At 30.5% G+C, this 44,541-nt stretch carries 32 protein-coding genes and 1 pseudogene; 16 read left to right on the top strand and 17 right to left on the bottom strand.

Annotated features, from left to right (window positions below; genetic code table 11):
* Positions 1-449 (bottom strand): ion transporter (locus ACTG3S_RS01820; RefSeq protein WP_439127671.1); only part of this gene is annotated, 449 nt, incomplete at its 3' end.
* 191 nt (positions 450-640) lie between these two features.
* On the opposite strand from ACTG3S_RS01820, the gene ACTG3S_RS01815 reads away from it, so the two are divergent.
* Entirely contained in the window at positions 641-775 is a 135-nt protein-coding gene (locus tag ACTG3S_RS01815) for a hypothetical protein (protein ID WP_439127670.1), read from the top strand.
* Positions 776-1,292: 517 nt separating this feature from the next.
* Here ACTG3S_RS01815 and ACTG3S_RS01810 read toward each other — a convergent pair.
* The 7 genes from ACTG3S_RS01810 to ACTG3S_RS01780 all read right to left on the bottom strand — a co-directional run bounded on the left by ACTG3S_RS01810 (position 1,293) and on the right by ACTG3S_RS01780 (position 19,793).
* Positions 1,293-3,068 (bottom strand): AMP-dependent synthetase/ligase, encoded by a 1,776-nt coding sequence (locus ACTG3S_RS01810; protein ID WP_439127669.1) that lies wholly within the window; start codon positions 3,066-3,068, stop codon positions 1,293-1,295.
* Positions 3,069-3,441: 373 nt separating this feature from the next.
* A complete protein-coding gene (locus ACTG3S_RS01805) occupies positions 3,442-4,242 on the bottom strand; it encodes a pentapeptide repeat-containing protein (protein ID WP_439127668.1) in 801 nt (266 codons plus the stop codon).
* A gap of 156 nt (positions 4,243-4,398) precedes the next feature.
* Positions 4,399-8,076, bottom strand: a complete 3,678-nt coding sequence (gene purL, locus ACTG3S_RS01800; RefSeq protein WP_439127667.1) for a phosphoribosylformylglycinamidine synthase — start codon at positions 8,074-8,076, stop codon at positions 4,399-4,401.
* 158 nt (positions 8,077-8,234) lie between these two features.
* Positions 8,235-10,319: an endonuclease gene (locus ACTG3S_RS01795; RefSeq protein WP_439127666.1), complete on the bottom strand. Its 2,085-nt coding sequence runs from the start codon at positions 10,317-10,319 to the stop codon at positions 8,235-8,237.
* 45 nt (positions 10,320-10,364) lie between these two features.
* Positions 10,365-12,551 carry an endonuclease gene (locus ACTG3S_RS01790; protein WP_439127665.1) on the bottom strand — a complete coding sequence of 729 codons (2,187 nt, stop codon included), beginning with the start codon at positions 12,549-12,551 and terminating at the stop codon, positions 10,365-10,367.
* Positions 12,552-12,622: 71 nt separating this feature from the next.
* Positions 12,623-13,840 (bottom strand): RsmB/NOP family class I SAM-dependent RNA methyltransferase, encoded by a 1,218-nt coding sequence (locus ACTG3S_RS01785; RefSeq protein ID WP_439127664.1) that lies wholly within the window; start codon positions 13,838-13,840, stop codon positions 12,623-12,625.
* Positions 13,841-14,072: 232 nt separating this feature from the next.
* Positions 14,073-19,793: a LamG-like jellyroll fold domain-containing protein gene (locus ACTG3S_RS01780; protein WP_439127663.1), complete on the bottom strand. Its 5,721-nt coding sequence runs from the start codon at positions 19,791-19,793 to the stop codon at positions 14,073-14,075.
* Positions 19,794-20,323: 530 nt separating this feature from the next.
* Here ACTG3S_RS01780 and recG point away from each other — a divergent pair.
* Together recG and ACTG3S_RS01770 are read left to right on the top strand one after the other, a co-directional pair.
* Complete coding sequence (gene recG / locus ACTG3S_RS01775) at positions 20,324-22,438, top strand: ATP-dependent DNA helicase RecG (RefSeq protein ID WP_439127662.1); 2,115 nt, start codon at positions 20,324-20,326, stop codon at positions 22,436-22,438.
* Positions 22,439-22,522: 84 nt separating this feature from the next.
* Positions 22,523-23,716: a serine hydrolase domain-containing protein gene (locus ACTG3S_RS01770; protein WP_439127661.1), complete on the top strand. Its 1,194-nt coding sequence runs from the start codon at positions 22,523-22,525 to the stop codon at positions 23,714-23,716.
* Between the two features lie 140 nt (positions 23,717-23,856).
* Here the strand turns inward: ACTG3S_RS01770 and ACTG3S_RS01765 are convergent, their stop codons facing one another.
* Entirely contained in the window at positions 23,857-25,077 is a 1,221-nt protein-coding gene (locus ACTG3S_RS01765; protein ID WP_439127660.1) for a permease, read from the bottom strand.
* 126 nt (positions 25,078-25,203) lie between these two features.
* Complete coding sequence (meaB, locus tag ACTG3S_RS01760; protein WP_439127659.1) at positions 25,204-26,271, bottom strand: methylmalonyl Co-A mutase-associated GTPase MeaB; 1,068 nt, start codon at positions 26,269-26,271, stop codon at positions 25,204-25,206.
* Between the two features lie 91 nt (positions 26,272-26,362).
* Here meaB and ACTG3S_RS01755 point away from each other — a divergent pair, with 91 nt between their 5' ends.
* The 7 genes from ACTG3S_RS01755 (at position 26,363) to ACTG3S_RS01725 (ending at position 31,926) form a co-directional block, all read left to right on the top strand.
* Entirely contained in the window at positions 26,363-26,923 is a 561-nt protein-coding gene (locus ACTG3S_RS01755; protein ID WP_439127658.1) for an RNA polymerase sigma factor, read from the top strand.
* A complete protein-coding gene (locus tag ACTG3S_RS01750; RefSeq protein ID WP_439127657.1) occupies positions 26,907-27,470 on the top strand; it encodes a hypothetical protein in 564 nt (187 codons plus the stop codon). The genes ACTG3S_RS01755 and ACTG3S_RS01750 overlap by 17 nt, the downstream gene beginning before the upstream one ends.
* Complete coding sequence (locus tag ACTG3S_RS01745; protein ID WP_439127656.1) at positions 27,451-28,821, top strand: hypothetical protein; 1,371 nt, start codon at positions 27,451-27,453, stop codon at positions 28,819-28,821. Before ACTG3S_RS01750 ends, ACTG3S_RS01745 begins: the two co-directional genes overlap by 20 nt.
* Positions 28,822-28,914: 93 nt before the next feature.
* Complete coding sequence (gene cysS / locus ACTG3S_RS01740) at positions 28,915-30,393, top strand: cysteine--tRNA ligase (protein WP_439127655.1); 1,479 nt, start codon at positions 28,915-28,917, stop codon at positions 30,391-30,393.
* Positions 30,394-30,462: 69 nt separating this feature from the next.
* Positions 30,463-30,723 (top strand): membrane protein insertion efficiency factor YidD, encoded by a 261-nt coding sequence (yidD, locus tag ACTG3S_RS01735; RefSeq protein ID WP_439127654.1) that lies wholly within the window; start codon positions 30,463-30,465, stop codon positions 30,721-30,723.
* Between the two features lie 53 nt (positions 30,724-30,776).
* Positions 30,777-31,610, top strand: coding sequence for a prolipoprotein diacylglyceryl transferase (gene lgt / locus ACTG3S_RS01730; protein ID WP_439127653.1), 834 nt, complete (start codon positions 30,777-30,779; stop codon positions 31,608-31,610).
* A 4-nt stretch (positions 31,611-31,614) separates the two neighbouring features.
* On the top strand, positions 31,615-31,926 hold the full coding sequence (locus tag ACTG3S_RS01725) for a DUF6787 family protein (protein WP_439127652.1): 312 nt from the start codon (positions 31,615-31,617) through the stop codon (positions 31,924-31,926).
* Between the two features lie 83 nt (positions 31,927-32,009).
* Here ACTG3S_RS01725 and ACTG3S_RS01720 read toward each other — a convergent pair whose 3' ends face one another.
* Positions 32,010-32,279, bottom strand: a complete 270-nt coding sequence (locus ACTG3S_RS01720) for a hypothetical protein (protein WP_439127651.1) — start codon at positions 32,277-32,279, stop codon at positions 32,010-32,012.
* Positions 32,280-32,362: 83 nt separating this feature from the next.
* Here ACTG3S_RS01720 and ACTG3S_RS01715 point away from each other — a divergent pair, with 83 nt between their 5' ends.
* Both ACTG3S_RS01715 and ACTG3S_RS01710 read left to right on the top strand, forming a co-directional pair.
* On the top strand, positions 32,363-32,998 hold the full coding sequence (locus ACTG3S_RS01715) for an NUDIX hydrolase (RefSeq protein ID WP_439127650.1): 636 nt from the start codon (positions 32,363-32,365) through the stop codon (positions 32,996-32,998).
* Positions 32,999-33,045: 47 nt separating this feature from the next.
* Positions 33,046-33,864: a lysophospholipid acyltransferase family protein gene (locus tag ACTG3S_RS01710; RefSeq protein WP_439127649.1), complete on the top strand. Its 819-nt coding sequence runs from the start codon at positions 33,046-33,048 to the stop codon at positions 33,862-33,864.
* On the opposite strand, the gene ACTG3S_RS01705 is transcribed toward ACTG3S_RS01710, so the two are convergent.
* The 6 genes from ACTG3S_RS01705 to ACTG3S_RS01680 all read right to left on the bottom strand — a co-directional run bounded on the left by ACTG3S_RS01705 (position 33,861) and on the right by ACTG3S_RS01680 (position 40,862).
* Positions 33,861-34,349 (bottom strand): hypothetical protein, encoded by a 489-nt coding sequence (locus ACTG3S_RS01705; RefSeq protein ID WP_439127648.1) that lies wholly within the window; start codon positions 34,347-34,349, stop codon positions 33,861-33,863. The genes ACTG3S_RS01710 and ACTG3S_RS01705 overlap by 4 nt on opposite strands.
* A gap of 143 nt (positions 34,350-34,492) precedes the next feature.
* The gene (locus ACTG3S_RS01700; protein ID WP_439127647.1) at positions 34,493-35,494 is read right to left on the bottom strand and encodes an aldo/keto reductase; all 1,002 of its coding nucleotides are present in this window, start codon (positions 35,492-35,494) and stop codon (positions 34,493-34,495) included.
* Positions 35,487-36,710: an MFS transporter gene (locus ACTG3S_RS01695; protein WP_439127646.1), complete on the bottom strand. Its 1,224-nt coding sequence runs from the start codon at positions 36,708-36,710 to the stop codon at positions 35,487-35,489. The genes ACTG3S_RS01700 and ACTG3S_RS01695 overlap by 8 nt, the downstream gene beginning before the upstream one ends.
* 31 nt (positions 36,711-36,741) lie before the next feature.
* Positions 36,742-39,675, bottom strand: coding sequence for an FAD-binding and (Fe-S)-binding domain-containing protein (locus ACTG3S_RS01690; RefSeq protein ID WP_439127645.1), 2,934 nt, complete (start codon positions 39,673-39,675; stop codon positions 36,742-36,744).
* Between the two features lie 139 nt (positions 39,676-39,814).
* Positions 39,815-40,471 carry an HAD family hydrolase gene (locus tag ACTG3S_RS01685; RefSeq protein WP_439127644.1) on the bottom strand — a complete coding sequence of 219 codons (657 nt, stop codon included), beginning with the start codon at positions 40,469-40,471 and terminating at the stop codon, positions 39,815-39,817.
* Position 40,472: 1 nt separating this feature from the next.
* On the bottom strand, positions 40,473-40,862 hold the full coding sequence (locus ACTG3S_RS01680) for a thiol-disulfide oxidoreductase DCC family protein (RefSeq protein WP_439127643.1): 390 nt from the start codon (positions 40,860-40,862) through the stop codon (positions 40,473-40,475).
* 203 nt (positions 40,863-41,065) lie between these two features.
* Between ACTG3S_RS01680 and ACTG3S_RS01675 the strand changes: the two genes are divergently transcribed.
* From ACTG3S_RS01675 to ACTG3S_RS01660, 4 genes and pseudogenes are all read left to right on the top strand, one after another.
* Positions 41,066-41,758 carry an ABC transporter ATP-binding protein gene (locus tag ACTG3S_RS01675; protein ID WP_439127642.1) on the top strand — a complete coding sequence of 231 codons (693 nt, stop codon included), beginning with the start codon at positions 41,066-41,068 and terminating at the stop codon, positions 41,756-41,758.
* Positions 41,759-41,760: 2 nt separating this feature from the next.
* Positions 41,761-42,993 carry an ABC transporter permease gene (locus ACTG3S_RS01670; RefSeq protein ID WP_439127641.1) on the top strand — a complete coding sequence of 411 codons (1,233 nt, stop codon included), beginning with the start codon at positions 41,761-41,763 and terminating at the stop codon, positions 42,991-42,993.
* Positions 42,994-42,995: 2 nt separating this feature from the next.
* Positions 42,996-44,240, top strand: a complete 1,245-nt coding sequence (locus ACTG3S_RS01665) for an ABC transporter permease (RefSeq protein ID WP_439127640.1) — start codon at positions 42,996-42,998, stop codon at positions 44,238-44,240.
* Positions 44,241-44,263: 23 nt separating this feature from the next.
* Positions 44,264-44,541: pseudogene (locus ACTG3S_RS01660) on the top strand (efflux RND transporter periplasmic adaptor subunit); the annotation flags it as partial.

The following is a 44,541-nucleotide window of genomic DNA, read 5'->3' as shown; positions in this document are numbered from 1 at the left end:
CTAGCTCTTAAAGCAACCATTAGTCTATTAGACGCGCCAATGTAACGCCCTAACTTTAAAATTCTAAAAACACGCAATAGTCTAAGTGCTCTTAAAGCAACCAAACTATGTGTGCCCACTAGAATAAAAGATAAGTATTTTGGTATGGTTGATAAGAAATCGATAACACCATAAAAACTAAAAATGTACTTAAATGGTTTTTTTATAGAAATAATACGTAAAATATATTCTATAGAAAATAAAATAGTAATAACCCATTCACTAATATTTAAAAAATCATGATACTTTGCATCAAAACTTTTTACACTTTCTAATATTACCAATAATATACTGGCAATAATGGCTATTAATAAAATAACATCAAATAATTTACCTTCTTTGGTATCTGCTTCATAAATAATTTCATGAAGTTTACTTTTCCAAGATGTATTATTGTCTTTTTTTTTCAAAATATAGATATTATTTCTATTACAATACTACAAATATTAAATCAAATTAAAAATATTATCAGCTAATTTTCTTAGTATTTATAAGGGTTTGTAAAAAAAATAAAAAAAAAAGCAACTTTTTTAAAACCATACTCTTCATCTTCTCGTAAGTATGGTGAATTTCAATTAAAAATTAATATAAAATTCGAACAATGAAAAACATTAAAATTTTATCAGAAATATTAACTATAACACTTATTAATTTAATGGCAATATCAACAATTCATATTGATACAAAAAATAAAGACTTTTTAACAAGTTTTCCTTATTTGGCTTCACCTTGGTAAAGTCGAGATTACTGGTTCATGTTTGGGGGAATGTGAATCAGTTAAAATAAAAGCTTAAAAGTATTAAATACCCCTAATATTTAACTTTAAAGCTTTATTATAAAATCCCCTAATTAAATAAATTAAAGAAGCACCCCTAATGTTTTCTTTTAATTAACCCCTAGTTAAATGAATTAAAAAACACCCCTAATGTTTTTTTAATTTACCCCTAAAAATTATCTGGCGTACATTATAAAAAGTACGCCAGCTTTTTTTTACGATTAAAATATTACCAACACAAAAAAGCAAAGCACTTGAAATTACAAAATAAGAATTATTAGAAAGACCAATTAAATATTAATTTGATTTTTATGCCTAGGTTTATTATAAAAATTAGAGCTAGGAAAAGTACTTACAATCAATTTTAAAAATATAAACCCGTTTATTTGGTTAATGTAGTTGGATGAAGTGCTCGTTATATTTTATAACGGGCATTTTTAGTTTAAAAAAAAAGCCTTACATCTGTAAGGCTATATTGTTATTCTCTATAAATCTTCTCGTATAAATCTTTATAAATATCTTTTATAATTTCTCTTTTCATTTTCATGGTAGGTGTTAAATGCCCATCATCTATAGACCAAACGTTTGGTGTGAGTTCAAAACGTTTAATTTGTTCCCATTTACCAAAATTTTTATTACACTTATCTACCTCTTTTTGAATTCTTTTTATAACAATTTCAGAATTTGCAATTTCTTGGTCAGAAGAACCAATTTTTAGTTCTTTATGATTTATCCAACCTCTAATAAATTCAAAGTTGGGTTGTATAATTGCTGCTGGCATTTTTTCTCCTTCGCCCACAACCATTGCTTGTTCAATAAACAAAGATTGTTTTAAATCGCCTTCTAAAAGAGGTGGTACTACATATTTACCGCCAGAAGTTTTAAACATTTCTTTGGTTCTACCAGTAATTTTTAAGAAACCATCTTTATCAAATTCTCCTTTATCACCTGTATGAAAATATCCATTTTTTAAAACCGATACAGATTTTTCTTTGTCTTTATAATAACCCATCATTACGTTAGGGCCTTTTACTAGAATTTCGCCATTTTCTGCAATTTTTACTTCTACATCTTTAATAACTTTACCTACAGTACCCACTTTAAAACCTTGGTTTCTTTGGTCGTTAACGGTAACTACTGGAGATGTTTCTGTTAATCCATAACCTTCCATAATTGGCATACCAGCTGCAGTAAATACTTTTGTTAATCTTGGTTGTAGCGCAGCACTACCAGAAACCATTAATTTTAATTCGCCACCTAAAGCAGCCTGCCATTTAGAAAAAATTAATTTTTTAGCAAGACCTAATTTTTTTTCGTACCACCAACCGTTTGCGCCATTCGGTTTGTAATTCAAACCTAAATTAACAGCCCAAAAGAACAGTGCTTTTTTAATACCTGATAAAGCTTCACCTTTTAAAATAATTTTATCATAAATTTTTTCATATAAACGTGGTACAGCTGTCATTACATTTGGTTTTACTTCTTGTGCATTTTCAGACAGTTTCTCTATACTTTCTGCAAAGTATACAGAAACGCCACAATATTGATATAAATACAATATCATACGTTCGAAAATATGACAAATTGGTAAAAAGCTTAAACCAATATCTTTACCATAATCTAGAGGCACTCTTTCTTTAGAGGCCAAAACATTGGAAACTATATTGTTGTGAGACAACATAACCCCTTTTGGTTTCCCTGTTGTACCAGAAGTGTAAATTAATGTTGCTAAATCTTCTGGTTTTACAGCTTGTTTACGAGCTTCTAATTCAGTATCTAAAGATGTATTTTCTCCAGCTTTTAAAATCTCTTTCCAAGATTTTTCGCCGGCAATATCATCAAAAGTAAAAACCTCTTTTAAACTAGTGTTTTTCTTTATTTTATTGATTTTTTCTAATACTTCTTTATCAGAAACAAAACAATAGATAGATTCTGAGTGATTTAAAACATACTCATAATCTTCTTTACAAATTGTTGGATAAATAGGTACGTTTTGTGCACCTGTTTGTAATACACCAATATCGCAAATGTTCCACTCTGTTCTATTTGTAGTAGAAATAACAGCTATTTTATCATTAGGTTTTACACCTAAACTAAGTAGTCCTCTACTAATTTTATTGGATTGATCTATATATTGTTTTGTAGAAATACTTTGCCAATCACCATTGTATTTTGTAGTAAAAGCTTTATTTAAATTATAAGTTTCTAATTGGTAGTAAGGAAAATCAAATAATCTTTTAATTTCTATGGACATATGTTTTATTTTGAATAACGCAAATTAGGAAATTTACAGCTATTTAACAAATGCTTATTTAAAGAGATTTATTTTTAACAAATATTTAATTTTACATGATTTTTTTAAAGAATAAAGAAAAAAATATAGAGATATACATCTATTTATTTACTTCATATTAAAAAGGTTAGTTAATAAAACTAACCTTTTCATTTGATAAACCATCATAAAAAAATGATAATTTGGGAGAATGCTTTGTACTTTAAACGGAACTAGCTTCTTTAATAAATAAAGAAGCTAGCTATAATCTGGTTTTGGTTAGCCCCTAATCTAACCGTTTTCCATTATGGTGCAATTTACTAACAAACTTTTACATGTATATAGGTATTAATACCTATTTTTTGTCGATTAAATATTTACTGAAGCTTTTTCCGTTAATTTTTGTGTATTTAGAGTCTATTTCATATGCTACATCCATATTGGTTATTATAAAATCACCTGAAACTTGGGTGTATTTTATGTTTAAATCTTCTTCGAATTTTGTGTTTTCAAAAGATACACCATCATAAAATTTTGTGTATTTAAATGTCGCAGAATCTTTAAATAATGCATTCGAAAAACTTACATTATTACTGAATTTAGCGTATTTAAATGTTGCAGTTTCATCAAAAGCTGTGTTTGCAAAACTAATTTCATCATCAAATTTAGCGTATTTAAAGGTAGTATCATCATCAAAACTACTTCCAGAAAAGTCAGTGTTAGATTCAAAACGAGAATATTTAAACATTGCTTTTCTTTCGAAATTACAATTCTTAAAAATGGCATTATCTTCAAAGCTTGCTGTAAATGTATAACCAGAATCTTCATGTGGTATATAAGCTAAAACATCATTTTTAAATATGCAGTTTACAAAAGAAATATTTACATCTATCATTTTTTTAACTTGGTTGGTAGAGTAGTTGTTAGAGTTCCAGTTAAACCAACCACTTTTTTTCTTTCTTTTTGGCAGTTTTTCTAAAGCATCATCCATATAAGTGAAATCTAAAACGCCAACAATAGTTGCGTTTTTGTAAGATATGTTTTTACCGTCTTTTATGTCTTGCATAATATCTGAGGCTTCAATAGTTTTTTGTGCAAAAGAAAAAGTGGTTGTCAAAAATAAACTAAGGGTCAATAATGTAATTTTATGTTTCATGTTGTATAGAGTTTTGATTGTGTTTTTATATAATGACTATTCAATATTTTATTTGTGACAGTTTTTTGTAATTATTTTGTTTTATCAAATAATAATAAGCAAAAAAAAAAGACCAAATTTAATTTGATCTTTTTTTATATAACGTATACTAAAAAATTATTTATTATCTAAAATCCAATTTTTAGCATTTACAAATGCTTCTAACCAAGGTGTTACGTCGTCTTTTCTTCCAGCAGGGTAATTGGCCCAGTTCCATTGGAAAGTAGAACGCTCTATATGAGGCATCGTTACTAAGTGACGCCCTGTTTTATCTGCCATCATTGCTGTATTAAAATCTGAACCATTAGGGTTATTTGGATAACCTTCATATCCGTATTTTGCAACAATATTGTAATTTTCTTCACTTTCTGGCAAGTTAAACTTACCCTCTCCATGAGAAATCCAAACACCTAATTCTGTACCTGCTAAAGAGCTTAACATAACTGAATTATTTTCTTGTATTTTAACAGAAGTAAAAGAACTTTCGTGCTTTTTAGAGTCGTTATGTACTAATTTTCCATGAACTTTATGATCTGGATTTATTAAATCTAATTCCATCCATAATTGCGCACCATTACAAATACCAACCGATAAAGTATCTTTTCTTGCAAAGAATTTTTGAAGAGCATTATTTGCTTTTTCGTTGTATTTAAAAGCACCTGCCCAACCTTTAGCAGAGCCTAAAACATCTGAATTAGAAAAACCACCTACAGCTCCAATAAATTGGATATCTTCTAAAGTTTCACGACCAGAAATTAAATCTGTCATGTGTACATCTTTTACATCGAAACCAGCTAAATACATAGCATTTGCCATTTCACGTTCTGAGTTTGAACCTTTTTCTCTAATGATAGCAGCTTTAGGTCGTGTACTCTCAATAACAGGAAGTTTTCCTGTAAAATTTTCTGGAAACTTATATTTTAACGGTTGTTTTTTGTAATTATCAAATCTATCTTTTGCTAAATTATTTGCAGTTTGTTTTTGGTCTAATAAATAAGAAGTTTTATACCAAACATCTCTTAATTCTTCAACATTAAAAGAAAAATGATCTTCATTATTTTTTATAGTTACGTTACCAGAATTGTTAGCTGTACCAATTTTAAAAGCTGCAATACCAGCTTCTTCAAGCACACTTTCTACAGAAGCATCAGCTTGAAAAACAATTCCTGCATTTTCTGAGAATAATACTTTTACAGAATCCTCTTCATTTAATTCAGAAATATCAAAATTTGCACCCAAGTTTACATCAGCAAAACACATTTCTAATAAAGTAGTAATAAATCCACCAGAAGCAACATCATGTCCTGCAACAATTTTATCGCTCTTTATTAATTTTTGAATGGTATTAAAGGTTTTCTTTACATAAGAAGGATTGGTAACATCAGGAGCTTCATTTCCAATCGCATTTAAAGTTTGATTGAATGAGCTTCCACCTAATTTATACTCGTCTTGAGAAACATTTATGTAATAAATATTGCCACCATCTACTTGTAAAACGGGTTCTACTACTTTTGTAATTTCGTTACAATTTCCTGCAGCAGAAATAATTACAGTTCCTGGAGAAATCACATCACCTTCAGGATACTTTTGTTTCATAGAAAGCGAATCTTTTCCTGTTGGAACGTTGATACCTAAATCAATCGAAAATTCTGAAACAGCTTTCACTGCTTTGTACAAACGAGCATCTTCACCTTCGTTTTTACAGGGCCACATCCAATTTGCAGATAACGAAATACTTTTTAAATTATCTTTTAAAGGTGCCCAAATAATATTGGTTAATGCTTCTGTAATTGAATTTCTACTACCAGCTTCTGGATGAATTAAACCAGAAATAGGAGAGTGGCCAATTGTGGTTGCAATACCTTCTTTTCCTTTATAATCTAAGGCCATTACACCCACATTATTTAATGGAATTTGAAGAGAACCTACACATTGCTGTTTGGCAACTTTACCACCAACACATCTATCTACTTTGTTAGTTAACCAATCTTTACAAGCCACAGCTTCTAGCTGTAAAACCTGTTTTAAATAGATTTCTAAATTTTTGGTTTTGTAACGTGGATTTTTATAATTTCTAACAACAGTATTGTCTGTCATAATTGTTTTAGGTGAAGACCCAAACATGTCTTCTAATGCTAAATCCATTGGTTTTTTACCAGTGGTTTTAGATTCGAATGTAAATCTATCATTGCCTGTAACATCACCCACTGTATACATTGGCGAACGTTCTCGTTCTGCAATTTTTTGTAAAGTATCTATATGTTTTTCAGCAATTACCAATCCCATTCTTTCTTGAGATTCGTTACCGATAATTTCTTTAGCTGATAAAGTTGGATCTCCAACGGGTAATTTGTCTAAATCTATTTTTCCTCCAGTATCTTCTACCAATTCAGACAAACAATTTAAATGTCCACCTGCACCATGATCGTGAATAGATACGATAAAATTTTCATCACTTTCTACCATACCACGAACTGCATTGGCAGCACGTTTTTGCATTTCTGGATTCGATCTTTGAACTGCGTTTAATTCAATTCCTGAAGCAAATTCGCCAGTATCTGCAGAAGAAACTGCTGCACCACCCATACCAATTCTGTAGTTTTCTCCACCAAGAATTACAATTTTATCACCAGCATTAGGTGTCTCTTTTATTGCTTGATTCGCTTTACCATAACCAATACCACCAGCTTGCATAATTACTTTATCGAAACCTAATTTTCTAGGTTTAGCAGTACTTGAAGATGTATTTTCTTCGTGCTCAAAAGTTAATACAGAACCTGTAATTAATGGTTGTCCAAACTTGTTACCAAAATCTGATGCTCCGTTTGACGCTTTTATTAAAATATCCATCGGAGTTTGATATAACCATTTTCTGGCTTCAAACTTGTCTTCCCAAGGTCTGTTTTCTTCTAATCTAGAATAAGAAGTAAAATAAACAGCTGTACCCGCTAATGGTAAAGAGCCTTTACCACCTGCTAAACGATCTCTTATTTCTCCTCCAGAACCTGTTGCAGCTCCATTAAAAGGCTCTACAGTTGTGGGGAAGTTGTGTGTTTCTGCTTTTAAAGAAATAACAGATTCAAACTCTTTGGTTTGATAAAATTCTGGAACCTCTGGTTTTTTAGGTGCAAACTCTTCAACTTTTGGACCTTTTATAAAGGCAACATTGTCTTTGTATGCAGAAACAATATCATTTGGATTTTCTTTAGACGTTTCTTTAATCATTTTAAATAGGGAAGAGGGTTGCTCTTCTCCATCAATAACAAATGTTCCGTTAAATATTTTATGACGACAGTGTTCTGAGTTTACTTGGCTGAAACCAAATACTTCAGAATCTGTTAATTTTCGACCAATTTTAGTAGCAACATCTTCTAAATATGTAACTTCTTCATCACTTAAAGACAATCCTTCTTGCTTATTATAAGCAGCAATATCATCAATTTCTAAAATATTTTCTGGTTGTATTTTTATTGTATAGCAATCTTGATGTAAACCCTTAAATTTCTCTGAAATCATTGGGTCAAAATCTGTAAAATCTTCTGAAACAGCAGTAAACTCTTCAATTCTAATGATGTCTGAAATACCCATATTTTGGGTGATTTCTACAGCATTTGTACTCCAAGGAGTTATCATTGCAGCTCTTGGCCCAACAAAAAAAGCATCTAATGTTGATGCTTCTATTTTTGGCTGATTGCCAAATAACCAAGTTAATTTGTTGATGGTTTCTGGAGTGAATTCTTTTGTTGTTTGAACAGCAAAAACTTTGCTGTTTACGTTTCCAAAGAAATGAATCATTAGTAGTGTGTTGTTATTGTTAATTTGTAAAATTATAATTTTAAGTCTAAATAAACCTATTTTTAAAGAAAATTATTTAGTCTTTTTAAACGATTTTATTAACAAATTTAGTAATCTATTGAAAGTAAAAAGGAGTTCATTGCTGAACTCCTTTTTTATTAATTTTTTATCAATTTTTTGGATATGTAACTATTTTCAGAAGTTATTTTTAAGAGATAAACTCCAGATTTTAATTCTTTTAAATTGATAGAATTATTGTTTTCTGTAATTTCTTTTGAAACTATTTTTTTTCCTAGAATATTATAAATATCAACTTTAATACTTTTTGTTGTTACAAAGTTTACAATATTTCCACTTACTGGATTAGGATAAAATTTAACGCTATTAAGTATCTCAAAATTTGTAGTACTTAACGTTCCGTTATAATTACCAATATCACTGGTTGTGTTTACCGGGAAAAAGGTCCATTCTCTTTGCTCATTGTAATCTGTAGTAGGTTCTGTTATTTCTAAATTTCTTCTTAGTGTAATATTTTGTCCAAAGTTATCAGTTCCGTCTAAATCTCCAATGATATCGATTAAAACATCGTTTTTAAACAAACCAACTCTATCATCACCATTAAAGGTCAAAGGTGTTTCGTTTGGTACTTTTATGTCTGCTTCATTTTGTAGTTTTACATCTCCTGCATCTGCATTTATAATTACAAAAACGTCATTAATATTAATTGAATATCCTGATAAATCTAGAGGAGTTTCCCAAATTCCATTAGATTGTCTTTTAATGGTATAAGGTGATAAATCGACATTATTACTGGTAAGGTTTACGATTTCTACAGCTTTATTAAAACCAGAACCTTCTACATATTCTGAAAAAAATATTTCCGAGATATTATTACTACCATCTGTTGTTATTGCATTTACAGGATCTGAAATGGTTGATTTATTGTTGGCAATATCTTCTGCTTGAATAGTTATTACATATGTTGTAGAAATTGCTAAATTGGTTACATTGTAATTAGTAGCAGAAGTTGTTGTTAAAGAATTACCGTCTAAAAAGATTTCATATTGTAAAATTCCTGAATTGTCTGTTGAGGCTGTCCAGTTAATTTGAAAACTACTACCTGTTTGATTTGAAATTAAAATATTTGAAGGAACTGAAGGCGCTGTTGTGTCTGCTAATGTTTTTGAATTTATACCAGCAGAAGGTGTTGATTTGTTTTTTGCAACATCTTTTGCAATAACAGTAACTACATAATCTGTATCAGGAGTTAAGTTTTGTACAGTAAATGTAGTATTAGAAGTTTCCCCAGCTATATTTCCATTTAATAGAATATCATAGCCAGATACACTTTCGTTATCTATAGAAGCGGTCCAAGAAACATTAAAAGATGTTGTTGTAATATCAGAAACAACTACGTTTGTTGGTGAAGTTGGTGCTTCAGTATCTAGAGTTGTAAAAATACCCCAAGAGTCTTCTGCAGCATCACCACCCCAAATTCTTGTTGCTAAATACGCATTATCAATAAATGGATTTCTATTTCCTTGAGCATACGTATTCGATATATTTCCATGATACGTGTTTCTTTGTCTTTCAAAATCAGAAACTGGATCTTCTACGTTCCATTTTAGAAATAAATCTACCATATCATCTGGTGTATTTGCATTGCTGCCATTACCAACTCTTGATGGTAAGCAAACTTGACCATATCTCACATACATGTACATCATCATTCTTGCAACATCACCTTTCCACTCATCTCCAGGGTACCAACCACCTGAAACATTTCCAGAATTACCAGAACCGTCAGCAAATATTGTATTACCTCTTTGGCTGTTATAACTTACATCTGAAGGTCTTAAATGATGCGCATCTGCTCCAGGACCAACTGTACCTAAATCTGGATTCCCCAAAGATCTTGGGTACACATGTTCTCTGTTCCATTCTCCTTGTGCACCTCCATTATCATTTACACCTCTAGTTCTAGATAATTCTCCAGAAGCTGCATAACCATAAATCAATAGAACCTCAGAACTGTTTTCTGGGTTAAGATCGGTAACTTTTGATGCTTCCCAAACACCTGGTGTGTAAACCAAAAAGTTTGTATGAGTTGATATAATTCTGGTTGCTAAATCTTCTTTTAAGGCAACACCACTTTTTGAAAAATCGATACCATTATAGTATGCTTCTTGAGCTATAATTGATAAAGAAAAAAGGGAGATAAATAAAAGTACTATTTTTTTCATATGAGAGTTTAATAATTTTTGTGTTATAGATTTTATTTTAAAAAATTAGTTTTTTATTAATTTTTTAAAAGTTACTTGTTTTTCAGTGGTAACTTTTACCATATAAACCCCTGTTGCTAAATTATTTAGGTTAATATTGCTATCAATATTAGATAGTTTTGTATTTAAAACTTGTTTTCCTGTAATGTTATAAATCTGAATCTGAGCATTTTCTGATAGATTAAAAAATAATTTACTTCCATTTAGAGGATTTGGATACATTTTAAAGTTATTTAAAAAAACATTACTTGTGCTTAAAGTAGAAGTATGGCTTCCGAAATCAGCAACGGTTCCAGCAGGTAAAATTTCCCATTCACTTTCATCAAACCTCGTATTTGGAGCTATAATTGTTGACTTTCGTCTGTAGGTTTTATTCTGTATGTGATTACTACTATCATCTTCATTCCCAATAATATCTATCAATACTCCATTTTTATATAAACCAACAGGATCATTACCATTAAAATTCATTGGAGATCCAAAACCATAGGGAGAGGTGTCTATATTTGGTGGACCAAATAAATCTGCTTCATCTAAAAGGATTTGTTTGGTTACATCTGCGTGCACAATTACAAATACATCTCCAGGTACAATATCTACATCACCTAAAGGATAATCATCTACCCAAGAACCTCCATTAGATTGCTTTTGAATAGAATATGCTGATAAATTTATAGTACTACCTGTAAGGTTTACAATTTCAAGAGCTTTTTCATTTCCAGAAGAAGGTTCTGCATATTCAGAGATAAAAAGTTCTGAAACGCCATTAAAACCACCTGCAGTAGTAGTTGCAGAAATTGAAGCCGTTTTATCAGACTTGTTATTATCCGTGTCCTTTGCTAAAACTTGTACGGTATATGTAGTTGATCCACTTAAACCACTTACTGTATAAAAAGTATCTGTGGTTGTACCATCTAAACTATTGTTTATATAAATTTCGTAATTAGCAACGGCATTATTATCGGTAGAAGCTGTCCAAGAAACTTTAAAAGAAGAATCTGTTTGGTTACTAACTACAACATTTGTTGGAATAGAAGGTGGGTTTGCATCTTGTAATGTTGTACCATTTACAACAGCACTTGCTGCTGACATATTGTTAATCAAATCTTTTGCGACTATAGAAAAAGAATATGTAGTGTTTGTATCTAAATTTGACACTGTTATACTGGTATTACTAGTTTGTTCTTGTAAAACACCATTTACAAACACATTATAACTGGTAACTCCTATATTATCTGAAGAAGCGTTCCATGAAACATCAATAGAGTTTAAAGATATATTACTTAAAGTTACGTTTGATGGTGTTGTTGGCGCTTGTGTATCTGTTGGTACATATAAATTCCAACGGTCTTCTGCAGAGTTTCCTCCCCAAATTCTTGTTGCTAAATAAGGGTTGTCTATAAACGGATTTCTGTTTCCTTGAGCAGCTCTATTCGAGGTATCTTCATGATAATTGTTTCTGGCAATTTCTATAGCTGAAACAGGGTCTTCAACATTCCATTGTAAGAAAAGGTCAATCATATCATCTTGTGTAAATTTTTTGCTACCTACACCAACAGCAGTGGGTAAACAAACACTACCATATCTTACATACATATACATAATCATTCTAGCAGCATCTCCTTTCCATTGATCACCTGGATACCAAGCTGCAGTATTAGGACCATCTAATCCTTGATGAAAATCTACATTAGAAAAACCTGAATTACCAGTACCTCTTCCGTATTTTCTATTATTTCTGGTAGAATTACGAGTTCTATCTGCTGCTCTTAAATGATGCGCATCTGTTGCTGGCCCTGGAACGTCTGTATCTAAAACAGGGTTTGCTAAAGATTTTGGAAAAACGTGTTCTCTGTTCCAAACAAATAAATCTCCGCTTCCATTATCTTGTAATCTATTATCTCTAGAAAGGTCGTTGGTATCATCATTATCAGTTCCATCTTCCCAACCATAAAATAAAATTACATCACCAGAAAAATTAACATTATCATCAGTTGCTTTGGTGGCATCCCAAACATCAGGTCCACTACTTGTATATTCTAAAAAACGAGTATGGGTTGCAATTATTTTAGTAGCTAAGGCTTCTTTTAAATCTGAACCAGATAATTGTAAATTAACGTCATTATAATAAGTTTCTTGGGCAAAAGAAACAAATGAAGTGATACTTAAAAATAAAAAAAATAATTTTTTCATCATATATATGTATTATTGTTTAAAATAGATGTTTCTTTTTCAGTAATTTAGAGTTGTAACATTACAAAATGCTAAGCTTTTTTTCTTTCTAAAAGCGCCATATAAAATCCGTCAAAACCAGATTTGTGTGCAAGCACTTTTTTATCTGATACAAAGGTAAACTCTTTTCCTGCTTCTGATGTTAAGAAAGTATTAACTTGATCTTGATTTTCTGATGGAAGTATAGAACAAGTGGCATATACCATTTTACCACCTGGTTTTACCATTTTAGAGTAGCTTTGTAAAACTTCTTGTTGTACTTTTTTAATGTTTTCTATAAATTCTGGCTGTAATTTCCATTTAGAATCTGGGTTTCTTCTAATGACACCTAAACCAGAACAAGGAGCATCAATTAAAACTCTATCTGCTTTATCATAAAGTTTTTTAATTGGTTTTGTAGAGTCAATAACACGCATATCTATATTATGTGCTTTATTTCTTCTAGCCCTAATTTTTAATTTTTTCAACTTACTTTCGTAAATATCCATAGCAATAATTTGCCCTTTATTTTCCATTAAGGCAGATAAATGTAGGGTTTTACCACCAGCACCAGCACAAGTATCTACTACTTTCATACCTGGTTGTACGTCTAAATATGCTGCAACTAATTGTGACGAAGCGTCTTGAACTTCAAAAAAACCATTATGAAAAGCTTCTGTCTTAAATACATTGGCTCTTTCTGGTAACACCAATGCATCTGGATGATTGGGCACGAATTCTGTAATTACGTTTTCGGTTCTTAATTTTTTCTGAAGAACTTCTTTCGTAATATTTAAAGTATTTGTTCTTAAAATTACTTTGGCTTGCTCGTTTAAAGCAGTAATTTCTTTGGTCCAAATTGTTTCACCTAGTTCAGCCACACATAGCTCATCAATCCAATCAGGAATAGACTCTCTGAATTTTCTAATTTTAGATAGTTCTGCGAAACGGCCTTTAATTCTTCTTTCTGGCACATCTCCAATTTGATTCCAGTCTGGTAATCCAATTCCTCTTAAAATACACCAAACAGAAAATAATCTCCAGATATTGTCTCTATCATATGGCACTTTTACTTCTGCTATTTCTGCATATAATCTGTTCCACCTAACAATTTCGTATATGGTTTCAGCCACAAATTTACGATCTCTTGCGCCCCAACGTTTGTCTCTCTTTAAAGCTTTTTCTACAGCTTTATCTGCATAAACGCCTTCGTTAAATATATCTCTAATACTGTCTATAACAGCAAATGTTAAATTTCTATGTAATCTCATCTTATTTGTAATAGTTTTCAAAGTTACAAATAAGATATAATTTAAAGCTTACAAAGTATTTAAAGTTTTTGATTGTTTTTTATTATTTTTTACTAAAATAATAACTGCGTAAATTATGGCCAATACTAATAAACAAATACTATATTGATTTATAGGCAAACCTGGAGGAGATGGAGGTGGTGGTGTATTCGGAGGAGGAAGTAATTGTAAGGCCAAAATCATATTAAAAAAATTAATTGTTTAAAATTATTTTCTTTGAAAATTCACCATTACTAGTTTTTAATTTTACAAAGTAAATATTTGTTGGTAGCTCTTTGTTAAGACTTAATTGAATTGTTTGTTTTTCATTTTTTAATTGCCAGTCATATATTTTTCTTCCTAGAATAGAGTATACTTGTACTTTATTAATTTTTATATCTTTTTCTTTAGATATTACCAATAATTTATTTTTATTATCTACATGAATTTTTGTGAAACTATTTAAATAATCTTCTTCTTGTATTGTAAGTGTTGTATTTGTAGATTTAAATGCAAGAAAAAAACGATCACTATACTTACCTTGGTCTAATGCAAATGTTACTTTATTATTAATAATTTCATATGATTTACCTGTAACTTTGTCTAAAATATATACCAACCTTTCAATATTTTTAATTTCATCAATATTAAAGCTTACATAACCATTTGTACCCATAATTATTTCTAGTGGCACTTCTAAGTTTTCTGATATATCTTCTACACCAGCAATAACATATTTGTTATCATCATTTGGAAATTTCCAATAAAAATCTGTATTACCTATATCATAAATTTCAGAATCATATCCTTTATCATAATTAAAGGAATTATATTGACTAAAAGAAATACCAATTTGTCTATGAAATAGTTTACTGTTTTCTATGCTATTAAAATCCATACCTAATTTTATTAAAGGTAATTTCGAAATACTATTTGCATCTGTTTTTTTATTTGTTTTAAAAAACACTGCATCCTCACCTTCTAAGACATATTCTCTTTGACTATTGTTAAAAGTTATGGTGCCACCATTCGAAGTACCTCCTTGTACAAAGAAACCTTGACCAACAGCAATATAGGGTTTAGGTTCTTTATAAGTAATATCACTACCACCAACACTTGGAGCACAAGCAACTTCACCATCATCATCTTTTAAATTTATACAATCCAACTTAAAAGGAGTCGCATCTATAGATTCTAAGGTTATATCACTACCTGATTCTATACAGATTGCAATTTCAATAACTTCGTAATTATGCTGTCCAGTTCGGTTTAACTCATAGTCTTTAATAGTATTTGAGTTTATTTTAATTCTTAATTGCTTCTCTTGAATAGTATTATATCTAATCCTTAAAGTATCTATAGCACCAGGAATGTTTTGAAAAGTTACAGACTGATTCATACCTGCTAATATTACATCAGCTTTAGTTTGATCTATGCTAGAGTTTTCTACTTTAGCACCACCAGAAATTAAAGCTGATTCTGCTTCTAAAATAGTATTAATAGGACCTCTAGCAGCATTTTTAGCATTTACTCCTATGGCCAGAGTTCTTGCTGCATATCCACCAACATATCCACTATAATTATGACCTGAAGAATTTCCGTTACCAGAAGATTTTTCTCCTGCATGTTCCCAAAAATATAATGTACCACTAATACTGTTTATATTGTCTTCTATAAATTTTTTAACACTTATAGTAGATGAATATGGATTAGCTAACAAATAAGATTCTTTACTACCAATAGTTGTTGTAATATTTCCATCTTTAGGTACACCTACAAATGTGTAATTTTGTTCTCTTCCAGGTCCTTTCATTATAAAACCATCTGTATTTTCTATTGTACCTGAACTAAATTTTTGTTCCCAAGCAGCTCTTTTACTTTCATTCGCGGCATAAGTATATATCCAATAATTTGCTAATGAAATAGGATTGTTTGGGCTACCCTCGAAATTACCATCAAAACCACCAATCCAATTGATGTCTTTTGCAATACCTGATGTACCACTACCATTAATAACTCCTGATACATTTGTAGGGTTTGTACCATCCTTTAGTACATCACCTACAGTATATGTTGTACTTCCTGTAGATGATGTAACAGGAGAACCCATGTAATTAAACCTATATTTACTAGGTACCGTAGAGTTTTGATCTACTAATAACTTACCTGTTGTTCCTGTAACTAAACTAGCACCTTGATGTGTTTGTATTAGTTGTGCTGCACCATTTTTAGAAGGATTTACTAAACGAATTTCTCCATTTAAAACAATATCATTTGTAACTAATAATAAATTGTCTGTTATAGAAAATTTTCTATCTCTGTTTACTCTGAATCTTCTGGCACTTAATGTATTATTAGTATGATTATAATCTTCGTCTATAACAACATGACGAGATCTATCTGGGTAACCATTACTCCATGTATTACCTGTTCTGTAGGTAGGGTATATTCTATGCAAACCTAATAAAATAGATGCATCTATATTAGCTGTATTTACTTCAGAAATTAATGGGTCATGAACATGCCTTTGTGCGCCACCAGCTGCTAATAATCTGTAAGGATTTAAATTATCATCAACAAAAGATATCCATTCGACTGCTGTGAATGCTTTATTTGGTTCTGTTATTGCATCAATTCTAACAAATGATGTATTATCTGTTAAATCTTCAACTATTTCATACCTATATTTGTAAGAATTATCATCATTTGTTCTAGATAGGGTAATAATATCATTTGTACCTGCTATATCTGTTAAAGCATTGTTAGTTATTATTATGGCTGCATCATTAATATTTGTTATTGTATTTGCACTATTTTTAAATAACACAGATTGACCTGGATCTAAAGCACTATTAACAATATATACAGCATCTGGAGTTACATCTGTTTGGTCTCCAGTTTTGTTTTTGTATAACTGAATTTTTATATTGTTAGCGGCTATGGTTCTGGTTTCATGAATGTTTGTAATTTCTATCCATTTTTCTGAACCATAGTGATAAACTTGTGTAATTATTGGTACTCCATCTAAAGTTTTATCTCTATAATCTACATCTCCTATTGTTAATACATCATTATCTGTATCTGTAAAATTATCAGTTTGTGTATTATCGTATTTTCCATTTATATCTGTATATCCTAAATCAATACTACCTGTTTCTACTAAATTATTGAGTCCGTTAACACCAAAAGTTCCCGTAGATTTTCCATTGCCATCATTTGGTAAATTTTCTCCAGATTCTAAAACATCAAAAACACCATCGGCATCTGAGTCTAAATCTAAGTAATCTGGCAAAGTGTCTTCATCTGTATCTATTACTGATAATCCGCCAGTATAGGCAGTATCAATACCTTTTGCATCATAAACACCGTTTGGGGCTAAGTAATCTATTGTTGATTGTGCTTCTATATTATCTGGAATTCCATCATTATCTGAATCTAAATCTAATGAGTTTATAACACCATCTCCATCAATGTCATTAAGGGTATATTTACATTGTAATAATCCAAAAACGATATTATCGACACCAACATCGTTTCCAGCACTTCCTTTAGGCTGATCATTAATAATCACAACATCTAAAGCATCAGTTGTTGCAACAAAGTTTAATGCAACCCTTTTCCAAAGATCATTATTTGCTACTCCTATTGATGAAGAAGAAATTGATTGTAAAACGGTACCAGAAGTATCTTGTATTTCTAGTCTAAATATTGGTAAATCGTCACAGTTATTACATAAACCAGCTAAATCTAATCTAAATCTATATGTTCCTCCAATAATTAAATCTGTTAGAGATTGACGGTAAAACTCAGTATTACCCTGATTAATCATATTTATAGATAAATACCTTCCATTTGTAGAACCACCTTCTGGACCAGAAAATTGGTCTATGTTAGCATCTAAATCTCCATTTAGGTCAGTACGGTTATATTGTGCTAAACCATCACCACTATTAGATGAAATTACTGCATAATCTCCATCAGGTATAGCACCACTAGCTGTATAATTGTGATTTTTCACATTTGAATTTGTAGTTCTAGTATTACCTGTTCCAAAATCTTCACTAAATAAAACAAGTATTTCTTCTTTGTCAGCAATAGTACATTCTCCATTTTCTATTACGTCTAAAATACCATCATTATCATCATCTAAATCCACATCATCACTAATTGTATCTCCATCTGTATCTACTACATCAATACTATCATCTCTATAATCTACATCTCCTCCAGATTTTGAAACGTCATCGTCTTCATCAGGAAAGTTATCTGTTTGAGTATTGTCAAAAGAACCATTAACATCTAAGTAATTGTCCTCGTTGTCGTAAGCATTGTCTAAACCGTTATTTCCTACAACAGCAGTAAGGGTTAAACCAGCTTCTGTAGTATCTAATACACCATCATTATCTGAGTCTGTGTCTAAATAATCTGCTATGTTATCACTATCTGTATCTATTACAGATAATCCGCCAGTATAAGCAGTGTCAACGCCATCTGCATCATAAACGCCATTTGGTGCCACATAACCAATTGTAGACTGTGCTTCTATATTATCTGGAATACCATCATTGTCTGAGTCTAAGTCTAAAGAATTTTGTATACCATCACTATCATTATCTAAATCTAACGAAGCCTCTAGTTTGATATCATCTTCTGACCAAGTAATTGTTTTAGAATATCTAACAGCATCTATTAAACCAGCAAACCCAGATGTGCTCACACCTGAAGAATCACCCCCAAAAGAACCTCCTATACCACCATCGCTTGAATGATTTGGTATTTCTGTTGTACTTGTTGATGTTGTTGCTGGTATACCATCTAAATAAACAGTCATAACACCACTATTGTATGTAGCGGCAACATGATGCCAAATATTGTCGATTGTTAATGTAGTAGGATGCGTAATATCTGTTTGATTACCCGAATTTCTTGTAGAATATGTTAACACACCATTATTTAGCCATAAAATAGAACCATGTGTACCACCCCCTTCTTCATAAATTGTTCTGTTACCTGATAAGTTACTAGGCTTTATCCATGCTGAAAAGCTTATGTTAGTGTATGTACTTTCCATAAAATCACCATCTTGACTATACCTTATCCTATCATTTCCTCCATTAAAATTAGCAGAATGGGACCCTTGAATTGCGTCTGTAGAGAATGGAGGTGTGTTACCATCTCCTGATCTTTCATTATTACCATTTCCCGAAACATCATTTGTAGTATTGTCTAAAGTCCAGTAGGCGTCTACAGTAGTAACTGTAAAAAATGGATTTTCAACAGTATCTAAAATCCCATCATTATCATCATCTAAATCTACACTATCTATTACGCCATCACCATCTGTATCAATATCTGTATTAATTATGTCATCAGAAGTTACTTCAATCGTATCTAAAGCGATATCACTTCTGTAACCATCACCTATAATTGCTTCAAAACGGATAATAATCTCTTGATTACTGTAGTCGCTTAAATCTACAGTACCTGTTAACCAATCATTACCTTGATCACCTGAAACAGTAAATAATTTAGAATAATTAGGATTGTTTCTAGGACTTACCCAAACATTAAGAGTACCCATGTCTCTACCATCCATATGGTATTTAAAACTTAAGGAAGCATTTTCTTTAGCTGTTAAATCAAATGGTTTTTGTATCCATGTTTTATCACCCTCGTCTCGTGGATTACTAGCTTCTGCGTATATATATATGTTTCCTGAATCAGCTGAATCAGGTCCTGTTTGATTAGAAGGTGTTTCTCCTGACTCTCTTTCCCAGTTAAAATCATCTCCAGATACTTGAATCCAACCATCGAAATCTGACTCGAAACTATCTTGAGCGTAAAATGAAGAAAAAGAATTTAATAGAAGAAGTATTAATATTAAAGTAATTTTATTACTTGTTATTTTAAAACTGTAACTTTTAAGATTTCCCATAATTAAAAAAAAACTATATAATTATTTTTATTTCTAAATTATAATTGTTTGTTTAGAACAAATCGGGGACCTCAAATGTAATCTGTAATTAATATCTTTCGTACATGATATGTATCAAATACCTTTTATTTATGACGAAAAGCCTCTTTGTTTGTGTCAAGTAATTTATCTTGTTATTAGTAAGTTTTAAAGTGACATCGATTTTATTGAGCTAGTATTGTTTAAATGGAAAAAATGTATTAAACATTATTTGAAAAATCAATTTTAGGTTAATTTAAATCAATAAAATGGTAATTTTAGTATTTTAAATCTAGAAATAAGGTTGGTAACTTAACAATAAAAAGAAATTGTTAAATAAAATGCTAATTGTATGTAAAATAAATGACTTTGGTTTTTCTTAGAATTTGCAAATTTGTTTATAAGAAATATTTTAAAATTTACGATTTATTAAAAGTTACTTTTTGCTTTATTAGTTTATATATTTTCATTCTCATTTATATTGGCTATTTTCGTTATTCTATTTTTTAAAAGTGAATTTAGACCAACCCATTACATATATAAAAGGCGTAAGTGTACAAAAAGCAGCATTGTTGTTTGCAGAATTGGGTATAAAAACCTGTAACGATTTGCTACATTTTTTCCCTTTTAGGTATATAGATAAAACGCAGTTTTATGCTATTAAAGATTTGCAACCTAGTACTGCTGAAGTACAAACTGTGGGTAAAATTACGCGTGTAAAATCGGTAGCACAAAAAAGAGGTAGTAGGTTAGTAGCTACTTTTCAAGATGCTACAGGCTCTATGGAATTGGTTTGGTTTAAAGGGCAAAAATGGATAAAAGATTCTTTAAAAATTAACCAACCCTATGTGGTTTATGGCAAATTGAATCATTATAATGGTAGTTTTAGTATTCCGCATCCAGAAATGGAACTGGTAACCGAATACAAGAAAAAGTTGCAAACTAAAATGCAACCTGTTTATCCATCTACAGAAAAATTAACGAATTCTGGGGTTTCTAATAAATTGATGCGAACATACTTGCAGAATTTATTACAACAATTTTATGATGGTATTCAAGAAAGTTTATCGCAAGAAATAATAACAGACTTTAAGCTAATGCTGAAAAGAGATGCTTTGTTAAATGTACATTTTCCTAAAAGTCAAGAAAATTTAGCCAAAGCACAAAGTAGATTAAAATTTGAAGAGCTGTTTTTTATTCAGTTGCAATTATTGCGCAAAAAACTCATCAATAAAACCAAAAATAGAGGTTTTGTTTTTGAAAATGTTGGAGAGAAATTCACTGATTTTTACAGAGATCACTTACCATTTGAGTTGACTAATGCACAAAAACGAGTTTTAAAAGAAATTAGAAAGGATGTAGCCTCTGGTGCACACATGAACCGACTTTTACAAGGAGATGTTGGTTCTGGAAAAACTATTGTTGCAATACTAACTATGCTTTTAGCGATTGATAATGGGTTTCAGGCAACAATTATGGCACCTACTGAGATTTTAGCAAATCAGCATTATACAGCAGTTTCAGAATTGTTAGAAGGTATGAATCTAAAGGTTGCTCTTTTAACAGGTTCTGTAAAAACAAAAAAAAGAAGAGAAATTCATGCAGATTTAGAAGATGGAAGTTTGCATATTTTAGTGGGTACACATGCCTTATTAGAAGATAAAGTACAATTTAAAAATTTGGGTATTGCTATCATTGATGAGCAACATCGATTTGGGGTAAAACAAAGAGCAAAATTGTGGATGAAAGGTGGCATAGTAGATGGAATTTCTCTTCCTCCACATATACTAGTAATGACTGCAACACCTATACCAAGAACATTGGCAATGTCTGTTTATGGAGATTTAGATATTTCTGTTATTGATGAATTACCACCAGGAAGAAAAGAGGTAAAAACGGTTCACAGATTTGATAGCAATAGATTGTCAGTTTTTAAATTTATGAAAGAAGAAATTAAAAAAGGCAGACAAGTATATGTGGTGTATCCCTTAATTCAGGAATCTGAAGCCATGGATTACAAAGACTTAATGGATGGTTATGAAAGTATTTCTAGAGAATTTCCGACGCCAAACTACCAAATTAGTATTGTACATGGTAAAATGAAACCTGCGGACAAAGATTTTGAAATGCAACGTTTTGTAAAAGGAGAAACACAAATTATGGTAGCAACCACCGTAATTGAAGTTGGCGTAAATGTACCGAATGCAAGTGTAATGATTATTGAAAGTGCAGAACGTTTTGGTTTGTCTCAATTACATCAATTAAGAGGAAGAGTAGGTAGAGGTGCAGACCAAAGTTATTGTATTTTATTATCTAGCTATAAATTATCTGAAGAAGGAAAAACCCGTTTAAAAACAATGGTAGAAACTACAGATGGTTTTAAAATAGCAGAGGTAGATTTAAAATTACGTGGTCCAGGTAATTTAATGGGCACTCAACAAAGTGGTGTTTTAAACTTAAAAATAGCAGATGTTGTAAAAGACTCTAAAATTTTAGTTGCTGCTAGAAATACAGCTATGGCTGTTTTACAAGAAGATGATACTTTGTCTAAACCCGAAAATGCACCAATAAAAAAAGCTTACGTAAAGATGACTAAATACTCTAAAATTTGGAGTGAAATTAGTTAAATATTTTACTTTTAACGATTTAAATATTGGTATTTTGTTTTAAATAAAATATTATTAAATTTACGAAATTTTAAAATTATTTTTTTGAAAAAATATAGAAAGGAAATATTTATAGTTCTTATAGCTATTTTTAGCGTATTTCTTTTTTCCTACAATACTTCTGATTCTAAAAAAAATAAAACTTTACCAAAGGTTGTGGATACTGAAAAAACCACCACCAAAAAACCTGCTGCTGTTGCATACTATTCAAAACAATTTACAAGAAACGTAAATCATAAATTAGATTCTTTGCTTAAAAGAGTTCATAAAAGACACGATTTTCATGGAGCTATTTTAGTAGCAAAAAATAAAAAAATAGTATATAATAATCAAATAGGTTATGCCGATTTTAGAAAAAAAACACCCATAAATCAGGAATCTATATTTCAATTAGCATCTGTAAGTAAACAGTTTACAGCAGCAGCAATTATGTTGTTGGCAGAGAGAAACCAATTAAAAATTTCAGATACTGTAAATACTTATTTCCCTGACTTTCCTTACGAGAATATTACCATTAAAAACTTACTAAATCATACTGCGGGATTGCCTAAGTATTTTTGGATTGCAGAGCACCAATGGAATAAAAAAGTACCACCTACAAATAGCGATATGATGCAACTTTTGTCATCTTCTAATGTTCATCGTTTTTTTAAACCTGGTCGTAATTTTGATTATTCTAATACAGCTTATTTTGTTTTGGCTTCTATCGTAGAAAAGGTTTCAGGTATTTCTTTTAATAACTTTTTACAAAAGAATATTTTTGAACCTTTGGATATGAAAAATTCTTACGTTTATAGTGCTATAAATGATGTTGTGCATCAAAACCAATTAAAAGGATTTCGTTTATATAGAGGCTGGAAACATATTGGTATAGGAACTTCGGTAAATGATGGTGTTGTTGGTGATAAAAATGTATATTCTACTGCAGAAGATTTGTTTAAATGGACTTGTGCATTAAATTCAGGAACATTGCTTAGTGAAGCGTCTTTAAATTTGATGTATTCTATGGGAGAAACCATTTACGGTAGAAAAGTGCCCTATGGTTTTGGATTTCGTATAGATCCAAAAGATCAAAAACATATTTATCATCATGGTAGATGGAACGGATTTAGGACAGCTTTAACCAATTATTTAGAAGATGATTTGGTGGTAATTGTTTTAGAACATACTAGTTATAATGCACTAAAAACTTTAAATAAAAAAATAAAGAAAATTGTAGCTAAAAACTTAGAGGTTTAATTTAATAGAGTTTAAAAAAGATAAAATTGATTTTTCTTAATTTTTGAATATTTCGCTAACGGTTTGGATATGGTGCGTGTCCCGCAGGGCATGAACTATACCCGTTGTTGGGACATCGTGTTTTATTTATTTAAATATATCTAAATCAGGTATTTTAAAATTATTCCAATTGTCAACCATACATAGCTTGCAATAGCAAACCATTTCAATACTTTTTCAAGCAATGGACTTTTGGGTGCCATTTCTTTATGGTGCATTACATTTTTTCCTTTATAGAATCCGAAATAGATTAGAACTCCGGATATAGCCAAAAAAACGAGATTTAAATAGAAGGTATAATCTATTTTAAAGTGCTCTTTTTCTGTTATGCTTGTTGAATTAGATTCAGGTATGAGGTCGAGCAAATTGAATCCATAATGCAATAGTAACGAAGTAATTACAAGCGAGGTAAATAACAGGAACAGTATAAACAGAGACATTCTCCAACCGTAGTATTTTGCATTGATACGTAAAACAGGAAACACTACAAGGTCGCTAAATATAAAGGCCATTACTCCTGCAAAACTAACACCCTTTCCAAACAGTAAGGCAGCAAGTGGTATATTACCCATTGAACCAATAAAAGTTAGAAAAGCGGCTATAGGTCCGACAATAACGTGTTCAAGCAATGTTAAAAAATCAAACGATTCTTGACCATTCCCTGTATTAATGAAAAGAGTTTGAAAGAACGAATCTGGAACAAAAGCAGCTACAATTCCTGCTATTGTGAATCCAATGGTTACATCTTTCCAAACCATTTTCCACTCCATAGCATACTGTTTTCCAACTTTCGCCCAATTTTTTGTAGATTTTATTTTTTCACTGAAAGCTTTTTGGTCAAGGTGTTCTTTTTTCTTTTTTCTTTGTAAATTTTTTCGAGCTTTTTTTATGAGTCGGTCTGGTTTGATAATACGAATGAGAAGCCAACTAAAGAGAATGAGTAATATACCTCCGACATATTCTCCCACAACAAACTGCCAACCTAAAAAGATTGAAATAATAATTCCAAGCTCAATGACGAGATTAGTCGATGCTAACAAAAAAGCAATAGAGGAAACAAAGCTTGCTCCTTTTTGAAATAACGATTTTGAAGTAGCTAAAGCGGAAAAACTACAAGAACTACTTATAAAACCAAAAAAAGTACCTAAAAGAACGCTCTTTCCACTTTCGTTTCCCATTACTTTTTGCATTCGCTTTTCGGTAATGAAAACTTGTATCATTGAACTTATAGCATAACCCAAAATAAATGCCCATACAGCCATCCAGAAAAATCCCAAAGTTGTGTATGCTGCTTCTCCCCATTTTTCTAAAAATTGGTTCATTTGATTTTGCTTTATTCTTTATCGGTTTTTCATGTGCCCCAACTTAAGACGAATATGACGTCGTTTTAATGACTTATATTCGGCGTTAGCGAAATTATATTTTTTTAACTTTAGAAACAAATTAAACTACAAGTCTAACAATCGTTTGGCAGCATTAAAAGGCGTTGTTTTTCCGTTTTCTAAATCTAAAAATTCTTTTTCTAAAGCCTTTTTTATTAATGGATTGTTATAAAAATTAGTCTTTAATTGATACTCTATAGTTGCCGATAACCAATATTTATTTTGTTGGTTTCTTTTATCAAAAAAGTAATTATTTTTTTTTGTCAACTTTATATATTCAGAAATCATATAATCAATTTCTAGAATCCCTGTATTTTTTAAAGCACTCGCTGTAAGTACTTTTGGTTGCCAATTACTTTCTTTTGGAGGGTACAAATGTAGTGCTCTATTAAATTCTACTTTTGCAATTTTAGCATTATTCGTATTCTCGCCATCCGCTTTGTTAATTACAATTGCATCTGCCATTTCTATAATTCCGCGTTTTATGCCTTGTAATTCATCACCAGCACCTGCCAATTTTAGCAACAAAAAGAAATCTACCATAGAATGTACTAGAGTTTCAGATTGCCCAACACCCACAGTTTCTATAATAATGGTGTCAAAACCTGCTGCTTCACATAAAATAATGCTCTCTCGTGTTTTTTGTGCAACACCACCCAAAGATGTGCCAGAAGGCGAAGGTCTAATAAAGGCATTTTTATCTGTAACCAATTGTTCCATTCTGGTTTTATCACCTAAAATAGAACCTTTATTTACGGAGCTACTTGGGTCTACAGCCAAAACTGCAACTTTTTTTCCTTTGGCAGTCAAATGCTTACCAAAAACTTCAATAAATGTGCTTTTTCCAACTCCAGGTACTCCTGTAATACCAATTCTAACAGAATTATTTGCGTAAGGTAAACAGTGTTCGAGTATTTCATTTGCTTTTTGTTGATGCTTTTTATTTGTACTTTCCACCAAGGTAATTGCACGACTTAAGTAAGAAATATTCCCTTTTAAAATTTCGGAAATAAAAACATCGGCTGTGTTTTGTTTGGCTCTATTAAGTTTTATTTTTTCTGCACTAGATTTACTAGTCGTTTTGGGCTGTAAAACACCTTTGTTTTCTTGTATTGCAGATTTTTTTTTGCTCATTTATAAAAGTAAGTATGTAAATTTAGAAATAAAATTTTACAATTTTGCAACACTCTTAAAAATGTATCGTCTTTAGAGTAAGATTATTTGAATGAAACCAACCAAACAGTTACATCAACCAATTATAGACCAGTGTAAAAACAATAATGCAAAGGCACAAATGCAATTGTATAATTTGTATTGTAATGGCATGTTGCTAGTGGCAAATAGGTATGTAAAAGATCGGTTTATTGCAGAAGATGTGATGCAAGATGCTTTTATAAAGGCGTTTAAAAACATTAAAAAATATAAAAATGAGGTGGCTTTTGGTGCGTGGTTAAAACGAATTGTTATCAACCAAAGTATCGATTATTTAAAGAAAAATAAACTAGAGTTGGTGGCTATAAATGAAGAGGTTTATAAAAAACAAGAAGATTCTGAAGATTGGAAAATAGATAGCGGTATTTCTACAAATGAAATTGTACAAACTATTAATCGTTTAAAGGAAAAATACAGATTAGTTTTAACCTTGTATTTGTTAGAAGGATATGATCATCAAGAAATTGCTAAAATACTTTCTATCACAGAAAATACCTCTAGAACACATTTGTTAAGAGGAAAAAAAATAGTTAAAGAACAATTAAAAAACAAAAGTTATGCAGCAGGATATTAAAGAGAAATTAAAAGAGTTTAAAGAAGAAAGTATAGAGTTGTCTGCAAGCCATCAAAATAAATTCGAAAAATTATTGATGTCAGAAATGCATCCACAAAAATCAAAAAAGAAAACCTTTAAATGGTTATCAATTGCAGCATCAATTGTATTGTTAGTTTGTTTAGGGATTAAATTTTATCCCACTAAAAAAACTTTAAAAGATCCAATCGAAAATACTGAGAAACAAATAACATTGGGTAACATATCGCCAGAATTTAATACTATCGAAACCTATTATGTAAATAGTATTAATTTAGAAATGAGTCAGTTAGATTTATCAGAAGATAATAAAGACATTGTAGATGGTTACTTGTTAAAAATTGCAGAACTAACTAAAGAATATAAAAAATTAACCAAAGAGCTCAATACAAATGGGGTTAATGATGTAACTATAGATGCACTAGTACGTAATTTACAATTACGATTAAAGCTTTTACAACGTTTAAAAAAGCAATTAAATGAACTTAAAAATTTAAACAAAACACAAAATGAAACACAGATTATATAAACAAGTTGTCACTTTTATAGCTATTGGCTTTTTAGGGACTTTATTTGCACAAAAGTTTGATAAAAAGTTTACAGAAAGCTTTAAAACAAACAAAGATGTAGAGGTCGCTATAAATGCTTCTAATACAGATATTAATGTAACTACATGGAATAAAAATGAAGTTAAAATTGATGCTTATATAGAAATTGAAGGCATTACTAAAGAAGAAGCAGAAAAGTATTTTAAAAATTGGAATTTTGAAGCATTAGGTAATAAGAAAAAAGTTCAAATTACTTCAAAAGGAAATAATGAATTTAATTTTAAGAATGATTTTGTCTTTTTTGATGATATGAATTTTGATTTTAAAATGCCAGATATCGATTTTTCTAAAATGGAAACTATTGTGATACCAGATTTGAATTTTGACTTAAACTTTGATGTAGATTTTGAATTTGACGATATTTTTGAAGATTTAGAAGAAAACATGGGAAAAGATGGAAAATATGAATTTAGATGGAAAGATGAAAATCATGATATAGAAATTAATTCTAAAGAAGAGTGGGAAGCTTTTAAGAAAACAAAAGAATATAAAGAGCTTAAAAAGAAATTGACTTTAGATCAAGAAAAAATGCGCAAAGAATTAAAAGAGTCTAAAGAAAAAATGAAAATTGAATTAAAAAGGGCGCAAGAACAAATTAAAAAAATAGATAAAGAAGAAATTCGTAAACAATTAGAAAAAGCAAAAAAAGAACTTAAAAAATTAAAATTAGATTTAAAATTTGATTCGAACTCTGATGATATAATTATTAATGGTAAGAAAATAAACATCAAAAAAAGGTTAGAAATTAAAGTACCAAAAGGGGCAACTTTTGATTTAAATACACGTCATTGTAAAGTGAAATTACCAAATACAGTAGCTTTTGGAAATGTAAAATATGGCACTTTTGATACTAATAATTTAATAGGAGGTAAATTAAAGATAGACTATTCTAAAGTAAATATTAATGACCTAAATGCTTGTAACTTATTTTTAAACAATGTAACTGATGCTAAGATAGCATCAGTTACAAATTCAAATTTATCTAATAACTCATCAGGGGTCCACATCCTTAAAATTAATGAAAATGTTGTTCTTTCAGATAAATTTGGTGAATTAACAATAGATAGTTTTAATCCTAATTTTGGAGAGTTTATTTTAAATTTAAGTCAATCTGATGCTACAATTTTACTAGGAAATATACCAAGTAATTTTAAATATGAAGTAAATAGAGTTAAGTTAGATAATAAAAGAAACACAAAATTAAGCTCAAATACTTCTACAAGAAACCTTATAAAAATTAATGGAGATTACAGTACTATTGTAATCAAATAGGTTTCTTTTATTTTACAAAACTTCTCTCAATTTCCATTTCTCTATTCTCAATAAAGTGCCTATCTTTATCCGCTGTAAATAGTCACTTTTTTAATGGAACTCTACAAAGAAAATCAATTGAAAATATACAATTCTCTTAGCAAGTCTAAAGAGGATTTTAAACCCATAACAGAAGGTTACGTAGGCATGTATGTTTGCGGTCCCACTGTATATAGCAATGCACATTTAGGCAACGTTAGAACGTTTATGTTTTTTGATGTTGTGTACAGATATCTGCTACATTTAGGATATAAAGTACGTTATGTACGTAATATTACAGATGCTGGTCATTTAGAAAACGATGCAGATGAAGGTGAAGATAGAATTGCAAAAAAAGCACGTTTAGAAGAAATAGAACCTATGGAAGTTGTGCAACGTTACACTGTAGATTTTCATAATGTTCTAAAAAATTATAATTTTTTACCACCAAGTATAGAACCTACTGCAACTGGCCATATTGTAGAGCAGATAGAAATGATTAAAGAAATCATAGATAAGGGTTTTGCTTACGAAGTGAATGGCTCTGTCTATTTTGATGTGTTGGCGTATAATGAATCTAATCATTATGGAATTTTATCAGGCAGAAAAGTAGAAGATTTAATCCATAATACACGTGCTTTAGACGGACAATCAGATAAGAAAAATCCACAAGATTTTGCACTTTGGAAAAAAGCCGAAGAACGCCATATCATGCGTTGGCCTTCTCCTTGGTCAGATGGTTTTCCTGGTTGGCATCTAGAGTGTTCTGTAATGAGTACTAAATATTTAGGCGAAAGTTTCGATATTCATGGAGGTGGAATGGATTTAAAATTTCCACATCACGAATGTGAAATTGCACAATCACAAACCTGTTCTGGTGTAAAACCTGTAAATTATTGGATGCATACCAATATGCTGTTGTTAAATAGCCAAAAAATGGCAAAATCAACAGGTAACTTTATTTTACCAAACGAAATTTTATCGGGTAAAAATAACATTTTACCAAAAGCATTTTCGGCTTCAGTAGTTCGTTTCTTTAACATGCAAGCCAACTATAGAAGTATTTTAGATTTCTCTGGAGAAGCTTTAGAAGCCTCAGAAAAAGGACATAGTAAGTTAATGGAAGCTATCAATTTTTTAGACAAAATAGAAGCAGGTAAAGAATCAACTTTTGATGTTCAGAAATGGAAAAAGGATTGTTATGCAGCAATGAACGACGATTTTAATACGCCTATTTTAATAGCGCATTTATTTGAAGGGGTGAAACTCATCAATCAAATAAAAGAGAAAAATGCAAGTTTAACACCAGAAGATTTATCAGCATTTAAAAAGACTTTAAACAGTTTTGTTTTTGATATTTTAGGGTTGATGAATGAAGCAACTCAAGACAGTTCAGATAAAATAAATGGGGTAGTAGAGTTACTAATAAAATTAAGAAAAGAAGCCAGAGAAAATAAAGATTGGGCATTGTCAGACCAAATTAGAGACGAGTTAATTGAATTAGGTATTCAGTTAAAAGATGGTAAAGAAGGCACTACTTTTTCAGTAAATTAAAAAAGTATATTGGTCAATGTCATTTCGAGGTTAGTAGAAATCTCAAAATGAAATTATAAAAACTATTTTTTGAAAAAAATACTTTCATACCCGTTCATTTTATTGGTGCGTTTTTACCAAACAGCCATCTCGCCATTTACACCAGCAACTTGTAGGTACAGCCCCACATGTTCACATTACACCATAGAAGCTTTACAAAAACACGGTTTGTTTTCTGGTGGTTGGTTGGCATTGAAAAGAATTTTTAGTTGTCATCCTTGGGGAGGCAGTGGTTACGATCCTGTTCCTGAGAAATTAGGAAAAGAGATAAGAGAAAAGAAAAGAGAATAAAGACAAAAGGCTTTAACTTTGAATATAAAATTTAAAATATTGAACAATTAAATATGAATTTTTTAGCAATCACTTGGGATCCTTCCATAGGAATAGATTTAGGCTTTTTTACCATACGCTGGTACAGTTTAATGTTTGTAGCCGCTTTTTTACTGGGCTTAAGACTCATGAAAAAAATCTATATAGAAGATAAAATTCCTGTAGAAAAAATGGATCCTCTATTTATGTATGTTTTTATTTCTATGTTAATTGGTATGCGTTTAGGAGACGTTTTCTTTTATAGTTGGGATTATTATCAACATAACCTTTTAGAAATCATTTTACCCTTTAAAAAATCTGCAGAAGGCTGGAAATTTACTGGTTTTACAGGCTTTGCAAGTCATGGTGCAGCTATAGGGATTCCTATTGCTATGTATTTTTATGCCAAAAAACACTTACAAAAACCCTGGTTATTTATTTTAGATAGATTGGCAATTATGGTAGCTTTGGCAGGCTTTTTCATTCGTTTTGGAAACTTTTTCAATTCAGAAATTTACGGTAAAGAAACAGGTTCTAATTTTGGAGTAATATTTAAAGCAGCAGGCGAAACTGTACCAAGACATCCCACCCAATTATACGAAGCTTTTAGTTATTTAGCCTTGTTTTTAGTAATGTGGTATTTGTATTGGAAAACCAACAAAAAACAGCAAATTGGGTATTTATTCGGTTTATTTATGGTGGTTTTATGGTCTTTACGTTTTGTCATAGAATTTTTAAAAGAACCACAAGTACAAAAAAGAGGAGAAGAGTGGTTTTTTAGCCCTTTAAATACAGGACAAGTTTTAAGCATTCCGCTTGTTTTAATTGGGGTTTGGTTAATGTTTAGAAAATCAAAAAAAGAAGCATAAGTTTATGGATAAATTAAAAGAAAGATGGGGAATTGAAAGCAACTGGTCTCTTTTAGCAATATTTATCGTGTTTGCCATTAATGGTTCTTTTGCAGCTTGGGTTGCAAAACCCGTTACAAATATTATCGGTTTAAACCCAAATACTATTTCTGGCTTTATTTATTGGCCATTAAGAATCTTACTAATTTTTCCAATATATCAGTTAACGCTACCTATTGTAGGTTGGGTTTTCGGGCAATTTAAATTCTTTTGGGCTTTCGAAAAAAAGTTTTTAAGCAGATTAGGTTTGGGCTTTTTGTTTAAAACAGACGACTAATTTTTTGGGCGTTTTAACGGGCTTTACACTATATCTTTTTGCCGAAAATAGCAAAAAGGATGTCGTTTCAATCCCTAACGCAATCACTCAGCTTCAATAATATTCTCATTTTTTCTTTTTTTTATCATATAACTATAAATCCACATAATGGTAAAAGTTGGTATAAAATCAAAAGGAAGTATTTCTTCAACAAAACTAACAAAACCAGCGATTTTACCTTCCTTTCCTTTATACATTTTTGTCATAATGTAACCAGAAACAGGTGCCCAAAAAAGATCAAAAGGTAAAAAAGGGATAAAACCGATAGCATCTAAAAAAATGCTAACAATTAATTTTTTAAATTTATTATTCATACAATATCAAAGTCAAATTTCTTGCCAAAAATTTCTATGGGCAAATAGAAATCAATAATTTAGCGTAAAATACAGAAAACAGTTTGAACTTCGATACTTTTAAAAGCAATTTAAATATACTAGAAACAGCAAAATTAGGTGGGTTAGAGGCGCAGTTTAAATTAGCACCAGAATTAAGAAAACGTTACGATGCTGATAAAATCAGACAAAGTAACCCTAAAAAAGCAGCCGTTTTAGCTCTATTTTACCCGAATATAAACAATCAAACCACTTTTTTGTTAACAGAAAGAGCCACTTACAAAGGTACACACTCTGCACAAATTAGTTTTCCCGGTGGTAAAATAGATAAAACAGATGCTAATTTAAAAGCCACAGCTTTAAGAGAAGCCTATGAAGAAGTAGGTTTGCATCCGTCAGAAATAGAAGTTATTAGAGAGTTAACAGATGTTTTTATACCGCCAAGTAATTTTTTAGCAACACCTTTTTTGGGCTTTGTAAATACAAAACCAGTTTTTAAAAAAAATTACGAAGTAGCGCAAACCATAGAAGTATTGTTAGAAGATTTATTAAATGACAACACTTTAACAACAAAAGCATTAAAGACTTCTTATATGAATAAAATAGATGTACCTTGCTTTAAACTAAACAATTACATCGTTTGGGGTGCTACTGCTATGATGTTATCAGAAATTAAAGAACTCTTTAATTCTACATTTTAACATTTTGTTTTGTAAATTTGTTTTTAACCAAGTATTAACTAACAAACATGCCATTATTTAAAAAAAATCCATTTGGTCATTATTTATTTTTAAAAAAATGGATTATAAGAATTTTTGGATTAATTTCTCACAGTCGTTATCGTAAATTTAATAATTTACAAATAGAAGGTTCTGAAATTTTAAGAAACCTACCAGAAAAAAATGTATTGTTTATTTCGAATCATCAAACCTATTTTGCAGATGTAGCTGCCATGTTTCATGTGTTTAATGCATCTTTAAAAGGGAGAGACGATTCTATTAAAAATATTGGTTACATCTGGAATCCGAAATTAAACATTTACTTTGTAGCTGCAGGAGAAACTATGCGTGCTGGTTTATTGCCAAAATTATTTGCTTATGCAGGTTCTGTTTCTATTGATAGAACTTGGAGAAGTGCAGGTAAAAACGTAAATAGACAAGTAAAAAATTCTGATATTTCTAATATACAAAAAGCCATAAAAGATGGTTGGGTAATCACTTTTCCACAAGGTACAACCACACCATTTAAACCCATTAGAAGGGGAACAGCTCATATAATAAAAACCTGTAAACCCGTAGTTGTTCCGATAGTTATAGACGGTTTTAGACGCTCTTTTGATAAAAAAGGTTTGGCAATAAAAAAACGCAATGTTCTACAATCTATGGTGATTAAAGAGCCTTTAGAAATTGATTACGAAAATGAAGAAATTGCAGATATTGTCACTAAAATTGAATACGCTATAGAACAGCACCCTTCATTCTTAAAAGTATTGTCTCCAAAGGAAGCAGAAGAATATATAAAAGAGGAAGAGGAATTAAATAAAAAACGTGAATTTTGGTCTTCTTAACCTTTTTTTAATTGGAATAATCTAATTTCAAGTCCAATAAAAAAACTATATCTGTATTTTAAGTCTTTGTACATATATTCTAAATCTGTTCTTTCTGTTATTTGATTTATAAAACTTAATTTAAGAGAATTATTAATTAAATATTCAAATTGTACAGACCCAGACCAACTAAATAAGTTTTTCTGATACCTTTGGATAAAACCTGCACCAATAGTTGGTGTTATTTGAAAATTAAAATCATTAAAGACATCCATAAAAGTAAAGCCTCCATAGCCTCCAAACCTAGAATAATGTTGCTTAAGAAGCGCTTTTTCGAATTCTAAACCACCTACAAAAAAGCCTAATTCTTTATCTTCGGCTTCGTATTTTAAACGAGCCATAAAATTTAATGTTCCTGCTTTATTACCTAATTGATCTCCAAAAGCTAATAATCTTAAATCTTGGTGTAAAGAAAAGTTGATGGCATTTTGACTAAAATGATGCATACTATTCATTATGAATAGTAAGAAAAAGAGGAGGGAATTTTTCTTTATAAACATTTAAAAGGAATAACTAATTGCTAATTCTTTTAAATGTACGAAATATTTAATAGAACGTTAATAAAGTCTTTGTTGAAGTATTTTTAAAATTATTCTTTTAAAACCCCACTAATCTTATCTAGTTCATCATCAGAAAAAGTAGTGTTTTCGGTAGCTTTTAAACTGTCTAAAATTTGCTCAGTTTTACTGGCTCCAATTAAAACAGAGGTAATTCTTTCATCTTTTAAAATCCAAGAAATTGCCATTTGTGCTAAATTCTGATTTCTGTTTTTAGCAATTTCGTTTAAAGCTTTAATTTTTGGCAAATGTTCTAAAACTTGGTTTGTATTTAAAAAAGGACTGTTTTTTACGGCTCTAGAATCTTTTGGTAATCCATCAATGTATTTATTAGTTAACATACCTTGAGCCAAAGGAGAAAAACAAATGGCTCCAACTCCAGAATTATCTAATAAATCCAATAATCCATCTTCAATCCACCTATCAAATAGATTATACCTTGGTTGATGAATTAGGCATGGTGTTCCTAAATCGTTTAAAATTTTAAAAGCTTCTGCTGCTCTTTCTGGTTGATAATTAGAAAGTCCCACATATAAAGCTTTTCCTTGTCTAACCATTAAATCTAAAGTCCCCATGGTTTCTTCTAAAGGCGTATCATAATCTGGTCTATGATGATAAAAAATATCTACATAATCCAGTCCCATTCTTTGTAAACTTTGATCTAAGCTCGCCACTAAAAACTTCATAGAACCAAAATCACCATAAGGCCCAGGCCACATACCATAACCTGCTTTAGAAGAAATTATCAATTCATCTCTATAGTTTTTAAAATCCTTTTTAAGTATTTTACCAAAGTTTTTTTCTGCAGAACCAGGAGGAGGTCCATAATTATTTGCTAAATCAAAATGTGTAATTCCGTTATCAAAAGCACATTTTAAAAGATTTCTAGCATTTTTAAAATCGTCATTTGCTCCAAAGTTATGCCATAAGCCTAAAGAAATTTCTGGTAATAGTAAACCACTATTACCTGTTCTTCTATATTTTATTTTTTCATAACGATTCTCAGCTGCTGTATATTTTTGTTTTTTACTCATTTTGTATTGCTTTTCTAAAACCAATTGTGGCTAGAAGACCTATAATTGGTATAATTGTAAATATTATAAATAAATTTTGATATTCTAAAATAGTAGGGTTTTTACCTAACATATATCCATTAAAAAGAGACATAAATATGTCTGGTGTAAACCCAACTACTGAGATAATTCCTACCAAAGTTCCTGTAAATTGAATAGGTGTTTTTGTTTCTTCTATGATAGCAAAATACAAACCCCTTAATGAATAAGTGCCAAATGCCATAAAAATAAATGAGGTAAAAGAAATAAAGATAAAATCATCTTTAAAATCAATAAAACCCAAAAGAAGTGATGCTAAAATAAGGATTGAAAAACTAGGAATAATTAATTTAGAGGGTACAAATTTATCGGCAATCCAACCTATAGAAATAGCTGCTAAAGGTCTTAAGTACTGAATAAAAACAGCAAAATATGTAGCTTCTTCTAAAGTATAATGCCACACATCTTTGGCATATGTTCCATAAACTCCTGTTAATTTATAAGAACAATATCCACAAAAAATAATTAAGGAATGAAAAATTACCTTTCTTTGTTTAATAATAAAAAGCGTTGTTTTAAAATCAAAAATAAATTCTTTTTTAGAGGTTTTTATATTTTCTTTGGGCAGTACTTTTAACACTAAAAACCCTACTAAAAAAACGATACCTGTTATTGTTCCAATAATATATTGCAAAGTATTTACTTTATTCTCAAAAGTAATTTCAACTCCTTTTTGAGGGAAGAAAAAAGTTAAAATTCCTGCTCCAGATAATGCAATTGTTGCTGCAAAAAAACCTCTTCCACCATCTAACAAGCCAAAAGACAAACCTTGATTGTATGTATTTCCCCACTGTCTTGTCGCTTTAATCAAAGAAGCCCAAAAAAATAAAATTGTTGATATTCCCCAAAAAGCATAAAGTAATTTTAACGTAAATATTGAGGGAATTAACGTCATCCAAAATCCGCCAATAGCAGTTAATATTAAAGAAAAAGAAAGTAGTTTTCTGGCTTCCCATTTATCAGCAAAAAAACCTCCAAAGAAGTAGGATAATACTGCAGTAATACCATATAAAGCTTGTGCCTCACCAATTTGAGCATCAGAAATAACAAAAGCTTCTCTTATCACAGGTTTAAAAACACGCATCAAAATAAAAGGCAACAAGAAAATGGCTTCCCCAGCAATGATTAGGGCAAACATAGTTGTTACTTTATTTTTAATTAGCATTCGCCTAAGATAAGGCTTCTTTTAGAATTGTTATAGGATGTTTTGCAATACGTTTTGTGCCATCAAAAATTTGATGACGACAACTCGTTCCTGCAGCTGCAATTTCTGTATCAGCACTACAATTTCTTATTTTAGGAAACAATGTATCTTCACCAACTTGCATAGAAACTTTATAATGTTCTTTTTCATAACCAAAAGAACCTGCCATCCCACAGCAACCTGTGTTCATGATAGTTACTTTATAATTTTCTGGTAAGTTTAATATTTGAAAACTTGCATTGGTACTAGACAATGCTTTTTGATGACAATGTCCGTGAATTTTTAAAGTCTTTGTCTTTTTGGTAAAGGCATCTTTATTAATATTTCCTTCTTTTAATTCGTTCGCTAAAAACTCTTCAAAAGTAAAAGTGTTTTTTGCAATATTTTCTGCGGATGTTTTATCGTCTGCTAATCTAATATATTCATCTCTAAAGGTTAAAATTGCTGAAGGTTCTACACCAATTAATGGCGTTTCCTTTGTAATGATATTTTTAAATATGTTGATATTTTTATTACAAACAGCTTTAGCTTCTTTTAAAAACCCTTTAGAAATATAACTTCTAGCACTTTCTTCGTGATTGATAATATGGACTACATATCCTAATTTTTCTAACAAGTAAAAAGCATCTTTACCAATTTCTACGTCGTAAAAGTTGGTGAATTCATCGTTAAAAAGATAGATTTCTTTATTTTGAGATTTCTCAACTCCGCTTGAAATGACATTCTTGGTGGAATTATTAGAATATTTTTTATGCCAACTAAGTAATGTTTTTTTTGCCAATTTAGGAACGCTTCTTTCTACAGCAACTCCCATGGCTTTTTTAGCAAAAGGTGTATTTAAAATTGCATTTGCTAAAGTAGGAGTGAGGCTACCTAATTTGTTTAATTTGGCATTGTTAGCAAACAGTTTGCTTCTAAATGAATAACCATTCGTTTCTTGATATTGGTATAAAAACTCTGCTTTCATAGTGGCAATATCTACATTACTAGGGCATTCTGATGCGCATGCTTTACAACTTAAACAAAGGTCTAGAACTTGTTTTAACTCTTTTGAATCAAATTTATTTTTTGCTTTATTATTTGTGAGAACTTCACGTAAAACATTGGCTCTTGCTCTGGTTGTTTCACTTTCGTTTTTGGTAGCTCTGTAACTTGGGCACATGGTACCACCAGCTTCCACTGGTTTCCTACAATCTCCAGATCCATTGCATTTTTCAGCTAATTTGATAATGCCTTCACTATCAGAAAAATCTTGAATGGTTTCAATTTTAGGTTCCGTTCTGTCAATTTCGTAACGCAAGCTTTTATCCATAGGAAAAGCATCTGTAATCTTTCCTTTGTTAAAAACGTTGTTGTTATCAAATGCCTTTTTAATTCTTCTTAATAATTGGTAGTTGTTTTCACCAATCATTAACGGAATAAACTCAGCACGCACAATTCCATCACCATGTTCACCAGAAAAAGAACCTTGATATTTTTTAACCAATTTAGCAGTTTCAGTGGTTATTTTCCTGAACAAAACTACATCTTCAGATTTCTTTAAATTCAAAATCGGACGTAAATGCAATTCCCCAGCACCAGCATGTGCATAATAGACTGCATTTTGCTGGTATTTCGCCATTATTTTAGTGAACTCTTCTATGTAATTTGGTAAATCTTCTAAAGCAACAGCAGTATCTTCTATACAAGCCACAGCTTTCATATCACCCACCATATTACCTAAAGCACCCAAACCTGCTTTACGTAAATAATGTACTTTGGCAATGTCTGCACCATATACTTTTGGGTGATGATAGCCAAAATTGTTTTTCTTTAAGTCAGCAATTAAATTATCTGCTAAAACTTCTGCTTTTGCAAGGGTTTCTGCAGCAACTTCTAACATTAAAACAGCTTCTGGATCTCCTTGTAAAAAGAATCTGTTTTTAGCCAATTCACGATTGTTCTTGGTACAATCTAAAATGGTTTTGTCCATCAACTCACAATTGTACAAATTATGATTCATGGAAACTAAAGTGGCTTTTAAACTCTCATTAATACTTTTAAAATGAGCGCAAACCATGATGCTTTCTTTGGGAGGTATGGCATCTAATTGTAAAGTAATTGCTGTCGAAAAAGCCAGAGTTCCTTCACTTCCTGCAAGTAATTTTGCAACATTTATAGTGGGTGCTGTTCCGCCAAATAAATCAGATTTTAAAAATTCATCAACAGCATATCCTGTACATCTTCTATGAATGGTTTCTTTAGGAAATTCTTTTTTAATTTCTTCTTGAACAGCTACTGAATTAAGTTCCGCATAAATAGATTTATAAATTTTACCTTCTAAACTTTCTTCTTTGGTTTTCTTGATGAATTCTTCGGATGTAATTTCTTTAAAAATAGCTGAAGAACCATCACTTAAAATAGCATCAATAGCCAACACTTTATCACGTGTAACGCCATATCTTATAGAGGTACTTCCTGATGAATTGTTACCAACCATTCCACCAATCATACATCTATTTGATGTAGATGTGTTTGGGCCAAAAAACAACCCATAAGGTTTTAGAAAAACGTTTAAAGAATCTCTTACAATACCTGGTTGTAATTTGATGGTTTTGTTTTCCTCATCAAAATGAATGATGTTTGTAAAGTGCTTAGAAACATCTACTACAATTCCATCACCTACACACTGTCCTGCAAGAGAAGTTCCTGCAGTTCTTGGTATTAAAGTGATGTTGTTTTTAGTAGCAAAAGCTATTAAAATTTTGATATCATTTTCATCTTTTGGGAAAGCAACTGCTAACGGAATTTTACGATATACAGAAGCGTCTGTTGCATATAATGTTTTGTGTAAGTCATCAAATAAAACATCACCAGAAAGTGAATTATGTAAGTTTTCTAAACGAGTAGTATCAATCATTATTTACCATTAAAAAGTAACTATTTATGCAAATATCTGAATAATAAACTCAATATTTATAAGTCTAAAAACTTCTTTAGCTATTTTTATTGATTCTATAAAAAAGGCTTTTAATTCTTGTTGATTTTTAAATAATTATTTACAGAAGCTGTTTTAATTCTTTAAAGTGATGCATAACAGCATCTGCATTTTCTAAGGTCTGTCCTTCAGACAAAATATTTGCGTAACCAACCACAAAAATACCAGCATCATTGGCGGCTTTTACGCCATTGTCAGAATCTTCTATAACGATGCAATTTTCTGGTGCTGAATTTGCTAAAATAGCTGCTTTTTCAAAAATTTCTGGATGTGGTTTGCTTTCCTCTAAATCTGCACCACTAATTTTACTTTTAAAATAAGGATCTAAGTTAAATCTAAGAAAAACACGATTGATATTTACCATTGCAGAAGAAGAAGCCAATATTAATGTGTAGCCTTTATTATGTAAGTACTTTATAAGTTCTTCAACACCTTTTACCAAGCTCAAATTTGGGTCGTTTTCAAAGTAGTTTACGTATCTTTTTCTTTTGTCTATTACCAAATCTTCTGGATTGTTGTCTAAATTAAAGTGTGCCACTAACCTCTGAAAAGCGTTAATGGTAGAAGAGCCTGTAAACGATTTATACAACTCTTCTGAAACTTCAATTCCTAAAGAATTATAGGTTTCATAGTACGCTTTTTTATGGATTTCTTCAGAATCTATAATTACGCCATCCATATCAAAAATAACGCAATTTACTTTTTTGGGTAAATTCATTTTAATCTAAAAACTTGGCTTTAAGTGCTGGTGTTGGTATCATACAACTTTCTTTTTTTCCAAACCAATTATATCTATTTTTTGCAATATAATCATAAATAAAATTTCTAAAAGATTCAGGAAAAACCCAACCAATTTGTGTAATTTTCCAAAAGCCTCCAAAATCATTCATCACTTTTAAAGCAGCTGTAGATTTTATATCATAAGAAATATTAGGTTCGTATAAAATTATAGAATCTATTTTGGTAGTATCTATGTTTAAATAATTGATAATTTCTTGACCAGATTTAGATTGTATAGCAGCAAATAAAAAAGCGTTTTTTTTGTCATATTTAATAACTTTTGTAACAGCATTATTGCATAAATTACAAACTCCATCAAATAAAATCACCTTTTTATCTTTAGCAATAGAAACCACTTTAACCCTTTAAAATTACTTTTAACAAAGATACTTTAACTTTTTTTAAAAATCTTGTAACATTTTTTATTTTGATGCGTCTTATGGTTGTAATTGCATAGAAAATTTGCTTTTAACATAATATTAATAAGCACAGTCAATAGCATTCTATACTTTTATATTAAAATAACCAACTAATGATTAAAATAGACAAATTACACAAATCTTATCCTATCGGAAAAGATTCTCTACACGTTTTAAAAGGTATCGATTTACATATAAAAGAAGGCGAATTCGTATCAATTATGGGGTCTTCTGGTTCTGGAAAATCTACACTATTAAATATAGTTGGTTTGTTAGATGTTCATGATGAAGGTACTTATTATTTGAATGGGCAACTAATTAAAAACATGAATGAGAAAAAAGCGGCATTGTTACGTAATAAATTCTTAGGATTCATATTTCAGTCTTTTAACTTAATTTCTTACAAAACTGCTGTAGAAAATGTTGCATTACCATTATATTATAAAGGTATTAGCAGAAAAGAACGTTTAGAAACTGCATTAGATTATTTAGATAAAGTAGGTTTAAAAGATTGGGCAAATCATTTACCCAACGAGCTTTCTGGTGGACAAAAACAACGTGTGGCAATTGCTAGAGCATTGGTAACAAAACCAAAAGTAGTTTTGGCAGATGAGCCAACAGGAGCCTTAGACTCTACAACAACAGATTCTGTAATGGATTTATTAAAAGATATTAATGATGAAGGGATGACTGTTTTTGTAATTACGCATGAAGAAGAAGTTGCAGAACAAACCAAAAGAATTGTACGTTTAAAAGATGGATTAATTATTAGTGATGAATTAACAAAAGCTTCTAAAGCAGTATAATTATGTTTGATTTAGATAGGTGGAGAGAAATTTTTCAGAGTATAAATAAAAACAGATTACGTTCTGTAATGTCTGGTTTTACGGTTGCTTTTGCAATTTTACTATTTACTTTATTATTTGGTATTGTTAGTGGTTTAAGTAATTCTTTTACAAGCGCTTTTGCAGATGATGCTCAGAACGCTATGTTTGTGCGAGTTTGGAAAACTTCTAAACCTTACAAAGGTTTGCAAACAGGTAGAAGAGTTCAATTAAAAAATAGCGATTATAATTATGTAACAGAAGAATACGCTGATAAAATCGAATATCAATCTTCTAGGATATATAAAAACTTTTCTATCAAATATAAAAGTGAAGCTAGTTCATATAGCGTAATGGCTGTAAATCCAGATCATCAGTTTTTAGAAAAAACAATAATTAACGATGGTAGGTATTTAAATGAAAGAGATATTAGAGAGGCTTCTAAAGTTATTGTAATTGGTAGGTTAATTAAAAAGGATTTGTTTGGAGAAAGACCTGCTACAGGTAAAAGAGTTAATGTAAATGGTAGTTCTTACTTAATTATCGGTGTTTTTTCTGATGATGGTGGAGATAATGAAGAAAGAAAAGCGTTTATCCCTTTGACAACAGCACAAAGAATGTATGGCAATAACGATTATATAAGTCAGATTGCTTTGGGTTACAATCCCAATTTAAGTTTAGATGCAGCAGTTGCTTTTGGTAACCAATTAGAAAGAGATTTACGAAAAAAATTAAGTATTCATCCTGATGATCAAAGTGCATTGTCTGTTAGAAACATGGCAGAAGCAAATAAAGGTGTTGGGCAATTTATGGGTATTCTATATGCCATTGTAATTTTGGTTGGTTCAGGAACTTTAATAGCTGGTATCATAGGTATTAGTAATATTATGATTTTTGTAATAAAGGAACGTACTAAAGAATTCGGAATAAGAAAAGCACTTGGAGCAAAGCCTTCATCAATTGTTGCAATGGTTGTTCAAGAGTCTGTACTTATTACAACATTAGCTGGTTATCTAGGGCTTTCTCTAGGAACTTATATCTTAAGTTTAATTGGAGATAGTTTAGAGAAGGATTACTTTATAAAAGACCCAAGTGTTAGTACAGGAATAGTAATCGGAGCAACAGTGGTACTTATTTTATCTGGTTTAATAGCAGGTTATTTACCAGCAAAAAAAGCAGCAAACATTAAACCTATTGTTGCATTAAATGCAGATTAATTATGAAATTTTTATTTGATTCAGATACTTGGCAAGAAATTTACGGAAGCATTCGTAAAAATAAAATCAGAACCGCAATTACAATAATTGGTGTTCTCTGGGGAATTTTTCTTTTAGTAGTTCTTTTAGGAGCAGCAAGAGGTATGGAAAACGGTTTTAATAAATTATTTGGAAACTTTGCCACTAATAGTGTTTTTGTTTGGACACAATCTACAGATACACCTTTTAAAGGTTTTCAAGAAGGTAGAAGGTTTAGGCTTACGATGAATGATATTGAAGTATTAAACTCAGAATATAAGAACGAAATTAAACTTTTAGCGCCAAGAAATCAAACTAGTAATTTAATAATAAAAGATTTTAAATCTGGAGATTTTAGAGTAAGTGGAGATTACCCTGTACTAGATAAGATACAAAAAAAACAATTACTTTATGGACGTTTTTTAAATGAAAATGATATTCAAACAAATGCAAAAGTTACAGTAATATCAGAAGATATGTACAAACAATTGTTTGATAAAGATGAATTTCCTATTGGACAATACATTAAAATAAACAGCATTAGTTATCAAGTAATTGGGGTGTATAAACCATCTAATACCATAGATTTTGATGGAGATACAGCTTATATACCATTTACTACATTTAGAAAAGTTTACAATACAGCCAATAAAGTAGACTGGATGATGATTACTGCAAATGAAGGAACGAATATTGAGCAAATGGAAAAAGATATTTTGCTAACATTAAAAGGACTTCACAAAGTACACCCAGAAGACGAAAGGGCTTTTGGTAGTGTTAATTTAGGAAAAGAAATAGGAAAAGTTACCGGTTTTTTAACAGGAATGCAGTTTTTAACTTGGTTTGTAGGTATTGCTACTTTAATTGCAGGGGTTTTTGCCATTGGTAATATCTTATTAATAACCGTTAAAGAACGTACTAAAGAAATAGGAATTAGAAGGGCATTAGGAGCAACACCCAAAAGTGTTAGACAACAAATTATTTTAGAATCTGTTTTTCTAACAACCATTGCAGGTATGTTAGGTATCATTTTTGGTAGTTTGGTATTATTTTTAATAGATTCTGCTTTTGGTCAAGGAGAAGATGCTGCCCTAATAAACCCAACAGTAAACATACCAATTATTTTCATTGCTTTTGCTACATTAATAGTTTTAGGAACTTTAATAGGATTAATTCCTGCACATATGGCAACAGTAGTAAAACCAATAGAAGCATTAAGAGAAGAGTAAATACAATCAATTAACAACAAATCATGAGTAAAAGATCAAAAATTATTTTAATAATTATTGCAATAGGTTTTATTGCAGCACTAATTTGGTTCGGTAAAAAGAATAAAACAAGTATTGTTGAGTACGAAACAGAAACACCATTTAGAACAACTATTGTTAAAAAAACAGTAGCTACTGGTAAAGTTATTCCTTTAGAAGAAATTGAAATTAAACCGCAAATAACAGGAATTATAGATAAAATTGTGTTGTTAGAAGGTTCTAAAGTAAAAAAAGGAGATTTAATTGCAACTGTAAGAGTAGT

The sequence above is a fragment of the Polaribacter sp. genome (assembly GCF_965656025.1).
Lineage (GTDB): Bacteria > Bacteroidota > Bacteroidia > Flavobacteriales > Flavobacteriaceae > Polaribacter.
The sequence above is the reverse complement of the archived record's forward strand: the minus strand, read 5'-3'. Positions and strand labels throughout refer to the sequence as shown.

Excerpts from the sequence above, each read along its gene's own strand:
- ACTG3S_RS01685 (WP_439127644.1), bottom strand. The coding sequence starts at position 40,471 with ATGAATTTACCCAAAAAAGTAAATTGCGTTATTTTTGATATGGATGGC.
- purL (WP_439127667.1), bottom strand. The coding sequence starts at position 8,076 with ATGATTCATTTCTTTGGAAACGTAAACAGCAAAGTTTTTGCTGTTCAA.
- ACTG3S_RS01710 (WP_439127649.1), top strand. The coding sequence starts at position 33,046 with ATGCCATTATTTAAAAAAAATCCATTTGGTCATTATTTATTTTTAAAA.
- ACTG3S_RS01705 (WP_439127648.1), bottom strand. The coding sequence starts at position 34,349 with ATGCATCATTTTAGTCAAAATGCCATCAACTTTTCTTTACACCAAGAT.
- ACTG3S_RS01670 (WP_439127641.1), top strand. The coding sequence starts at position 41,761 with ATGTTTGATTTAGATAGGTGGAGAGAAATTTTTCAGAGTATAAATAAA.
- ACTG3S_RS01795 (WP_439127666.1), bottom strand. The coding sequence starts at position 10,319 with ATGAAAAAAATAGTACTTTTATTTATCTCCCTTTTTTCTTTATCAATT.
- ACTG3S_RS01790 (WP_439127665.1), bottom strand. The coding sequence starts at position 12,551 with ATGAAAAAATTATTTTTTTTATTTTTAAGTATCACTTCATTTGTTTCT.
- ACTG3S_RS01780 (WP_439127663.1), bottom strand. The coding sequence starts at position 19,793 with ATGGGAAATCTTAAAAGTTACAGTTTTAAAATAACAAGTAATAAAATT.
- ACTG3S_RS01720 (WP_439127651.1), bottom strand. The coding sequence starts at position 32,279 with ATGAATAATAAATTTAAAAAATTAATTGTTAGCATTTTTTTAGATGCT.
- ACTG3S_RS01750 (WP_439127657.1), top strand. The coding sequence starts at position 26,907 with ATGCAGCAGGATATTAAAGAGAAATTAAAAGAGTTTAAAGAAGAAAGT.
- ACTG3S_RS01695 (WP_439127646.1), bottom strand. The coding sequence starts at position 36,710 with ATGTTTGCCCTAATCATTGCTGGGGAAGCCATTTTCTTGTTGCCTTTT.
- ACTG3S_RS01805 (WP_439127668.1), bottom strand. The coding sequence starts at position 4,242 with ATGAAACATAAAATTACATTATTGACCCTTAGTTTATTTTTGACAACC.
- ACTG3S_RS01755 (WP_439127658.1), top strand. The coding sequence starts at position 26,363 with ATGAAACCAACCAAACAGTTACATCAACCAATTATAGACCAGTGTAAA.
- ACTG3S_RS01690 (WP_439127645.1), bottom strand. The coding sequence starts at position 39,675 with ATGATTGATACTACTCGTTTAGAAAACTTACATAATTCACTTTCTGGT.
- ACTG3S_RS01665 (WP_439127640.1), top strand. The coding sequence starts at position 42,996 with ATGAAATTTTTATTTGATTCAGATACTTGGCAAGAAATTTACGGAAGC.
- ACTG3S_RS01725 (WP_439127652.1), top strand. The coding sequence starts at position 31,615 with ATGGATAAATTAAAAGAAAGATGGGGAATTGAAAGCAACTGGTCTCTT.
- ACTG3S_RS01785 (WP_439127664.1), bottom strand. The coding sequence starts at position 13,840 with ATGAGATTACATAGAAATTTAACATTTGCTGTTATAGACAGTATTAGA.
- meaB (WP_439127659.1), bottom strand. The coding sequence starts at position 26,271 with ATGAGCAAAAAAAAATCTGCAATACAAGAAAACAAAGGTGTTTTACAG.
- cysS (WP_439127655.1), top strand. The coding sequence starts at position 28,915 with ATGGAACTCTACAAAGAAAATCAATTGAAAATATACAATTCTCTTAGC.
- ACTG3S_RS01765 (WP_439127660.1), bottom strand. The coding sequence starts at position 25,077 with ATGAACCAATTTTTAGAAAAATGGGGAGAAGCAGCATACACAACTTTG.
- ACTG3S_RS01810 (WP_439127669.1), bottom strand. The coding sequence starts at position 3,068 with ATGTCCATAGAAATTAAAAGATTATTTGATTTTCCTTACTACCAATTA.
- ACTG3S_RS01700 (WP_439127647.1), bottom strand. The coding sequence starts at position 35,494 with ATGAGTAAAAAACAAAAATATACAGCAGCTGAGAATCGTTATGAAAAA.
- ACTG3S_RS01675 (WP_439127642.1), top strand. The coding sequence starts at position 41,066 with ATGATTAAAATAGACAAATTACACAAATCTTATCCTATCGGAAAAGAT.
- lgt (WP_439127653.1), top strand. The coding sequence starts at position 30,777 with ATGAATTTTTTAGCAATCACTTGGGATCCTTCCATAGGAATAGATTTA.
- ACTG3S_RS01745 (WP_439127656.1), top strand. The coding sequence starts at position 27,451 with ATGAAACACAGATTATATAAACAAGTTGTCACTTTTATAGCTATTGGC.
- ACTG3S_RS01815 (WP_439127670.1), top strand. The coding sequence starts at position 641 with ATGAAAAACATTAAAATTTTATCAGAAATATTAACTATAACACTTATT.